General features: G+C 64.8%; 56 protein-coding genes (2 of these 56 running past the window's edge). 20 read left to right on the top strand and 36 right to left on the bottom strand.

Annotated features, from left to right (window positions below):
• Positions 1–264 carry the end of a diacylglycerol/lipid kinase family protein gene (locus tag G3T37_RS07150; RefSeq protein WP_163472818.1) on the top strand. 708 nt of this gene lie to the left of the window's left edge, so 264 of the gene's 972 nt are visible here — the last part of the coding sequence; its start codon lies beyond the left edge, outside the window; the stop codon is at positions 262–264.
• 42 nt (positions 265–306) lie between these two features.
• On the opposite strand, the gene G3T37_RS07145 is transcribed toward G3T37_RS07150, so the two are convergent.
• Complete coding sequence (locus G3T37_RS07145; protein WP_163472817.1) at positions 307–729, bottom strand: hypothetical protein; 423 nt, start codon at positions 727–729, stop codon at positions 307–309.
• Between the two features lie 60 nt (positions 730–789).
• Between G3T37_RS07145 and G3T37_RS15275 the strand changes: the two genes are divergently transcribed.
• Both G3T37_RS15275 and G3T37_RS07135 read left to right on the top strand, forming a co-directional pair.
• Entirely contained in the window at positions 790–1,338 is a 549-nt protein-coding gene (locus G3T37_RS15275) for a TetR/AcrR family transcriptional regulator (protein ID WP_163472816.1), read from the top strand.
• Positions 1,339–1,529: 191 nt separating this feature from the next.
• On the top strand, positions 1,530–2,441 hold the full coding sequence (locus tag G3T37_RS07135) for an NADP-dependent oxidoreductase (RefSeq protein ID WP_163472815.1): 912 nt from the start codon (positions 1,530–1,532) through the stop codon (positions 2,439–2,441).
• A gap of 60 nt (positions 2,442–2,501) precedes the next feature.
• Here G3T37_RS07135 and G3T37_RS07130 read toward each other — a convergent pair whose 3' ends face one another.
• The 4 genes from G3T37_RS07130 to G3T37_RS14825 form a co-directional block, all read right to left on the bottom strand.
• On the bottom strand, positions 2,502–2,873 hold the full coding sequence (locus G3T37_RS07130) for a VOC family protein (RefSeq protein ID WP_163472814.1): 372 nt from the start codon (positions 2,871–2,873) through the stop codon (positions 2,502–2,504).
• A 225-nt stretch (positions 2,874–3,098) separates the two neighbouring features.
• Positions 3,099–5,474, bottom strand: a complete 2,376-nt coding sequence (locus G3T37_RS07125) for a ricin-type beta-trefoil lectin domain protein (protein WP_163472813.1) — start codon at positions 5,472–5,474, stop codon at positions 3,099–3,101.
• The gene (locus tag G3T37_RS07120) at positions 5,471–6,673 is read right to left on the bottom strand and encodes a NosD domain-containing protein (RefSeq protein WP_163472812.1); all 1,203 of its coding nucleotides are present in this window, start codon (positions 6,671–6,673) and stop codon (positions 5,471–5,473) included. The genes G3T37_RS07125 and G3T37_RS07120 overlap by 4 nt, the downstream gene beginning before the upstream one ends.
• Positions 6,674–6,717: 44 nt before the next feature.
• A complete protein-coding gene (locus G3T37_RS14825; protein ID WP_163472811.1) occupies positions 6,718–6,909 on the bottom strand; it encodes a hypothetical protein in 192 nt (63 codons plus the stop codon).
• Between the two features lie 288 nt (positions 6,910–7,197).
• Here G3T37_RS14825 and G3T37_RS07110 point away from each other — a divergent pair, with 288 nt between their 5' ends.
• The 8 genes from G3T37_RS07110 to G3T37_RS07075 all read left to right on the top strand — a co-directional run bounded on the left by G3T37_RS07110 (position 7,198) and on the right by G3T37_RS07075 (position 15,742).
• Positions 7,198–8,511, top strand: a complete 1,314-nt coding sequence (locus tag G3T37_RS07110) for an extracellular solute-binding protein (protein WP_241732275.1) — start codon at positions 7,198–7,200, stop codon at positions 8,509–8,511.
• 104 nt (positions 8,512–8,615) lie between these two features.
• Positions 8,616–9,470 carry a carbohydrate ABC transporter permease gene (locus G3T37_RS07105; RefSeq protein WP_241732316.1) on the top strand — a complete coding sequence of 285 codons (855 nt, stop codon included), beginning with the start codon at positions 8,616–8,618 and terminating at the stop codon, positions 9,468–9,470.
• Complete coding sequence (locus tag G3T37_RS07100; RefSeq protein WP_163472809.1) at positions 9,470–10,309, top strand: carbohydrate ABC transporter permease; 840 nt, start codon at positions 9,470–9,472, stop codon at positions 10,307–10,309. The genes G3T37_RS07105 and G3T37_RS07100 overlap by 1 nt, the downstream gene beginning before the upstream one ends.
• 118 nt (positions 10,310–10,427) lie before the next feature.
• On the top strand, positions 10,428–11,465 hold the full coding sequence (locus G3T37_RS07095; RefSeq protein WP_163472808.1) for a substrate-binding domain-containing protein: 1,038 nt from the start codon (positions 10,428–10,430) through the stop codon (positions 11,463–11,465).
• A gap of 72 nt (positions 11,466–11,537) precedes the next feature.
• The gene (locus G3T37_RS07090) at positions 11,538–12,881 is read left to right on the top strand and encodes a glycoside hydrolase family 32 protein (protein ID WP_163472807.1); all 1,344 of its coding nucleotides are present in this window, start codon (positions 11,538–11,540) and stop codon (positions 12,879–12,881) included.
• Between the two features lie 23 nt (positions 12,882–12,904).
• A complete protein-coding gene (locus G3T37_RS07085) occupies positions 12,905–14,248 on the top strand; it encodes a NosD domain-containing protein (protein WP_163472806.1) in 1,344 nt (447 codons plus the stop codon).
• 53 nt (positions 14,249–14,301) lie between these two features.
• Positions 14,302–15,348 carry a substrate-binding domain-containing protein gene (locus G3T37_RS07080; protein WP_163472805.1) on the top strand — a complete coding sequence of 349 codons (1,047 nt, stop codon included), beginning with the start codon at positions 14,302–14,304 and terminating at the stop codon, positions 15,346–15,348.
• A 208-nt stretch (positions 15,349–15,556) separates the two neighbouring features.
• Complete coding sequence (locus G3T37_RS07075; protein WP_163472804.1) at positions 15,557–15,742, top strand: twin-arginine translocase TatA/TatE family subunit; 186 nt, start codon at positions 15,557–15,559, stop codon at positions 15,740–15,742.
• A 42-nt stretch (positions 15,743–15,784) separates the two neighbouring features.
• On the opposite strand, the gene G3T37_RS07070 is transcribed toward G3T37_RS07075, so the two are convergent.
• The 5 genes from G3T37_RS07070 to G3T37_RS07050 form a co-directional block, all read right to left on the bottom strand.
• Complete coding sequence (locus tag G3T37_RS07070) at positions 15,785–16,594, bottom strand: strictosidine synthase (RefSeq protein ID WP_163472803.1); 810 nt, start codon at positions 16,592–16,594, stop codon at positions 15,785–15,787.
• A 31-nt stretch (positions 16,595–16,625) separates the two neighbouring features.
• Positions 16,626–17,621, bottom strand: a complete 996-nt coding sequence (locus tag G3T37_RS07065) for an NADP-dependent oxidoreductase (protein ID WP_163472802.1) — start codon at positions 17,619–17,621, stop codon at positions 16,626–16,628.
• A gap of 137 nt (positions 17,622–17,758) precedes the next feature.
• Complete coding sequence (locus tag G3T37_RS07060; protein ID WP_163472801.1) at positions 17,759–19,480, bottom strand: zinc-binding dehydrogenase; 1,722 nt, start codon at positions 19,478–19,480, stop codon at positions 17,759–17,761.
• Positions 19,481–19,697: 217 nt separating this feature from the next.
• Positions 19,698–20,651, bottom strand: a complete 954-nt coding sequence (locus G3T37_RS07055) for an enoyl-CoA hydratase/isomerase family protein (RefSeq protein ID WP_163472800.1) — start codon at positions 20,649–20,651, stop codon at positions 19,698–19,700.
• 31 nt (positions 20,652–20,682) lie between these two features.
• Entirely contained in the window at positions 20,683–21,519 is an 837-nt protein-coding gene (locus tag G3T37_RS07050) for an SDR family NAD(P)-dependent oxidoreductase (RefSeq protein ID WP_241732314.1), read from the bottom strand.
• A 103-nt stretch (positions 21,520–21,622) separates the two neighbouring features.
• Here G3T37_RS07050 and G3T37_RS07045 point away from each other — a divergent pair, with 103 nt between their 5' ends.
• Complete coding sequence (locus G3T37_RS07045; protein ID WP_163472798.1) at positions 21,623–22,198, top strand: TetR/AcrR family transcriptional regulator; 576 nt, start codon at positions 21,623–21,625, stop codon at positions 22,196–22,198.
• A 9-nt stretch (positions 22,199–22,207) separates the two neighbouring features.
• On the opposite strand, the gene G3T37_RS07040 is transcribed toward G3T37_RS07045, so the two are convergent.
• Entirely contained in the window at positions 22,208–22,933 is a 726-nt protein-coding gene (locus tag G3T37_RS07040) for an SDR family oxidoreductase (RefSeq protein ID WP_163472797.1), read from the bottom strand.
• Between the two features lie 330 nt (positions 22,934–23,263).
• On the opposite strand from G3T37_RS07040, the gene G3T37_RS07035 reads away from it, so the two are divergent.
• Positions 23,264–24,013, top strand: coding sequence for an SDR family NAD(P)-dependent oxidoreductase (locus tag G3T37_RS07035; RefSeq protein ID WP_163472796.1), 750 nt, complete (start codon positions 23,264–23,266; stop codon positions 24,011–24,013).
• Between the two features lie 47 nt (positions 24,014–24,060).
• Positions 24,061–24,957 carry an alpha/beta fold hydrolase gene (locus G3T37_RS07030; protein WP_163472795.1) on the top strand — a complete coding sequence of 299 codons (897 nt, stop codon included), beginning with the start codon at positions 24,061–24,063 and terminating at the stop codon, positions 24,955–24,957.
• A 36-nt stretch (positions 24,958–24,993) separates the two neighbouring features.
• Here the strand turns inward: G3T37_RS07030 and G3T37_RS07025 are convergent, their stop codons facing one another.
• The 11 genes from G3T37_RS07025 to G3T37_RS06975 all read right to left on the bottom strand — a co-directional run bounded on the left by G3T37_RS07025 (position 24,994) and on the right by G3T37_RS06975 (position 36,036).
• Positions 24,994–26,139, bottom strand: a complete 1,146-nt coding sequence (locus tag G3T37_RS07025) for an acyl-CoA dehydrogenase family protein (RefSeq protein ID WP_163472794.1) — start codon at positions 26,137–26,139, stop codon at positions 24,994–24,996.
• On the bottom strand, positions 26,136–26,858 hold the full coding sequence (locus tag G3T37_RS07020) for an ABC transporter ATP-binding protein (protein WP_163472793.1): 723 nt from the start codon (positions 26,856–26,858) through the stop codon (positions 26,136–26,138). Before G3T37_RS07020 ends, G3T37_RS07025 begins: the two co-directional genes overlap by 4 nt.
• Positions 26,855–28,615 carry a branched-chain amino acid ABC transporter ATP-binding protein/permease gene (locus tag G3T37_RS07015; RefSeq protein ID WP_241732274.1) on the bottom strand — a complete coding sequence of 587 codons (1,761 nt, stop codon included), beginning with the start codon at positions 28,613–28,615 and terminating at the stop codon, positions 26,855–26,857. The genes G3T37_RS07020 and G3T37_RS07015 overlap by 4 nt, the downstream gene beginning before the upstream one ends.
• Entirely contained in the window at positions 28,602–29,459 is an 858-nt protein-coding gene (locus tag G3T37_RS07010; RefSeq protein WP_163472791.1) for an ABC transporter permease subunit, read from the bottom strand. The genes G3T37_RS07015 and G3T37_RS07010 overlap by 14 nt, the downstream gene beginning before the upstream one ends.
• 36 nt (positions 29,460–29,495) lie before the next feature.
• The gene (locus tag G3T37_RS07005; RefSeq protein WP_163472790.1) at positions 29,496–30,641 is read right to left on the bottom strand and encodes an ABC transporter substrate-binding protein; all 1,146 of its coding nucleotides are present in this window, start codon (positions 30,639–30,641) and stop codon (positions 29,496–29,498) included.
• A complete protein-coding gene (locus tag G3T37_RS07000) occupies positions 30,638–31,120 on the bottom strand; it encodes an ester cyclase (protein WP_163472789.1) in 483 nt (160 codons plus the stop codon). The genes G3T37_RS07005 and G3T37_RS07000 overlap by 4 nt, the downstream gene beginning before the upstream one ends.
• A gap of 25 nt (positions 31,121–31,145) precedes the next feature.
• On the bottom strand, positions 31,146–31,583 hold the full coding sequence (locus G3T37_RS06995; RefSeq protein ID WP_163472788.1) for an ester cyclase: 438 nt from the start codon (positions 31,581–31,583) through the stop codon (positions 31,146–31,148).
• Positions 31,583–32,380: an enoyl-CoA hydratase/isomerase family protein gene (locus G3T37_RS06990; protein WP_163472787.1), complete on the bottom strand. Its 798-nt coding sequence runs from the start codon at positions 32,378–32,380 to the stop codon at positions 31,583–31,585. Before G3T37_RS06990 ends, G3T37_RS06995 begins: the two co-directional genes overlap by 1 nt.
• On the bottom strand, positions 32,381–33,946 hold the full coding sequence (locus tag G3T37_RS06985) for a class I adenylate-forming enzyme family protein (RefSeq protein WP_163472786.1): 1,566 nt from the start codon (positions 33,944–33,946) through the stop codon (positions 32,381–32,383).
• 217 nt (positions 33,947–34,163) lie between these two features.
• Positions 34,164–34,991 (bottom strand): PaaX family transcriptional regulator, encoded by an 828-nt coding sequence (locus G3T37_RS06980; RefSeq protein ID WP_163472785.1) that lies wholly within the window; start codon positions 34,989–34,991, stop codon positions 34,164–34,166.
• Positions 34,992–35,019: 28 nt separating this feature from the next.
• Complete coding sequence (locus tag G3T37_RS06975) at positions 35,020–36,036, bottom strand: aldo/keto reductase (protein ID WP_163472784.1); 1,017 nt, start codon at positions 36,034–36,036, stop codon at positions 35,020–35,022.
• Positions 36,037–36,143: 107 nt separating this feature from the next.
• Here G3T37_RS06975 and G3T37_RS06970 point away from each other — a divergent pair, with 107 nt between their 5' ends.
• A complete protein-coding gene (locus tag G3T37_RS06970; RefSeq protein ID WP_241732272.1) occupies positions 36,144–36,587 on the top strand; it encodes a PaaI family thioesterase in 444 nt (147 codons plus the stop codon).
• A 24-nt stretch (positions 36,588–36,611) separates the two neighbouring features.
• On the opposite strand, the gene G3T37_RS06965 is transcribed toward G3T37_RS06970, so the two are convergent.
• The 8 genes from G3T37_RS06965 to G3T37_RS06930 all read right to left on the bottom strand — a co-directional run bounded on the left by G3T37_RS06965 (position 36,612) and on the right by G3T37_RS06930 (position 43,631).
• The gene (locus G3T37_RS06965) at positions 36,612–37,046 is read right to left on the bottom strand and encodes a VOC family protein (RefSeq protein WP_163472783.1); all 435 of its coding nucleotides are present in this window, start codon (positions 37,044–37,046) and stop codon (positions 36,612–36,614) included.
• Positions 37,043–37,864, bottom strand: coding sequence for an ABC transporter ATP-binding protein (locus G3T37_RS06960; protein WP_163472782.1), 822 nt, complete (start codon positions 37,862–37,864; stop codon positions 37,043–37,045). Before G3T37_RS06960 ends, G3T37_RS06965 begins: the two co-directional genes overlap by 4 nt.
• Entirely contained in the window at positions 37,861–38,655 is a 795-nt protein-coding gene (locus G3T37_RS06955) for an ABC transporter permease (protein WP_163472781.1), read from the bottom strand. Before G3T37_RS06955 ends, G3T37_RS06960 begins: the two co-directional genes overlap by 4 nt.
• Entirely contained in the window at positions 38,655–39,326 is a 672-nt protein-coding gene (locus G3T37_RS06950) for an ABC transporter permease (RefSeq protein WP_163472780.1), read from the bottom strand. Before G3T37_RS06950 ends, G3T37_RS06955 begins: the two co-directional genes overlap by 1 nt.
• Positions 39,327–39,554: 228 nt before the next feature.
• Entirely contained in the window at positions 39,555–40,556 is a 1,002-nt protein-coding gene (locus G3T37_RS06945; protein ID WP_163472779.1) for an ABC transporter substrate-binding protein, read from the bottom strand.
• A 47-nt stretch (positions 40,557–40,603) separates the two neighbouring features.
• On the bottom strand, positions 40,604–41,464 hold the full coding sequence (locus G3T37_RS06940) for a MaoC/PaaZ C-terminal domain-containing protein (protein ID WP_163472778.1): 861 nt from the start codon (positions 41,462–41,464) through the stop codon (positions 40,604–40,606).
• Positions 41,465–41,568: 104 nt separating this feature from the next.
• The gene (locus G3T37_RS06935) at positions 41,569–43,137 is read right to left on the bottom strand and encodes a class I adenylate-forming enzyme family protein (protein WP_179465111.1); all 1,569 of its coding nucleotides are present in this window, start codon (positions 43,135–43,137) and stop codon (positions 41,569–41,571) included.
• Positions 43,134–43,631: a nuclear transport factor 2 family protein gene (locus G3T37_RS06930; protein ID WP_163472776.1), complete on the bottom strand. Its 498-nt coding sequence runs from the start codon at positions 43,629–43,631 to the stop codon at positions 43,134–43,136. Before G3T37_RS06930 ends, G3T37_RS06935 begins: the two co-directional genes overlap by 4 nt.
• A gap of 301 nt (positions 43,632–43,932) precedes the next feature.
• Here G3T37_RS06930 and G3T37_RS06925 point away from each other — a divergent pair, with 301 nt between their 5' ends.
• A complete protein-coding gene (locus G3T37_RS06925) occupies positions 43,933–44,769 on the top strand; it encodes a PaaX family transcriptional regulator (protein WP_338401210.1) in 837 nt (278 codons plus the stop codon).
• A 3-nt stretch (positions 44,770–44,772) separates the two neighbouring features.
• On the opposite strand, the gene G3T37_RS06920 is transcribed toward G3T37_RS06925, so the two are convergent.
• On the bottom strand, positions 44,773–45,123 hold the full coding sequence (locus G3T37_RS06920) for a YciI family protein (protein ID WP_163472774.1): 351 nt from the start codon (positions 45,121–45,123) through the stop codon (positions 44,773–44,775).
• A gap of 166 nt (positions 45,124–45,289) precedes the next feature.
• On the opposite strand from G3T37_RS06920, the gene G3T37_RS06915 reads away from it, so the two are divergent.
• The 3 genes from G3T37_RS06915 to G3T37_RS06905 are packed head-to-tail and all read left to right on the top strand — an operon-like array spanning position 45,290 to position 50,052.
• Entirely contained in the window at positions 45,290–47,362 is a 2,073-nt protein-coding gene (locus G3T37_RS06915; RefSeq protein ID WP_163472773.1) for a 3-hydroxyacyl-CoA dehydrogenase NAD-binding domain-containing protein, read from the top strand.
• Complete coding sequence (locus tag G3T37_RS06910; RefSeq protein ID WP_163472772.1) at positions 47,359–48,537, top strand: acetyl-CoA C-acyltransferase; 1,179 nt, start codon at positions 47,359–47,361, stop codon at positions 48,535–48,537. The genes G3T37_RS06915 and G3T37_RS06910 overlap by 4 nt, the downstream gene beginning before the upstream one ends.
• Positions 48,538–48,594: 57 nt before the next feature.
• On the top strand, positions 48,595–50,052 hold the full coding sequence (locus G3T37_RS06905) for a benzaldehyde dehydrogenase (protein ID WP_163472771.1): 1,458 nt from the start codon (positions 48,595–48,597) through the stop codon (positions 50,050–50,052).
• Positions 50,053–50,117: 65 nt separating this feature from the next.
• On the opposite strand, the gene G3T37_RS06900 is transcribed toward G3T37_RS06905, so the two are convergent.
• From G3T37_RS06900 to G3T37_RS06885, 4 genes are all read right to left on the bottom strand, one after another.
• A complete protein-coding gene (locus tag G3T37_RS06900) occupies positions 50,118–50,807 on the bottom strand; it encodes an ATP-binding cassette domain-containing protein (protein WP_163472770.1) in 690 nt (229 codons plus the stop codon).
• Complete coding sequence (locus G3T37_RS06895; protein WP_163472769.1) at positions 50,804–52,582, bottom strand: branched-chain amino acid ABC transporter ATP-binding protein/permease; 1,779 nt, start codon at positions 52,580–52,582, stop codon at positions 50,804–50,806. The genes G3T37_RS06900 and G3T37_RS06895 overlap by 4 nt, the downstream gene beginning before the upstream one ends.
• A complete protein-coding gene (locus G3T37_RS06890; RefSeq protein WP_163472768.1) occupies positions 52,569–53,450 on the bottom strand; it encodes a branched-chain amino acid ABC transporter permease in 882 nt (293 codons plus the stop codon). The genes G3T37_RS06895 and G3T37_RS06890 overlap by 14 nt, the downstream gene beginning before the upstream one ends.
• An 85-nt stretch (positions 53,451–53,535) precedes the next feature.
• On the bottom strand, positions 53,536–54,753 hold the full coding sequence (locus G3T37_RS06885; protein ID WP_163472767.1) for an ABC transporter substrate-binding protein: 1,218 nt from the start codon (positions 54,751–54,753) through the stop codon (positions 53,536–53,538).
• A 283-nt stretch (positions 54,754–55,036) separates the two neighbouring features.
• On the opposite strand from G3T37_RS06885, the gene G3T37_RS06880 reads away from it, so the two are divergent.
• A complete protein-coding gene (locus G3T37_RS06880; protein ID WP_163472766.1) occupies positions 55,037–56,446 on the top strand; it encodes an aldehyde dehydrogenase family protein in 1,410 nt (469 codons plus the stop codon).
• A 74-nt stretch (positions 56,447–56,520) separates the two neighbouring features.
• On the opposite strand, the gene hpaD is transcribed toward G3T37_RS06880, so the two are convergent.
• Positions 56,521–57,065: the 3' portion of a 3,4-dihydroxyphenylacetate 2,3-dioxygenase gene (hpaD, locus tag G3T37_RS06875; RefSeq protein ID WP_163472765.1), read on the bottom strand. Its footprint extends 532 nt past the window's final position; only the last 545 of its 1,077 coding nucleotides appear in the window; its start codon lies off the right edge, out of view; its stop codon occupies positions 56,521–56,523.

Below are 57,065 nucleotides of genomic sequence, written 5' to 3'. Positions count from 1 at the left end.
AACATCGTCGCGGGCTGGGTCGGTGTCGCCATCGACGTCGCCATCGGCAACCGCAACGGCATCGCGTCGATCCGCCAGTGGTCGGGCAGGGAGTTCGAGTTCACCCTCGACCGGCCGGTGCTCGCCGAGCTCGACGGCGACCCCATCGGCGAGACCGCGAGCGGGCGATTCGGTGTCGACCCGGATGCCCTGCTCATGCGCCTCCCCGTCCCCGCCGTGCGCCACCCAAGCCTCGGCGCCGTCGCAACCCTCGACGAGGACTGAGCCGGCGGGCGCCGCACCTCACGCCGCGCCTCACGCCGCACTTCACGCAGCACCCGCGACGGTCGCGCCGACGCAGACGCCCAGACAGCTGAAGTAGACGACGCCCGCGAACAGGGCGTGAAAGGTGACCCGGGGCGGCATCCGCCCGGTGACCGTGTCGACGATCGCGCCGCCGTAGCTCCTCCAGAAGCTCGCGTCGGGTCGCCAGGCTCGGGATCGGCCACGCAGCATCGCGTCCCCCACGCTGTTGCCGATGGTCAGCGCCACGAGGGCGAGCCACGCCGGCAGCACGGCCGCGCTGAGCAGGAAGCCCACCCAGAGCAGGAATCCGACGACGCCCATGGCCGCGTGGATGACCACCGTCGGCGCCCCCGAGCGGCCTCCCCTCCACCACCCCACCAGGAGCGACACCCCCACGGACGCCTGGATGATCCAGGTCGCGAGCACCACGTATTCCATCACCATGGAGGGAGGCTACTACATTCGTAGTGCCCTGTCACTACGACTGTAGTGTAGGATCCGGACGTGACGGCGAGACGAGAACGAGCACTTCAGGCGGCCGTGGACGAGGTCGCGGAGCACGGCATCCGCGCGCTCACGCACGCTCGCGTCGATGCGCGCGCGGGCCTCCCGCGGGGGTCCACCTCCAATTGGTTCCGCACTCGCGCCGCCCTCCTGGCCGGCCTCATCGAGCACATCGCCGACGCGGAACGCTCCGACGCGCCCGCCCCGTCACCGGCCGGTCCGCTGACCGAGCTCGAGCTCGTCGACCTCGTCTGCGCTCTCATCGACGCCGAATCCGGGCCCCACGCCTCGCGCACCCGCGTGCGGCTCGCGCTGTCGCTCGAGGCCGCTCACGACAGCGAACTCCTCGCGCCGTTCCTGCGGCAGCGCGGGCAGATGGTGGAGTGGATGTCGTCGCTGCTCACGCGTGCTGGTGCACCGCATCCGGACGAGGCGGCCCGGGCGCTGCTCGCGTGCGGCAACGGCATCCTCTTCCATCGCCTGACGGTCGACCCGGCGGGCGAGATCCGCCCGACGGTCGCCCGGTGCGTTCGCGCCTGCCTCTCCTGAGGGGGCGTCGCGCCCACGACCTTCGCCGTCGGGCGCTGCCCAACTCCGCGACGCCGCATGAGAAAAGTTCTCGCACGCACCGCGCGCGCCGGGTCTAGTTTTGCCTCGACACGACCGATCCGGTCGCAGGAGGCGCCTCGCGCCACAGGCGCGGCGGCTCCCCCTTTGGTGCTCTACCCGAGGAGTTCATGATGAAGGCTGTTCAGTTCACTGAGTACGGTGGTCCCGACGTGCTCACCCTTGTCGAGATCGACGAGCCCCACGCGGGCCCGGGCGAGATCCGCATCGCAACCCGTGCGGCGGGGGTGAATCCGGTCGACTGGAAGATTCGCGCCGGCTACCTCGCCGCCTACTTCCCCACCCGGTTCCCCTCCGGTGTCGGCACCGACGTGTCGGGCGTCGTCGACGAGGTCGGCGACGGCGTCACGACCGTCTCCGTCGGCGACGAGGTGTTCGGCACCGCCCCGGGCGGCTCGCTCGCCGAGTACACGGTGCTCACCGACTGGGTGAAGAAACCCGCCGCGATGAGCTTCGAGGAGGCGGCGGGACTCCCCCTGCCGACCGAGACCGCTCAACGGATGCTCAACTACGCCTCCCCGAAGCCCGGCCAGACCCTGCTCATCAACGGTGCCGCGGGTGGCGTCGGTCTGTCGGCGGCGCAGTTCGCCGTGAGCGAGGGGCTCAGCGTCATCGGCACGGCGAGCGAGGCCAACCACGAGTACCTCTCGTCGATCGGCGTGATTCCGACCACCTACGGCGAGGGGCTCGTCGAGCGCGTGACGGCGCTCGCGCCCGGAGGTGTCGACGTCGCTCTGGACGCCGCGGGCTTCGGCGCGCTCCCCGAGCTGATGGCGCTGACCGGCTCCGCCGACACCGTGGTGACCGTGGCCGACATGGCCGCCGCGGAGCTGGGGGTGCACCTCTCCCCCGGGCCCGACGAACCCCGCGCACCGGAGGGCCGCACCCGCGCCGCGGAGCTCTTCGAGAGGGGGTCGTTCCGCATGCCCGTCGCCCACCGCTACCCGCTGGATGCGGCGAGCGCCGCGCACGAACACTCCCAGAGCGGGCATCTTCGCGGCAAGATCATCGTCACGATCCCGTGACACGGCGGTGGGGGGGGGGGGGGCGGGGGGGCGCCCCCGCCCCCCCCCCCACCGCGGCCGTCACATCCGCTGCGTGATGCAGAGGAAGTTGCCCTCGCTGTCACGGAACCAGGCCGCCTTCATCCCGTCGGAGGTGGCGACACCGTCGACGGTCTTGAGACCGGGCACGTCGTAGTCCTCGAAGACCACACCGTGGGAACGGAGAACCGACATCTCGCCCTCGAGGTCGTCGGTCATCCACCCCATCTGCGTGTTCTTCGCGGTGCCCGCGTTCGCCGTCTCGTAGACCTCGAATCCGGTTCCGTTCCCGAGGTCGTACATGAGGTTGCCCGGTTCCTCCATGGCGGGATCGAGCCCCAACTTGTCGTGGTAGTAGGTGCGCGCACGGGCCAGGTCGGCCGCCGGCAGCACCGTGTGGATTTGCTTCAGCATGGGAGTGCCTCGTCTTCATGAGATCGAGTTGTGTGCGATATGTGGAGGTGGGAGACCCGCGTCTCGAGCGCTCGACGGCGTCGCGGATACCGGGACTCCTCGTCGCGCGGGCTGGGGAAACCTGCCCGTGGGGCGGTGAATGTGCCTAATCGCGCCCCACGATACGCCGGGCGACGACGGCTGTCCATGGGCGGCTGGTGCGCCGCCCATGGACAGCCGGATGCACTACGCGGGTGCGATCCAATACTGGTTCGCACCACCCACGCAGTCGTACAGCTGAAGCTGCCGCCCGTTGGTCGTGTCGCCGTAATTCAGATCGATGCAGCGCCCCGCGGCGACGTTCTGCAGCCCCTGATTGGCGACGCGAGTCCACTGCTGGTTCGTCGAACCCGTGCAGCTCGCGACATCGACGAGTGTGTGGTTGGCGGTCTGCCCGGGCGGAACCTCCAGGCAGACTCCCGCCGTCGTGATCGTCCCGTCGGTGTTCATCGTCCAGGTCTGGTTGCCGTTTCCGAGGCAGTCCCAGATCTGCGCCCGTCCCGACGCCACATCGCGGTCCAGGCACTTCGACAGGGCGTCCCACACGATCGCACCGGACGGCGGCAGAGCACGGGTGGGGCCGACCCACGCCTGATTGGGCGACCCGACGCAGTCGTAGACCTGCAGCCGCTGCCCGTTCGTGTAGTTGCTGTAATCCACGTCGAGACAGCGCCCGGAGAGCACGTTGACGATGGCACCGAAGTTGCCGCGGGCCCACTGCTGGTTGGCCGCACCCGAGCACGGTGCCGTCTGCACGAGGGTGTGGTTGGCCGTCTGGCCGGCGGGGAGCTGCATGCACACGCCGTTCACGACGAGCGACCCGTCGGCCTGGAGGAGCCAGGACTGGTTCGAGCCGCCGGTGCAATCCCAGATCTGAACGTTGCCGGTGGGGCCGTCGTTGTCGACGCACTTCATCGTCTCGGGATCGGTGGGCTGAGATCGGGACAGCTGTGACAGAGCGGCGACGATGGCACCGCCCGGCGAGACCCCCTCGGGCGAGGCGAGCCACGCGGAGCGCAGCGGCGAGAACGACAGACTGCTCGCCGTGATCGAGCCACCGGTCGCCGTCAGCGCGATCCCCTGACTGGTCGCACCGGAGTTGAAATCGACGTTGTCGCTGATCACGGTTCTGCCGTCGTTGCCGTACACCTCGAGTTGGCCGCGATCCACCAAGATGTGGATGCTCACCGCACCGTTGATCGGCGGCATCGCTGCAGCGAACGTGGGGTGCACGCTCCCCGCCGCGTTGTCGACGACGAGCTGCTGCGTGGTCAGGTCATAGGAGACGGACGCGTCGCTGGAGCCGTCTGATCGCCGATGCAGTGAGAACGAGACGGACGTCGCCGTGGCCCCCGCGGTCGCGAAGCTGCTCTGGATCTCGTAGCTGTCACCCGTCGTCGCCGTGAACGGATCCGACGCCGGACTCGTCGTGATGGACCGCGACGACCACGATTGTGTGCTGGCCCGAAGGCTCGCGATCTCCGCCACGGGGTTCCGCGTCAGCCGGATGCCATCGGAGTAGGTGCTCAGCCCGAGTTGCGCGGGGAACGAGGCATTGCCCGTCCATGTCGCCCCGTGGTTGCCACCCTGCCACCCCACCTGGACGACCCGCGCCGAGGGCAGTTGGTTGAAGGTCTGGGAGGCGTACCAGGTGCCGCCGTAGTTGGTCGCGCCGGATTCCATGGTGAGAGGAGTCGTCGAATCGGGAACGAACATGCTCGACGCGTCCAGGTGCCCGACGAGGTAGTGACCGCCCGCATCCTGCAGCACCCAGCGCTCGTTCGCCGTGTTGCCATCGACTGGTAATTCGTAGAGATCAGGGCACTCCACGAACCAGCTCGCGGAGTAGTGACCCACCTTCACCCACGACAGCAGGTTCGTCGAGGTGTAGAAGCTCGCTCCCTGGGAGCCGGTGAAGTCGTAGAGCACCATCACCCAGCGGTTGCCGACGGGATCCCACTGCACCTTCGGGTCGCGACTCTGCGTGGTTCCCGTGGAGACCACCTGAGCGCCGCCGTTGTACATGTGGAAGGTCCTCGCGCCATCGACGCTGTACGCGATGCTGACGCCGTCCGTTCCCGTGAAGAGCAGGATGGGGTCATCCGATCCGCTGCGCAGTCCCGTGACATTGGCCGTGTCGACCCACGCCGATCCCGACCACAGCAGGCTCTGCGGTCCGCCGGGTGCGTGAACACCGGGTTCGAGCGCGATGGGCTGCTGGGTCCAGTGCACCAGGTCGGTGCTCGTCGCGTGCCCCCAGTGGATGTCGTTGTTGGCACCGAGCGAGTGCGGATTGCTCTGGAAGAACAGGTGGTAGACGCCCCGGTAGTAGACGGGACCGTTGATGTCGTTCATCCACCCGTTCGGCGGGCTGAAGTGGAACTGCCCGCGGAACGGCTCGCTGTAGGTGGTCGAGGCGTAGGGGAATTCCGGGTAGCCCGCCGCGGTGCCCGCCCGTGCCGACTGGCCGGCCAGAGCGGGCAGCAGGATGCCGCCGAGCACGATCGCGGCGACGGCGAGCGCCGAACGCCGCAGCGCCACCGCGCGAGAACCGGCCGTCACGGCGTCGCCCGGAACCCGTAGCTCGTCGAATAGGCCTGGAACTGCGCCGAGGTACCGCTGTCCATGACGTGCGTGTTCGTCGTGCTCGCGTCCAGCACGACGGTGTGCACCGCCACGTTCGCCACGAAGTGGTTCGACGCCAGATAGTTTCCGTCGCCGGACTTGACGAGAACGAGCGTGGGTGTCGCCCCGCTCGGCGTGATCGAGCCCGACGGCACGTTGAATGAGAAGTGGTTGGCGATGAGCGCGTTGTTGCTGCCGTTGAGCTGCACCAGTCCGAAGAGGTCGTCGAGGCCGTTGTTGTTGCCGACGAATGGCCCGTACGTCTCGGGCTGCCTGTAGAAGTGGTTGCCACTGATGAGGTTCTCGGTGCACACCCCCGACAGGTTGACGACGCCGGGATAGAAGGCGTGGAACCGGTTCGACGTGATGCTCGACAGCGTGCAGTTCACGAGCGTGACAGACGACTTTCCCCGGGGAAACACGTTGTTGCCGGTCACCAGGAGCCCGAAGAAGGACTCGGCGTAGATCGAGTAGCCCACGTACCCCGCTCCGATGGAGTTGTTGGAGATCGTGCTCGCCTGCCCGGAGCCGGTGAGCTTGATGCAGTTGCCGCACTCGGCGATGAAGTTGTCGGTGACGCGGAGCGCGTCGGCGTTCTTCACGATGAGCGCGTGTTCGAGGTAGACGAAGCCCATGTTCTGGATGTGGGCGGAGTCGTTCGCGCTGTCGAAGCGAATGCCGATTTTGCCGTTGGTGTAGGAGTTCTCGTTCGGTGTGAACGCCATCCCGTCGAGACAGAAGTTCTCGAAGGTCACACTGCTGAGCCGGGGGTCGCCGCCGCGAGTGACGATGAAGGCTTCAGAATTGCCGTCCGTGTTCTGAACCGTCACGTGGCTGGAGCCCGGATTGATCTCGTACCAGGCCGAGGTGTTCGAGGTGTTGTAGCGGATGCTCAGCGAGGTGAAGCCGTGGCCGGATCCTCGGATCGTCAGATAGCTGATATCCACGGTCACCCGGGTCTTGAGCGGATAGTCGCCCGGCGGAATGTAGATGACCGCTCCCGGCTTCGCCGACTGCGAGGTCTGATGCGCCTTCACGTCGGCGATCATGCTGTTGATGACGGCGCCGATGTCGTCGTAGCAGGTGACGCTGCTGCCGGGAATGGTCCATGCGGTGACGTCGTAGACGGTGCTCAATGCTTCCTCCTTGTGTGATGACGAGCGGCCACGCGGATGCGCGGTCAGAGTAGGCCGACCTGGAACTTTCGATGAGCCGCGGCTGCCGCGGGCAAGTCGGCGGGCGGACCCGATGGCGCGGCGAGCGGATTCGGATGCGGCGGAGTCGGAGTGCCACCCAACCGGCCGATGATCGTGGACGCGATCACGGCCTGGAGCACGGTGCGACGGCTGATGACGAGTGCCGGAATGTTCACGCGATCTCCTTTGGTCGACGAACGGGCGCGAGGTGAGAAACCGTTTTGGCTCGCCTCTGGCCGTGACACGGTAGCGCCAACTCACAGCAGGGTCAACAGTGTTCGCACTGCTCGAGGTGCCAAAGATTTTTGCCACCCGCGGCACCCCTGGTGCCAAAGTTTTTGGCATTTGACAGCGAGATTTGGCCGCCATATCTTCATGCCAAGACGTTTTGCCAAAACGTTTGGTCACCGTAAGATGGCCCCATCACATTCGCAGATTCCTCTGCATGAAAAAACGGAGTAACGATGCTTCGCACCAGATCCGCGGTACCCCACCGCGCACACACCTCCCGCGGGAGGCTCCTCGTCGGGATGGCGGTGGCCGCGGCCGCCGGCCTCGTCCTGGCCGGCTGCGCCACGTCCAGCACGTCCGACTCGGCCCACGTCAAGTCGCTCACCGTCCTCGTCGAGGGTGGCGGTCACCTCGAGCTGCAGCCGATCGCCGACCTCTACAAGAAGCAGACCGGTATCAGCGTCACCTTCGTGGAGCTCCCGTACAACGGCCTCTATAACCGCGTCAACAGCGAGCTGTCCACCGGAAACATCTCCTTCGACGCCGCCGCGCTCGACGCGATCTGGCTGCCCGCGTTCGCCGCCGGCCTCAAGCCGCTCAACAACCTCGTGACGCCGGCGGTCAAGGCCGACAGCTTCCCCGCGATCCTGCAGGAGGGGAAGGTCGGGAACAACTACGTCGGCATTCCCGCGTTCGCCAACTCCGAGATCCTCTACTACCGCACCGACCTCTTCAACGACCCCGCCAACCAGGCGGCGTTCAAGGCGAAGTACGGCTACGACCTGAAGCCGCCCACGACCTGGCAGCAGTACACGGATGCCGCGGCGTTCTTCACCAAGGACGGCATGTACGGCGCCCCGCTGCCCGGCGCGGTCGAGACCCAGTTCCTGGCGGTGCTGTCGCAGGCCGGCGAGAAGAACATGGTTCTCACCGCCGACGGCAAGAAGTCGACGCTCGACGACGCGACGACCTTGACCGCTCTGAACTACTACGACAGCCTCGCGAAGTACGGCCCTCCCGGGGCGGCCGCCGTGGACTGGAATGCCGCGCAGAACCTCTACAACCAGGGCAAGGCAGCGATGATGTTGTTCTGGGGACACGCCTACCGTCAGATTCCGACCGACTCTCCCGTCTTCGGCAAGACGGGGGTCGCCCCGATGATCGGTGGTCCCGCGGGCGTCGCGGGCGTACCGGGTCCGTTCTACCTGTCGGTGCCGCGCGCGGGTGCGCACACCGCAGCGGGTGAGGCCTTCGTCAAGTTCGCCTACGACCACAACGAACTGAGCGCGGCCACCTCGCTCGGACTCGTGGCGCGCATCTCCGCTCTCAAGAAGTTCGAGAACACGAAGGGCTACGAGTCGTACCCGGCCATCGTCGCAACGCTCAACGCCCCGGCGACGATCCCGCGCCCCGCGAACGCGAACTGGCAGAACATCGTCAACAACGTTCTCGTGCCGATGATCCAGAAGTCTCTTCAGCCCGGCGCAGACAACGCGGCGATCCTCAAGGATGCCGCGGCGCAGGTCGACGCGATTGTGGCTCAATGAGCATTCGCACCAACAGACGGCCGGCCTTCGGGCCGGCCGTCCCCGGCTCCTCCGCACCCCGGCGTCGTTCGCTCCGCCTCACCGATGCGCGATTCGCGGCACTCATGATGGCGCCGGCCGCTGCATTCATGGCGGTCTTCGTCGCCTGGCCGCTCGCGCAATTCATCACCAACAGCTTCTACCGCTACAACCCCATCAGCGACGCCCCGCATCGCTTCGTCGGCTTCGGCAACTACATCGCGGCGTTCGGCTCGGCCGCGTTCACGAACTCCGCCGTGCGCACGATCGCCTACACGGCGATCGTCGTGTTCCTCGAATTCTCCCTGGGCCTCCTCGTCGCCCTGCTGTTCAGCGGCTTAGGCAGCCGGTCGCGGGTGTTCCGCACGATCTTCATGTACCCACTCATGATCGCCCCGATCGTCGCCGGTCTCCTCTGGCGATTCCTCCTCATCGACAACACCGGAATCGTCAACCAGTTGCTGTTCCAGCTTCACATCATCGGCTCGCCGACCCAGATCCAGTGGTTGAGCGACCCCAAGATCGCGCTCCTGGCCGTCTCGCTGCCCGATATCTGGCTCACCACCTCGTTCATCGCGCTGGTGCTCTTCGCGGGCCTGCAGAACATTCCGGGCGACATCATCGAGGCCGCGCGCATCGACGGAGCCCGGTACCCCACCCTCCTGTTCCGGGTCATCCTGCCCCTGCTGCGCCCGGTCATCGCGGTCGCGCTCATCGTGCGCGGAGTGGATGCGGCCCGGGCCTTCGACGTGATCGTCGTGCAAACCAATGGCGGCCCGCAGAATTCGACCGAGACGATGTCGCTGCTCGTCTACAACACCCAGATCAGTGACGGCAATCCCGGGCTCGCGAGCGCCATGGGCACGATCTACCTCGTCGCGATGATCGCACTCGCGATCGTCGCCGTAGCAGCAATCTGGCGACCCGGGAGTGACCGCTGATGAATGGCCTCGAAACCAAGCGGATGTCGACCCGCGCCCTCCTCTGGCTGGTCCTGATCCTCATGACCGTGCTGTACGCGTATCCATTCGCCTACATGCTCTTCACCTCCTTCAAGACGCCCCTCGAGACGAACGCGATTCCCCCCACCTTCTTCCCGACCACCTGGACCATCGAGAACTACGTGAGCACGCTCACGAATTCGGCCGTCCCGGTGTCGATCCTGAACAGCATCCAGACGGCGGTAATCAGCACGCTGCTGTCTCTCGCGCTGGCGATCCCCGCGGCCTATGCCGTGACACGGTGGAAGACGCGGCTCGGGCGGGTGTTCATCCTGACCGCGCTCGTCATGCGCATGGTGCCGGCCATCGTGGTGGGCGCTCCGCTGATCGGCTTCTTCCACGCTCTCGGGCTCTCCGACACCTCACTCGCGCTGGCGATCGCGCAAACCACGATCTCTCTGCCGCTCTCGATCTGGCTGATGGCGAGCTTCTTCGACGCGGTGCCCGACGAGCTGGAGGAGGCGGCGCGCGTGGATGGAACCTCGCGTCTGGGTGCCCTCTGGCGCGTCGTGCTGCCGGTGGCGCGCGGCGGCGTCGCCGTCACCGCGATCTTCGCGTTCCTGGCGTCGTGGAACGACTTCATCTTCGCTCTGCTGCTCACCTCCGTTCGCGCCGTCACCACTCCGCTGGAAATCGCCAACTACCAGAGTCAATTCGGCCTAGCGTGGGGACCGATGACCTCGCTCGCGGTGTTGTACTCGGTGCCGGTCATCCTGCTCACGCTCGTGCTGCAGCGCCACATCGTTGCCGGGCTCACCCTGGGAGCGGTCAAGGGATGACCCCCGCTGCACACTCCCCGAAGGGACGAACCGACACCATGAACGCCCGACACCCCCGCGAGCGGGTTCGCCGCCTCCACGGAAGTCAGCCGATGCGCCCGACGAGGGAGACGTCACGGTGACCACCGTCGGTATCCGCGATGTGGCGAGGCTGGCCGGCGTGTCGGTCACCACGGTCTCGCACGTGCTCAACGAAACGCCGCACACCCGGGTCGCCGATGAGACGAGGGACCGAGTCCGCGACGCGGCGGCGACGCTGGGGTACGGGCCCAATCTCGTGGCGCAGGCGCTTCGGACCCGTCGATCCGGGCTCGTGGGCCTCCTCAGCGAGGAGATCGCCACGACACCCCACGCGGGCAGGATCATCCTCGGCGCTCAGGAGGCCGCGCGTGCGCACGGTCTCACACTGGTGATCGTGAGCGCCGAGCGCGGCAACAACGCGGAGGCGCACCGGGCCGATATCCAGGCGCTGCTCGACCGGCAGGTCGACGCGGTGCTGTACGCCACCATGTACCACCGGAACATCGCGGTGCCGGCCAACCTCGTCGACGTGCCCGCGGTGCTCATCGACGCGACCGAGGGAACCGGCGCGCTGCCCTCCGTGGTCCCCGACGAGAGGGGCGGGGCCGTCGCCGCAGTCCGTCACCTGGCCGAGGCGGGCCACCGCCGGATCGCGTTCCTGAACAACGATGACGACGTGCCCGCCACGCACGGACGACTGGCCGGCTACCGTCAGGTGCTCTCCGAGTACGGGATTCCGTTCGACGAACTGCTCGTCGGTGCCTCGCCGTCGGAGCCGGCCGAGGGATACGCGCTGGCGAAGGAGATCCTGAGCCTTCAGCGACCGACGGCCGTCTTCTGCTACAACGATCGCATGGCGATGGGCGCCTATCGCGCGGCGCGCGAGCTCGGTCTGAGCATCCCCGACGACCTCTCCATCGTCGGCTTCGACAACCAGGAGATCATCGCCGCCAACCTCTTCCCCGCGCTCACCACCGTCGCCCTGCCTCACTACGAGATGGGCGTGTGGGCGCTCGAGACCGCCATCGGGATGTTCGCCGACGGAGCGGAGCGCCCGCCCGGGCCGTTCGAGCCCGTGCTCCTGCCGTGCCCGCTGGTACCGCGAGACTCCGTCGCCCCACCGCGGCAGCCCTAGCCCCCGACCGCGGGGCGACGAGCGCGACCGCCGCTCCCTCCCCACCCGACGAAACGATTCACGAGAGACGACATGCCCCCATCCACCGCGACCGAGGACCACACCGTCGAGGTCGACGACACCGCCCCGCCCGAGACGACGGCTGCGCGGCCCACTCTCCATTTCACGGCCCCGTCCGGGTGGATCAACGACCCCCTGGGCCTCACCTTCCACGGCGGGCGCTACCACCTCTTCTATCAGCACGTACCGGGTGCCACCGACTGGGCTCCGCAGTGCCAGTGGGGGCACGCCACCTCCGACGACCTGCTGAGCTGGTCGATCGAAGCCGCCGCGCTCGAGCCGGGCGACGGCGATGGCGGATGCTGGTCGGGCAGCATCGCGCTCTCACCGGAGGGCGAGGCGACCCTGTTCTACACCTCCGTCGACGACGAGGCCTTCGACATCGGCGCGGCGCGGATCGCACGCCCGGCGCCGGGCAGCGAGAGCTCGTGGGAGCGGTGGGTGAAAGGGCCGGTCGTCGCCGAACTCGCCGAGGGAGAGGAGTCGATCGCGTTCCGCGATCCCTTCGTATTCCACGACGGTGCCCGCTGGCGCATGCTTCTCGGCTCCGGGCGTCCCGACGGAACCGCGGTCGCCTATGGCTATGTCTCGGATGACCTCACCACGTGGCACTACGACGGTGTCTTCGCTTCCCGCCACTCCGACGACGCAGACGGAGTGTGGACCGGTTCCGTCTGGGAGTGCCCCCAACTCGTTCGGGTGGGGCACAAGTGGGCACTGCTCGTCTCGGTCTGGGAACCCGTGCGCCCGCACTACTCGGCCTACGCGCTCGGCCAGATCGTCGACGGTCGCTTCGTGGCGGAGACGCCGTGGCGTCGGCTCAGCTACGGCCCGTGCTACTACGCGGGCGCCGTCTTCCGCGATGCGGACGGCACTCCCGGGATGATCTACTGGCTCCGGGGTGTCGCCGACCCCCGCTCGGAGTGGGTGGGCGCCCACAGTATTCCCCACCAGCTCGCGCTGATCGGCGATCGGCTCGAGGTCCGGCTCCCGTCCAGCGTGGAGTCGCGCCGCGGATCCGGGAGACCGCTCGCCGCGCTCGATGAGCACGGGATGCGGGTCGACGGCGCCGTGGACATCGACTGGGCGCACGGGGGCAGCATTTCCCTTCAGGAGGGGCTGCGCAATGTCTTCCGGCTGGAGTTGACGCCGACCCTCGACGGGGTGACGCTCACCGCGACATCGGACGCCGGGCAGTGGTCGGTTCCGTCCAGCGGACCGCTCCGGGTCGTCATCGACGGTCCCATCGTCGAGGTCGTCGGCTCGTTCGGCGCCCTCGCGTTTCCCGCTCCCCGCTCCGGGACCGCCACCCTGGTCTCCCGCGAGGCCGCCGGTGTGGCCTACCCGCTTCACTGAACTCCGTCTCGAGGGGACACGCCATGTCAGGACCCAGCAACCACTACGACGTCACCCGGTGGCCCGTCGGGGATCCCTTCGCGGATCTCGGTGAGGTGATCAATAGCATCATCGCGGACATCAAGACCCGCCAGTCGAACGCGAACGTCGCCGACGGCGGAAAGCCCGGGGCGGTGATCTACCTGCCGCCCGGTGACTACCACCTGCGCACCCAGGTGGTCGTCGACGTCAGCTTCCTGACGATTCACGGCTCTGGGCACGGGTTCACCTCGTCGAGCATCCGGTTCAATGTCCCCGAGGGCGAATGGCCCGAGCTGCATGAGCTGTGGCCCGGCGGGAGTCGCGTCCTCGTCGACCTCGAACCGGATGCGGGCGAGGACGATTCCGCGCGCGCCGCCTTCCTCGTGGAGCGGAGCGGCAGCCCGCGGATCAGCTCCGTCGAGTTCTCGAACTTCTGCATCGACGGTCTGCGCTTCCTGCCGGACGGCTCCGAGCACCCGGCGGCGAACAGCTACCTCAACGGGAAGACCGGCATCCACGTCGCGAGCGCGAACGACTCCTTCCGCGTGGTCGGCATGGGCTTCGTCTACCTCGAACACGCCCTCGTCATCCACCACGCCGACGCCCTGTCGATCCACGACAACTTCATCGCCGAGTGCGGCAACTGCGTCGAGCTCCTCGGCTGGGGACAGGCCTCCAAGATCACCGACAACCTGATCGGGGCCGGGTTCCGGGGTCGCTCCATCTACGCCGAGAACCACGGCGGGCTGCTGATCACCGCCAACAACGTCTTCCCGCGAGGCGCGAGCAGCGTGCATCTGACCGGGGTGAGCCGGTCGAGCGTCACCAACAACCGCCTGCACTCGTTCTACCCCGGCATGGTGATCCTCGACGGCGGCAGCTCGGAGAACCTCATCGCCACCAACCACCTGCTGCGCGACGAAGAGCCGTGGACGCCCTTCCTCGGCATCGACAACGGTCTGGATGACCGGTTCGGCCTGATCCGCGTCGGCGGCGACCACAACTCGGTGATCGCCAACCACCTCTCGCTGGTGATCGACGCGCAGCGCATCCGGCCGCCGCAGGCGACGCCCGTCGCGGTCCGCCTGACCGCGGGCACCGGCACCCTCGTCGCCACGAACCACGTGGTGGCGATGGACGTGCACGCGCGCTCCGGCGATTCGGCGTTCTCGGCACAGGTGGATGCCCTGCTCAGCACCACCGCATCCGACGCGCTGGGCGTGACCACCGTGCTGGTCGACCCGGCGTCGGCCCGCAACTCGGTGCTGGACTCCGGAACCGAGGAGCAGGTGGTCGCGGACCGCACCGCCAACGCCGTCAGAGCGACGCCGACGGTCGGCGCCTGAGCGACGCGAGCTTTCTGCGTAAGGGTCAGTGTGGATCGAACGGGAGGAATGCGGTGATTCCCAAACGGGTGGGCATCAAGGACGTCGCGAGCGCGGCGGGAGTCTCGGTGACGACCGTGTCGCACATTCTCAACGCGACCCCGAACACGCGCGCGAGCGAGGAGACGCGGCGGCGGGTGAAGGACGCGGCCCGGGCACTCGGGTACGGCCCCAATCGCCTGGCGCAGGGTCTGCGCACGCAGCGCTCGGGGATGATCGGCCTGCTCAGCGAGGAGATCGCGACGACGCCGCACGCCGTGCGGATCATCCTCGGGGCGCAGGAGGCCGCGCGCGCCCACGGGCTGTCGCTCATGATCATCAACTCGACGCACGATGCGAACGACGAGTCCCGGCGGGACGACATCGCGGCGCTGCTCGAACGGCAGGTCGACGGCATCCTCTGGGCGACCATCATGTATCACCGCGAGGTCTCTCTGCCGTCGAACCTGGTAGGCGTTCCCGCGGTGCTGATCGACGCGCGCGACCGTGCCGGTCTCGCACCCGGTGTCGAGCCCGATGAGGAGAGTGGCGCGCGTGCCGCCGTCACCGCGCTCATTCAGGCGGGGCACCGCCGAATCGGCTTCGTGAACTACCACGGCGACATTCCCGCGACTCACGGGCGACTGCGCGGCTACCGCTCGGTGCTGGCCGAGCACGGCATCCCCTTCGACGAGTCGCTCGTGGTCGCGGCCGACTACGAAGCGCTCGACGGGTACGCGGTCACGCTGCCCCTGCTCGATCGGCCCGACCGCCCGACGGCGCTCTTCTGCTTCAACGACCGAATGGCGATGGGTGCCTACCGTGCGGCGGCCGAACTGCACATCACCATCCCCGAGGAGTTGTCGATCGTGGGATTCGACAACCAGGAGCTAATCGCCGCCAACCTGTTCCCCGCGCTCACCACCGTCGCCCTGCCCCACTACGAGATGGGCGTCTGGGCCGTCGACACACTGGTTCGGATCATGAACGGGCACGAGGAGGACCGCCTCCTGAGCGATCACCCCACCTTCATGGAGTGCCCGCTGGTCATTCGGCAGTCGATCGCTGCTCCCGCGCTCTAGTCGGTCTGTCTCTCCCGGTGAGGCGGCATCCCCGCGGCGGATGGCACGATAGAGCGGTGGTCGCGCGGGTCGCACTGGTCGTCGAAGCGGTCCGGCGCCAAACTTTTTTGCCATTTGACGGCCGGACTTCGACGAACTTAGTGTGCTGCCAAGACGATTTGTCAGGCGGCACCGGAACGAACCGTGCCAGTTGAGAGTGGGGCCAGCGATGTTCTCGAATCTGACCGGGTGGCATCTCGTCATCATCCTCGCCGTCCTCGTGCTGCTCTTCGGCGCGACACGACTTCCCGCGCTCACACGAGGGGTCGGACAATCGCTGCGCATCTTCCGGGACGAGGTGGCGGGCTCACAGCCGGCCGACGAGGCCCCAGAATCTCGCAACGGGTCGGAGTAAGAGGCAGGCGGGCCGCCGTCGAATGCCCAGATCGTCGTGCAGCTAGCAGTCCTCGACGTCGTGGAGGATTGTGCCACCCTTCACGAAGGTCAAGGTCTCTGAGACCTCGTAGGCGTGCACGGCAGAACAGACCGCTGCCAAATTGGCCGACAGGGTCTCGATCGCGGTCCCGAGCAGGAAGTCCGCTCGTGCTCCAGCGTCGGCGAATCCCAGGATCACAGACGCGTGGAACCGTTGCTCGACCGGATTGTCGTGGGCGACATTCGGCGTATTCCACAGCCGCGCGCTCCAGGGGAGGAAGTCCTGTGTTCGCAGCTCTCTCACATCTGGGAGTCTCGTCATCGCGGGGACCACGTGTTGCCGGATCGCTCTGCGAAACTCACGTGGGCTCACACCGCGTCTGCGGCGTAGGTAAACGAGCGTGCGGGCTCCCACTCCCTCGCCGGGCTGAGCCACCTGGTACCAACGTGACCAGTTGGGGGCGCCGATGTAGAGGAGCGTGCGTCGAAAGACGTTGACCTCGTCTTGATAAGCGAGCCGGGTTTGAGCGCGGCCGAAAAGCGGCGAGAGCGCGGAGATGAATGTCACTTCCGCGACTCCGTCGATCTTTCGATCAGCCGGGATGCTCGTCTCGACGCCCGCGATCGGAGGCCAGACGCCGGGGTTGATGTCGGCGAGATGGAGCTGGCGGTATTCCAGGGTGCCCGGTGTCGCCGAGATGATTCCGGAATGGGGGCTCTTCCAGTAATCCATCCCGACGTGACGTGGTTGATCCGTGCGAACCCAGAGCGGAATCGAGGACGTGAAATGCTTCGAGACTGCGATCGGACACCCAGATCCTGAATTGCTCATCGTGCTCTCCACTCGTCGTGCGTTAGGCCGGTCAGGGAATGCTGATGACGGCTTTGCCGCGGATTCCACCCTTGGCAGACTCCCGAAGCGCGTCAGGGGCGGTTGCGAAGGAATAGACCTTGCCGACGACGGGGCGTAGCGCGCCGCTGTCGACGAGTGCGGTGATCGACCTGAGCTGCTTGCCACTGGCGTGCATGAAGAGGAACTCGTAGCGCACACCGCGCTTCTTCGCCCGCCTCCGGATATCAGCGCTGAGTGCGGCCATGAGCACCTGGAGTACAGGATTCAGCCCGAGCTGCCGGGCGAAGGCGAGGTCGGGCGGGCCCACCAGACCGATGGCAAGTCCTCCCGGCTTGAGCACCGTGAGGGACTTTTTAAGGTTCTCGCCGCCAACGATGTCGAGCACGAGGTCGTAGCCGGTCAGCAACTCGGCGAAGTCCTCGGTGCGGTGATCGATGACGTGGTCGGCCCCGAGTCCTCGAACGAAATCGTGGTTGGATGCGCTCGCTGTCGTGGCGACGGTCGCGCCGAGGTGCTTGGCGATTTGGATCGCAATCGACCCCAGCCCTCCGGCGCCACCATGAATAAGCACCCGCTGACCCGGCTGCACGTTCCCACGATCGACAAGCGCCTGCCACGCTGTCAACGCGACCAACGGCAAACCGCCCGCTTCCTCCATAGAGATGCTCGACGGCTTGAGCGCAAGATCTTCCTCGGCGATCGCAAATCGCTCTGCGAAGGTCCCGATTCTGCTCACGCGAGGGCGGCCGTACACTTCGTCACCTGGCTTGAACCCGCGGACCGCAGCTCCCACCCGGAGGACGGTTCCCGCCAATTCATTGCCCAGTACCTGAGGGAGCCGGTAGGGCAGGAAGAGCTTGAAGGCGCCGGCGAGGACTTGCTGATCGATGCCGTTGATCCCAGCGACCCGCACCTGCACGAGTACATCGTGATCATCGACGATCGGCTCCGGCACCTCCAGCTCCTGCAACGGTCCCTTGTACGCCACAACAGCGAATGCCTTCATGAATAGCTCCTAACTGGGCCCCGGGGGCTTCCGACGTCACTCAATTATGAGAGCACTCACTTATGCTGTCAAGGGGTGCCTGTGTGCGCGGACGATCGTGCGAAACTCGCCGCGCCGACTGAGTTGGGCCCCTGAAGTCAGAACATCGTATTGTCGTTGGCTGCCGCCTCAGGAATATCCTGCACGGCATCCCAGTGCTCCACGAGTTTGCCGTTGCGCACTCGGAAGAGGTCGACAACCGCCTTTCCGCGATCGCCAGGCTCGGGAATGTAGTGACTGTGCACCGCGACGAGATCGCCCTGTGCGATAGTGCGCTTCGGCACGATGCTGAGCTGCGGGAATCTCTCGAAGTACTCCCGAAGCCCGGCCCTGACGCCCACCGCGCCGTCAGCGATTCTGGGATTGTGCTGCCGGTAGTCCGGATCTACGTACTGATCGATCGCCGACAGATCCTTGTTCACCATCAACCGACCGAAGAACGCGTCAACCACGCGCTTGTTGAAATCGGTGAACCACGGTTGCTGCGGAGAGCTGGTGCGAGGGGCGCTGAGCGTGGCGAACATGTCGTTCCCGTTCACCGTCGTGGCCGGCACCTCCTGAAGGACATCCCAGTGCTCGGCGATCTTGCCATCCTGGAATCGGAAGATGTCGAACACCGCTGTTCCCGGCGTGCCGGGTACGAACACGACGTGCGAGTGCAACAGCACCATGTCCCCCTCGGCGATGGCGCGCTTCGGAAGGTTGGTCACCTCGGGAAACTGCTGCCTGAGACCGGCACCGAAGTACTTCAGGGCATCGGGACCGTCAGGCGCCTGAGGATTGTGCTGAATATAGTCACTTCGCACGATCCGGTCGACGATCGCCGTGTCTCCGATGAACGCGTCACTGAGCATTCGCCGGGCGCGCTCCGCGCTGCCGCCCTCGCGCACTTCCAACACGATCTTGCCGGCCGTGCGTCGCGACTCACCGAGCGCGTGGGCTCTCGCCGCCTCCGCGAGCGGGAAGGTCGCCGCGATGTGCGGGCGCAACTCCCCTGACTCGGCGAGGTCGGCGATCGCCTGCATCCCCGCATGGTCGGCCTCCACGAGCAGTGCCTCGAATCGGATGCCCCGCTCCGCGATTGCGTGCAACTCGGTGGCATCGATCGGAACCGGAATGAGCGAGACGAGAGTACCTCCCGGCCGCAGGACCGCGAGCGAACGAGCCCGACCCGCCGCATCAGAAGAAATCGAGTCCAGCACGACGTCGACTCCGCGAACCACCTCGGCGAAGTCCACGGACTGATAGTCGATGACTTCGTCCGCCCCCAAGGATCGCAGCAGATCATGCTTGGACGCACTGGCCGTGCCAATCACATAGGCTCCGCGCGACTTGGCGATCTGCACCGCGAGGTGACCGACACCGCCCGCCGCCGCGTGAATGAGGACCCGTTGACCCGGCCGAAGATCCGCTGTCTCAACCAATGCCTGGTATGCGGTGAGCGCCGCGAGAGGGAGCGCACCAGCCTCGACGTGATCGATCGCAGAGGGTTTGAGGGCGAAAGCCCGCGCCGGACCGGTGACGTATTCGGCGTGCGAGCCAACCCCTCCGGGGTACGGGAGCATGCCGAATACCTCGTCCCCCGGCTTGAAAAGGGTTACTCCGAAGCCGACGGCTTCGACGACGCCGGACACATCCCATCCCAGCGTGACCGGAGTTTGAACGGAAAACCCCCGCGCACGATTACCCCAGTCAGTGGGATTGAGCCCGGCGGCGTGGACGGCGACGAGAATCTCGCTCACCCCGGGGCTCGGCGTAGGGAGGTCAACCACTTTGAGTACGTCCGGACCACCGAAGGTGTCTTGGCTGATAGCGCGCATTATCCGATTCCTTTTTATCAATCAGGGCCAACATCGATCGATGCAGCCGCCAGCAATCCAGTGGTCGGCCCGGGCCGCCGGTTGGCATCACTGATACTACTCATAACTGACTATAGTCAGGTTAAATTCCTCGCCGCTGTGTTTCGTCCACGGCGACGGCAGCCCTCACAGCGACGTGGGTGCCGATTGCCGCCCAGAGATCCACTTCGTCGAGCGTTCAGGAGTAGTTGCCGATGCGACCTTCCCGCACCGATCGCGCGTAGATCCTCGAGTCCAAGAGCGGGAGGTCGCCACTGGCTTCGATGGCATCGATGTACCCGAGCATCCGCTTCTGTGCTTCGGGGTCTTGGTCCCGGACCAGGAATTCCGCGTGCTCGAACTGCAGCCCGCCCAGAAGCGGCAATGTGCTCCCGAAATAGACGGATCGCTTGATCGCTCCGAGAGACTTCTTCGCACGCAATCCCAGGAACTCGGCTCTCTCGACAGCCCTCTCGAGCACGTGATCCCGCGGCACCACCTCATCGACGGCGCCGACGGCAAGAGCCTCCGCCGGCGTGAACGCCTTGCCCTCCAGAATGGCGGACAGGGAATGACGGGCTCCGATCAGACGCGTGAGGCGCTGAGACCCTCCGCCGCCGGGCGTTAGTGCGAGCAGCACTTCTGACAGCCCGATCGAGTAGTCGCCCTCCGCCATGATTCGCACGTCGCATGCCCATGCGAACTCGGCGCCGATGGCGAGGGCAGATCCGTTGAGCGCTGCGATGAAGATGGTTCCACTGCGGTTCATCTTGATGAAGGTGGCGTGGAGGCTGTCGAGCTGAAGCAGTGTTCGCAGCTTCGTTTTGCCAAGGACGGATCGAAGACCCGGAACTTTGTTTATCGCGGTTGCCGAGCGGAATACCAGAGCGGCGACCCTGGTGTTGATCGGCGGGAATCCGACCCCTCCCTCCTGCAGCCAGGTGATATCCGCGTGGCTCAGGAATCGCTCGGGGTGTACGCCGGTGAATACGACGGCGTGCACCGCGGGGTCCTTGTCCGCGCGATCGACGATCGTGGCGAGTTCGACTGCCATCGAGGGATAGAGCAAGGCGTGTCGCCCGCCGCGGATCCGAACGATGAGGGTTCCGCCGTGCTCTTCGACCTCGAGGCCGATTTTGTCTTCGCTATCCATTGCTGTCATCTCTCCTCTTGTTGGTAATGGGCTAGGAAACGGATGTTCCCGCGCGGGGGCTGAGATCTTCAGGCACCGAACGCCGCAGGGCGGCAGCGAGCGCTCGATCGAGCACTCGGTCAGGGAGCAGACGCGCCAGCCCGATGAGCACTGCAGCATCGCGGCCGATCGTGTACCGCGTCTTCGGGCGCCGAGCAGTGGCCGCGATGGCGATAGACCTTGCGGCGACCGAGGCATCGACGCCGCTGCGGAGGAATCCTTCGGACTGCGACAGAATGGCCTGCATCAGGCCGCCGTATCGCCCTTGCTGTTCGGGCGTCATACCGGCGACGAGTGTCCGCGCCGTCTCCCCTCCCCTGCCGACCAACTCGGTCCGAACAGCTCCGGGCTCGACGACGACGACGGTCACTCCGTGGGGCGACAACTCGCGACGAAGTGCATCGCTGACCGCTTCGAGCGCGTATTTCGAACCGGAGTAAGCACCATAGGTCGGCTGCGCGACGCGCCCTCCGATCGAACTCACCATGACTACTCGCCCTCGACTCTTCAGCAGCGCGGGGAGCAGGGCTCGCGTCACCTCGACATGCCCGAAGAAGTTCACATCGAACTGTCGCCGCCAGTCCTCCATACGGAGCACCTCGAGCGGACCATTGATCGCGATCCCTGCGTTGTTGATGACGGCACGGAGCGGGCGCCCGTCCGCGTCGATCTGCTCGACGAGCGCCGCGATCTGGTCGGATCGCGTGATATCGAGCAAGACGGGTCGGATTCCCGCGGACTCGAGGTCACGTCCGTCGGTCGCTCGGCGAACGCCGGCGAATACCTCGAATCCTCGCGCCGCGAGTTGTCGCGCCGTCGCGGCACCCATACCAGTCGAAGCCCCGCTGACGAGGATGATTTCTCTTTCAGATGACGCTGTCATCTGAGTAGAGTAGCACTTCAGATGACATTGTCAACGGTAGAATCGACGTATGGTCAGTCGATCTGAATCCGCCGCGGCCACCCGTCGGGCCCTCCTCGACGCTGCTCGCGAGTTGCTCAACGAGGGCGGGCCCCAGAGAGTCACGCTGCGGGAGGTCGGCGCGCGCGCGGACGTGTCACGGGGTGCGGCTTACCGACATTTCGCCGACAAAGAGAGCCTTCTGGCCGCGGTGGGAGCCGAAAGCTGGGACCGCATTACTCGCAGACTTGCGGCGTTGCGACCATTGCCGTCCGACGATGGTGCAGCGGTACTGCGGGCGGCGGTCGACACTGTGATCGCCGTCGCTGTCGCCGAGCCCGAGGTGTACCGGATGATGTTCACGGTGCCCGCACGGAATCCCGAAGACACCGTGCGTGCGGCAGCGCGCGCCCAAGTGGAGTTTCTCCGCATCGTCGGCGGCGTGGTCGGCGACGAGCACGCCCATCTGTACGGCGCGATGCTGCTGACGAGCGCACACGGGATCGCGAGCATGGGAGCCAGTGACCACCTTTCTGCGGACATGTGGCAGACGACGCCTGACAGTGTCCTGGCGGCGCTGGTAGGGATGATTGCTCGTGAGGACTAATCCCCGGCCTCAGAGCGCACCCGTCGGCTTCGCGGCCTGCAACTCTGGGTAGAGGGACTCGATGGGGGCGCTCAGCGCGGACTTGATCTCACGAGAGAGTTGGTCCGCAATCACCTCGTAGTCACCCCTCTCAAGCGCGTCAAAGACCTCGGCGACAAGCGTCGCCGGCTGCAGTTTGGGTCCGTCCGAGTGCGCAGCCATCGCAGTATCGACGTAGCCCATGTGCACCCCCATCACGTGCACCCCTTCGGGCGCGAGCTCGAGACGGAGGGAGTTGGTGGCCGACCACAGCGCAGCTTTGGAGGCACTGTAAGCGCCGGCGAAGGCGTACCAGCTCGCCACGGAGTGGATGTCGATAATCGCCGTCCCGCGCCGCGCCGCAAGAATCGGCGCAAAGGCACGTGCGATGAGCACGGGAGCGAAGAAGTTCGTCTCCATGTTCGCGCGAAGATCTGCTTCGGTGACGGTGAGCAAGCCCCAACTCGCTGGAACCACGCCGGCATTGTTGATCAATACCGTCACGTCGTCAGCGGTATTCGCGGCCTCCGCGATCGACCGACCATCAGTGACGTCGAGGGAGATCGGCACGACGCGCTCATCGTCCCACGCACGTGGCACGCGTGCCGTCGCGTAGACCTTGCGTGCACCCCGCGCGAGCGCCTGGGTCACCAATTCGGTGCCGATTCCGCCGTTCGCTCCAGTGATCAGAACGACCGCGTTGTCGAGTGTGGGCATGGCTGCGCTCCTTCGTTGTGGGTGTCATCGCGGCGGTCGGCTCCGTCGAAACAGGAGACCGAGCTGCGTCAGCGACCGCTGCGTCAAACATGACTATACTCGATCTTGAGCGTGATCACTGCTAGTGATCGGCTCGAAATCCCGGGGCCGTGAGCTCATGTCGGCGCCGATCCGCGATTCCCCCAGCCGGCTGTAGCCAGGCGCACTGTATCGCCAGCGCGTTCCGTGACGGTCAATCATCGTTCCGGCCTGATCAATGCCCAGGGAGGCGGTGAGCGACACCATAGATGAATTACGACGGTCTTCTCCCCGAGCAATGGAGCGCTGCACATGAGTTCAACCACCGCCACGAAATCCTTCCGAGCTGATCTCTTCGCTGGAAAGACCGCGGTCGTCACGGGCGGCACGTCTGGATTGGGGCTCGCCACCGCTCGAGTTCTGGCAGATCTCGGCGCCGAGGTTCACGCGGTCGGCCTCGGTGCTACAGCATCCGGCCGGCCCGACGAGAATCTCAAATTCCGGGACCTCGACGTGACGGACGACGCGGACCTTTCGACATTCTTCTCGGGCCTGAGCGAGTTGGACATTCTGGTGCCCGCCGCGGGAATCAGCCTGGGGCAGCGGGAATTGGAGTGGGAGTCGTTTCAGAGAGTCGTGTCGATCCAACTCCTCGGGGTGTATCGAACCATCGAACTCGCACGCCCATTGCTCGCGCGCGGCGGTGGCTCGGTGGTCACCATCGCCTCGATGTATGCGTACTTCGGCGGTGGTGACATCGCCGCTTATTCAGCGTCGAAGGGAGGGGTCGTCCAGCTGACGAAGTCCCTCGCTGAGGTCTACGCCAGCGAGGGTATTCGCGTGAACTCCGTCGCCCCGGGTTGGATCGACACACCGCTTCTCGCCCCACTGAAGGCCGACGAGAGATCCCGGGACAGACTGCTGTCACGCACCCCGATGCGCCGGTTCGGCGAGCCCGATGAGGTCGCATCCGTGGTCGCGTTCCTCTGCTCGGATGCTGCCCGCTTCGTCACCGGTGCGGTTCTGCCGGTCGACGGCGGGTACCTGGTTACGGGAATATGACGTCAGCCGACGAGTCGGTGGCGTCCTCGCCGGTACCATGGCGATTGATGGAATTCGAGCATGTTCGCGGCCTTGCAGCCGACCTCGGCACTCCTGAACCGGTCACGCTGCCTGAGCGCACGCGCGTCACCGTCGGCGATCGAGACATCAGCATGGTCGCTTGGGGAACTGATGCTGTCGTGACCGCGTTCCACGGCGGTGGACTCAACGCGCATTCGTGGGACGCGACTCTGCTGCATCTCGACTTGTCGGCAGTCGCTTTCGACCTGCCGGGACACGGGCACTCGTCATGGCGCACGGATGCCCGGTACACCCCCGAGACACTCGCTGCCGACCTCGGCCCGGCACTGCACTCGCTCCATCTCACGTCGCAAGTCGTCGTTGGACACTCGATCGGGGCGCTCACCGGCCTTCTTGTCGCTGCGCAGAATCCGGAGCTGGCGGCTGCACTCGTGATGATCGACGCGACGCCCAGCCCTGATCCGACAGCGATGGCGGCCGTCCGCCGGATATTCGCTGGACCGTCGTCATTCGAATCGTACGAGGAGGCCGCTCGCTGGGCGACCGGGTTGGGGCTCGGCACGACGGCGGCGTCACTGGAACAGGGACTCCGCTTCAACATGAGAGAGCGGGAAGATGGCAGAGTGGTCTTCCGGCACCACCTGGCACACCTGGAGCCGGATGCATCGGCGCCGGCGTGGGACGAAAGCCAACTGTGGTCGGCTGCCGCTTCCCTCGCCGTGCCGCTTCTCATCATCCGTGGCACGCACGGATTTGTGAGCGAGGCGGACGCCGCGAGATTCGCAGATCACTGCGCCAACGCCCGCATTGTCACTATCGACGGTGGCCACAATGTGCATCACAACTCTCCCGGCGCAGTGGCCGCCGCGATCCGATCGTTCGCCGACGAGATCGGAGTATTGACGCCTCACTCGCCTGCGTGACGGCGACGACGACCCGCTAGAGCCTCGAGCACTGACTCACACGTATTCGCGACCGAACAGGTCCCGGGCGACGACGATCTTCTGAATCTGCGGAGTTCCTTCACCGATCTGCAGTCCGCTCACGTCTCGCAACATGGCCTGGAACGGGCTTTCTTCTGAGAATCCTTGATGGCCGTGCGTGAGGACGGCGACGCGGATGGCCTCGAGGGCGGATTCCACGGCGAAGTGCTTGCTCATTGACGCTTCTCTGCTGAATCTGCGGCCGAGATCGGCGAGGGAGAGCGCCCGATAGGAAAGCCAGCGTGCCGCCTCCAGTTGCGTGTACGCCTCGACGATCGGGAAGGACACCCCCTGAAACTTTCCAATGTTGCGGCCGAAGGCGGCGCGCGACTTGGCAAAGACGATCGACGCATCGAGGGCACTTCGCGCGACGCCATTGGCCATCAGCCCGATGATCGAACGCCCGTGATCGATTTGATTGAGAACCAGCCGAAACGACCCGCCGACGGGTCCGACGCGCATCGCGTCCGCAACCTTGACTCCGTCCAGGGTGATGCGGGAGCGACCGATCGGTTTCCAACCGCTGTCCTCGATCGTCACCCGGGAGACGCCCGAACTGTCGAAGGGAACCAAGAAGGCCGTGATTCCCGCGTCATCCACCCGCGCCAAGACGAGGACCGCCACAGCATGCGGTGCGAACGAGATCGATACCTTCTGCCCGTCGATGATCCACCCGTCAGCAACGCGTCGAGCAGTTGTGGACAGGGCGGCCGCATCGCCCCCGGCGTCGGGCTCGGTCACACCGATCGAAATGACGTGCTCTCCGCGGACGAGACCTCGAATCCACGACGCCCGGTCGGGCGATTGAAGATGGTGCTCCAGAAGCGGAGCCATCATGTTGCAGGTATACGCGAACTGCGCCAGGTAGAAGTTCTGGAGCGAGAGCTGCTCCTGCAGGATCCCCAGGCGGACGTAACTCGTTGGGCCGGCGCCTCCGTATTCGACGCTTGTGCCCAGACCGAGCAATCCCTCCGCGGCAAGAGCGCGACCGGCCGACCACGGGAATTCGGTCGACTTCGCCATTTCGAGGTAGTCCGCGGCGAAAGGCTGCGCGAAGGTGGCCACGCGTTCGCTGAATGCTTGGTCCTCGTCGTCGAACTCGACCGGAACGCCCGAGGTCATGCTGCGGTTCCGTTCTGCGTTTGGCTTTCACCCAAGTAGGCCAACCTCAGTCGGTCGGAATCGTCGAGTAGATCCTGGGCCGCGCCACGGAAGGCAACCTCGCCGCGCGTCAGCACCACCGCGTGATCGCTGACAGCCAAGGCCTGTGTGGCGAATTGCTCGACGAGCAGGACTCCCATTCCGGCGTCAGCGAGAGTGCGCACAAGCGGCATCAGTCTTTGGATGATGACAGGGGCAAGCCCGAGCGACATCTCGTCGATAAGCAACACCTGCGGATCCGCCAGAATGGCCCGAGCGAGGACGACCATCTGTTGCTCGCCGCCCGACAGGAAGCGCGCGTGTACGTGCTTTCGTTGATCGAGCTCCGGAAAAACAGCGAGCGCCCTGCCCCACGCGCTCCTGTCCTTTCCTAAGGTGAGGTTCTCGAGAACCGTGAGGTCGCCGAAGACAGTGCGGCCCTGCTCGACAAGAGCCAAGCCGGCTCCGACTCGCCGAGCCCGACCGAGCTTCTCGATTCGCGTCCCGTCCAGTTCGACCGAGCCTGCCGATACCGGGATCAGGCCAGCCAGAGCTTCCATGAGGGTGGTCTTCCCCGCACCGTTGGCACCCAGAAGGCTTGTAACCCGTCCCAACGGAACATCGAGATCGAGCGAGCGGATGATGGGGAATCCAGATCGCTCGACGGTGAGTGCACGAACGGTCAACCCTGCGTTGTTCATTCCGCTCCTAAGAATGCTGAGACGACGAGAGGATCAGAGAGGGCATGCTTCGGCGAGCCCGTGGCGATGACCCGACCGAAGTTGAGCACTGTCACCTCATCGCAGACCGAGTGCACGAGCGTCATATCGTGCTCGATGACGACCACGGAGCATTTGAAGACGCTCGGCATCAGCGAGATCCGCTCCCCGAGCAGTTCGGACTCGCTGGACGGCAACCCCGCAGCGGGCTCGTCCAGCAGCAGCACTGCGGGCTCGGATACCAAGCCCCCACCGATCTCGATCAACCTTCGGCTGCCGACATCGACGTTCGCGATCAGTGACCGTGCGGTGGGACCCTGCACGAAGTCGAGGACAGCGTCGACTTCGTCTCGATCCAGCCTCCGCCCAGCGGCGAGCTGCAAGTACTGCTGGACCGTCAGGTCTGCTGTGGCACGCACCTGCTGGAATGTACGACGCAACCCCGCCTGTGCCCGACGGTGCGCCTGCCACCCGTCTAGGTTCGTCCCGTTCAACCTCACCTCGCCCGTGTACCCCGGCAGGAACCCGGCCACGGCGTCGACAAGAGTCGATTTGCCGGCCCCGTTCGGACCGACGATGGCGACGACGCTCCGCGAGGGAACCGAGATGGTCACTCCGTCCAGGGCTCGCACTGAGCCGTACTGCACGGACAGGTCGAGGATGGACAGCGCGGGCGTAGCCTCGACGGCCGTAGGCAGCACCCGATCGTCGGTGTGCACCGGCTCCGTGCCCTGCCTCCACCGTGAGCGATCTCTGGAGATTGACCTTTTCGACTCGCGGCGGCCATCCGGTGCTGGGTTGTTGTTCGAGCGCCGTGCGAGCCTCGCCCGCAATGCCTCAGCCATGCCATACCCCGTGCGCAACGCGGGCAGAGCCGTCACCGCAAATATCAAAGTGCCGATGTCGTTCGGGATACCCGCCGCGAGCAGCAGTTGGGGAACCACCACGCTGGCAAGAGCTCCCAGGATCGCACCCTCGATGAATCGCGCGCCGAACAGGATCGCCAGCGTGAAGACGACGATCGACGGGAGGATGCCGAACGAGTCCCCCGAAACCACTCCGGTCTGTGCGATCAGAAGCGCTCCCCCCACCCCTGAGACGGCAGCGCCGACCATGAACACCGTGAGCTTGGCGACTGCGGTGGGCAGTCCCAGTGAGGCCGCCCCGCGCTCGCTCGTCCGGACGACGAGCCAGCTCGTGCCAGTCCTCGATCTGCTCACGAGTGAGACGACGCCGACGACGAGCGCGAGCACAGTCAGCGACAACCAGAAGAAGGCCGAGTCCGACTCGAAGGGGGCACCGCGGTCGACTACCTTTCCCGCTGACAACCCAGGGAGGGGATAGAGCTGGAAGTAGGCTGCCGCCGCGGCGGCAAACATGAGCGTGACGATGCCCATGTTGATGCCTCGCAATCGCAATGACGCCAAGCCGAGAAGCAGACCGAAGGGAACTGCAGCCAGTCCTCCCAGCAGGATCAGCAGCCCGATCGGCAGGCTGTAGCCCGCCGCATTGAGGGCAGCAACCGACCACGCTCCGATTCCCGTGAAGCTCAACTGGCACAGGGTGATGATGCCGGCGCGACCCGTGATCAGACCGACACTGAGAATCGGAAACACTCCGATGACCGCGGCCGTCGCAAGATACAACGGAAAGCCCTGCACACAGAGCGGAATACACCCCGCGATCAACAATGCCAGCAGTCCGAGCAGGACAGGATTCCGAAGACTAGCGCGCTTCATCCCACCGCTCCCCTCTTTGTTTGAAGATCAGAATGAGAGTCACGAACGCCAGTTGCAGAGTCGCGTTGTACGGCGCGATCACCGCGAAATAGCTGGTCAAACCGCTGATCATCCCCAGAAGGAGACCGCCCACCAAGGTGAGCCACAGCGACTCGAAGCCGCCGAACAGTGCCGCCGCCGTGGCGGGGAGCACGAGCAACGACAGCCCGGTGAAGGTCGAACTCGCCGTGGGAGCAATGATGAGAATCGACGCGCTTCCCACCACGCCGACGAAGGTCCACACGATGATCGTCAAAGCGAGGACGGGAAGACCCAGCAACTCCGCGGTCAGCGGACGACCAGCGACGGCGCGAAGGCGGTGCCCCGTCCGCGTGCGGCGCAGCATCACATCGAGCGCGATGGTGAGCACGACTGCCGCCCCCAGAGCGATGATGGTGTCCCCAGTGAACCGCACACCCCACAGGGTGAATCCGAATAGGCTGAACGGATCCACGAACGACCGCGGTGTGTCTCCGAATACACGATCACCAATCGCGAGGAGCGCCAGCAGTGCGGCGATGGTCGCGCTGGTCTTGATTCGAGCGCCGGTCTGTGAGAACCACCGATAAAGCATCAAGCCCAGCAGCACCGAAACGACAGTTCCGACGGCGATGGCAATGAGCCACGCGACCCATGTGGGCATCCCGGTACCGATGAGGTCCACCGCGGTGAGGGCGGCGAACGCCCCCACCGCGGTCTGCGCGAAGTTCAGGACACCGCTGGTCCGGTAGGTAGCAACCAGGCATAGACCCAACAGCGCGTAGACGGAGCCGTTGACCAGCCCCGAGATGGTGGACTCAATCACTACTCGGCCCTCATGTCGATTGCGTGGGAGATTTCGTCACTTCGCCGTCAGCCAGTCCCCGACGGGAACCCATGCGGCACCCTTGATCTGGACCAGCTGGATCGACTTGTTCGGCTGGTGGCCTGCGCCAGGACCGAAGACGAACGGCTGCGCGAGAAGCGGGTTGTCGTACGCGGTCGTCTTCGCGAGTGCCGCCGAAACCGACTCGCGCGTGATGTCGCCCTTGATGGACTTCAGCACATCGACGAAGATCTTCGCGGCGATGTACCCGGACTCAGCGAGGTTTGTCACAGGGACCTTGTGTGCCTTCATCAGCGTGACAAACGCGTCGACGGCCGGCGTGTTCGCGGTGAACGGAGCGAACTCGGAGGCGGCGTACATCCCCTCGCCGGCCGCGCCGAGCGACGCCAGCAGTGCTGTGCTGTACGCGGGCGAGGATCCGATGAAGTTGACGTTCCAGTTCTGAGCACGTACCGCCTGCTGCATGGCGCCGGTGAGCTGCTCCGGTCCGGCGTAGACGAGGGTCTCGCATCCCGACTGCTTCGCGTTCACGATGTAACTGACGGGGGACGCGGTGAGGTCCTGCAATCCGATGTAGGAGAACCCAGTACCCACGACCGATTTCATGTAGTCAGAGGATCCCTTGTACGACTCGGAGGCCCCTTGGAGGTTCGGCCCGATCAGGCACACGCTCTTCGAGCCGAGCTGCTGGATCGCGTAGATGCCGGACAGACCAGCACCGAGGAGCGATCCCGTGTTGATGGGAGCGTAGTTCGCCAGGTGGTAGCAGGCCTCGGGAAGCGCGATGCCGATCGTGTCCAGCTTCTGCTGCGCATAGTAGCTACCGTTGACCAAGCAGTCGGGAATGCTGGTCGATCCGATGTTCGCTACCACTCCCGCCTGGTTGAGCTTGCGGGCTCCGGCCGCGGCTGTCGTTGCATCGCCAGCGGCATCTTCGACGGTGTACTCGATCTTGTGGCCGTTGATGCCACCGTTCGCATTGACCTCGTCGAACACGGCGCCCGCGGCTGCCGCGGCATCCGGAAAGGTGACCGCGCCGGTCAGATCCGACAGCGCTCCGACGGGGATCGGTGCCTTCGAGGCCGGTCCCGCAGTGGTCGCGCAACCGGCGAGGCTCATCGTCACGAGTGCAACGACAGCAACAAGTGCTTTTGTCTTCATTTCTCTTCCTCTTCTGATGGGTTCAACTTCGCTGTTGATAGGAATTGCTGAGATTCGTGGGGCGAGACCCCGAGTTGCACGAGGAGCTCCAGCACGCTGATGACGTCCCAGTGCTCGACGAAAAGTCCGTCGCGATATCGGAAGTAATCGACGGTGATGATCTCGAATTGCCGACCGGTCGCCGCGAATCCGAGAAAGTCCGCCTGATGGGTGCCGCGGACCCGACATCTGGCACTGATGACATCGCCGTCGACCATCACGTCCAATAGCTCCGCGTGCATGTCCGGGAAAGCCGTGAACATCATCACGAAGTAGTCGATGACACCGGACAAGTCCTGCGCCGCGTAGGGATTGTGTTGACGATACTGATCCGCGATGCAAAGCCCGAGCGACTGAGCATCATGGCCGTTCGTGACCCTCACGAATACGTGAAGCAGATCGATGAGCTGCTGCCGATCCGGCGTATCTGTTCGCACCATTGCGATCCTTTCCTGGGGGTCCCGATCATCCGAAAGTGGTGAAGAGGCCGCCCTCGACGGGCAGGCCGAGCTGCACGAGCATCCCCTGTGGGCTCCAGACGTCCCAGTGCTCCTGCAACACGCCGTCGGCGATCCGAAAGAACTCCGCAGTGTGCATGACGAAAGAACGCCCGGAGCCCGGCCACCCGAGGAACTCCCCCAGATGCGTCCCGCTCACACGATGACGAACGACCAGCCGATCAGCGTCGACGATCATGTCGAGCCGTTCGACCATGAAGTCGGGGAAGGCGATATGCATGGACGCCATCCACGACAGCAGTCCCTCGCGCCCGCCAGGAACTTCTGGGTTGTGCTGCACGTAGCCGGGGGCGACGATCTGTGACATGCCGGCGACGTCGTTCTGATTGAGCGCCGCCAGAAATTGATCGGAGAGACGAGTGGCGGTGTCGCGCAGTGCTGTCATCAGAGCTCCCGAAAGTTGGGCTGTCTGCCCTCGCGCCAGGCCGCCGTACCTTCGCTGCTGTCCGGCGAGTTCAAATGAATCCGAAAGGCGAGCGACTCGGCGTGGAGCGCGCTGTCCACGGGCACATCCTCGGACTGATTCACCAGCGTCTTGACGGCGGCGAGGGCGCGCGGACTGCGTGAGGCGATCAGTTGAGAGATTCGGTCCGCCTCACTGTCCAGCAGATCAGCGGGCACGACGATCTGCACGAGCCCGTGCACAACCAGGTCCGTGGCGGGCAAGAGATCCCCGGTGAACATCAGATACTTGGCGAATGCGGCGCCGACGCGACGCGGCAGTCTCACGGACGCCCCCGCACCGGGGAATAGTCCGTAACGTGCGTGGCCGTCACCGATTCGCGCCGAGTCGGCGGCAATCACGAAGTCGCACGCCAGCATCAATTCGAGGCCTCCCGCCAGAGCGACCCCGTTGACCGCTGCGATCACGGGAGCAGGGAAGTTCGACAGCGTCCGGAAGAACGCTGCACCTTCAGCCAAGAATCGATCGAAATCGGCTGCGACGCCCGCCTCCTCGTCGTTGGCTCCGAGATCGGCGCCACTGCAGAAGGCGCTTCCCGAACCGGTGAGCACCACCGCGCGCACGTCGCGAGCGGCCAACTCATCGAGAACACCATGCAGGCGGCGCTGCATTCCGGCACTGATCGCGTTTCGCTTCTCGGGACGGTTGAGGGTGATCCACGCCACGTCGCCGCGCAGCTCGACACGGACCTGATCGAGTTCGTCAGCTATGTCGAACATTCATGCCCCCTGGAACCCTGCGACGGTGTCGTCGAAATACAGACTCCGCACAGCCCGACGCGAGATCTTGCCGATCGCATTGTGGGGAAGGGGTTCTGCCCGGAATATCACGTGACCCGGCTTTTTGACCGGCCCCAGACGATCCCGCACCCAGGCGACGACCTCGTCCTCCGTGAGAGCCGATCCCGCGCGGGGTACGACGATCGCGACCGGGGTTTCCCCCCACTTCTCATCCGCTATCCCGAAGACGAGGGCCTGGTCGATGTCGCGGTGAGCCTCCAGCGCGGATTCGATCTCTGCTGGCCAGATGTTGAAACCGCCGGAGATGATCATGTCATCTCGCCTGTCCCGCAAGAACAGGTATCCGGCATCATCGAGGAAGCCCAGATCGTTGGTCAGGACAAAGCCGTCGTGGGTGATTCGCTTGGCTGTCGCCTCCGGGTTCTTCCACACGCTGTGCATCCGGCCAGGTGTCCAGACCGCGACCTCGCCCACCGTTCCTGGGGGAACAGACTTCCCTTCATCGTCGAGGATCTTCACGACGGAATTCGGGGTGGGGCGACCGGCAGACCCGAGAAGCGCGGAGTGCTCCTGCTGCTCGCCTGCACGAACATGGTCGTCCGCGGTGAGAACCGTGTACGGCAGCCCTTCGCTCTGGCCATAGGTCTGCAAGAGGATCGGACCGAAGAGCGCTGACGCTGCGCGGAGCGTTTCCCCCGAGATGGGACTGCCTGCATAAAGCAGGATCCGCAAGTTCGAGAGGTCGTCCGGGCGGAACTCCGGCGAGGACGAGATCACTCGAATCATGGTCGGGACCAGTATGGATATCGTGCACTCGCGCGAACGCACGAGATCGACGAACGCCTGGGGGCTGAACGCGGGCATGACCTCGACCGAGGCACCTCTCGCGAAGAGCGCGAAGAGCAGCGTGTTGGCCGCATGGGTCAGCGGGCCGGCTGCAAGGTAGCGGTCAGTCGGGGTGATAGGGGGAAGCATCAACAGGTTTTCGTTGGTCACCCCCATCCAGCTTCGATGCGTGTGAACGATCGCCTTCGGCCGGCCCGTCGTCCCTGAGGAGAACTGCAGTTGGATGGGGGCGTCCAGATCGATCTGGACCTCGGGAAATCCCGCGGGTGCGTTCGCGACCAAGGCTTCGTAGTCGATCTCGGAGTGATCTCGACCGCCCCGCACGATCACCGCGTCAAGTCCCAGATTGCGGATCTCGGATTCGTACTGCTCGTAGTACTTCTGTTGCACCAGCAGTGCCCGCGCACCCGCGTGCTGAATCATGTACTCGTGAACGTCCCAGGAGTTCAGCGAGTGCAGAGAAACCCGCACGAAGCCGCCCACGACCAGGCCCATGATCTCCTCGACAGAGCGAAAGTCGTTGCCTCCCAGCGTCGCCACCCGATCACCCGGCAGCAACCCGAGAGCGCGGAGCCCGTTCGCGAGGCGACACGCGCGCTCGAACAGTTCACCGTAGGACTGCTCGTCATCGCCGAGACGCACCGCAAGGCGTTCACGATAAAGAGTGGTGTGCTTCTGAAGCAGAAGAGCCAGATTCATTAATCCTCATTGATTGTCGATCCAACACGCGGCCGCCCTCGATCGGAGGATGCCTGTTCGCCTTCGCCATATTGTCACAATTTTTTACGATCGACAAGATTTTGACATGTTTGACGCGGACGCGAGGAATTCCTCGTCAGCGGCGAGCTCGACGGACTCACCGGCGACAGCAAAAAGCCCGCGGACCGCTGGGGCAGTCCGCGGGCTGGACCGTTGACTAGGGCCGCGCCTGCACGATCGACTCCGCAAATCGCATGGCGAGTGGCAGGACTTCCTGCCGGAAGTCATTGAAAAGCGCGCGCGCAGACGTGCCGGGCCACTCGGCCGGGAGGAGCTCCTCGGGTAGACCCGGGTCGAGGTACGGGAACTGGCGCCAGTCATGGACCATTTCGGCATACCCCACGAATGCGGCCGCGTCAGTTGACTCAGAGCGGAGCTCCGTCAGCACGGGACGATGGCGATCGACGAAGTCCTGATAGGACTGCGCCAGCGACTGAAGGTCCCACGAGCGCTGCACGACGTCACGCAGTTCTCCCAGTCCTTTGTAGTCGGCAATGAAAATGTCGACGTAGTCCTCGCACTCGAGGGCGATGACAGTGGTCCGCACTGACTCGTACATACGGCTCGGCCCGATCCACACCCCGCCGGACAGGTTGCCCATCCCCAACCATCGGAAACGAGACCGTATGAGGTGCCGTTTTGGACGGTCTTCTTCAGGTACGGAAAATGCCACGACGACCCAACCCTGCGCAGGGTCGGCCGGTTCGAAGGTCCCCGTGATCAACGCACCGGCATCCGCGAATCGTCGTGCGGCATCCTCGGTCAGACCGTATCCGCGGAGTCCGTGACGCTTCGACATGGTGAGAAGGTGGCGGCGTGTCATGCGCGAGATCGCGGATCGCGCTATCGGCTCGTCCACTCCGAGCATGCCCATCAGCTTGACGAGTTCCGTGACCGCCAACCATCCGTCGAATTGGGCGGCAAACGGTCCGTAGATGTCGAGGATGAGACTTCGAGGTGCGCGCTCCACGTTCATGATCGTCATCCTCGCATGTTGTGACGGCACGAGAGACCTAAGGTTCGACTGGGAGCCCGTCGCTTGCGAACGGCTCCAGCATGGCTCGAATCGCCTCCGCGCCCAGCTCCCCGAGCAGGCTTTCCGCCGCGAGCGCGTCCCTCAGCTGGGACATTCGGGTGACTCCGACAAGACTGGAGAGCAGCGACTCATTCGTCAGCGTGAACGCCAACGCAAGTGTCGCGGGTGACACCCCGACTCCGGTCGCAACGGCGTTGAAGTCGGCAATCTTCGGCGTGAACGCCTCACGGATACGAGCCCGATCCTCCGGCGGCATTCGGTGCTTCGAAACCTCGCTCGCGCTGGACCAACGACCGGTCAGGAATCCTCCCTCGAGACAGTTCGCCGCGTGCACGGCGACACCCAACTCGGCTAGCGCAGTCGCGTAGGAGCCGCTCTCCACCGGAAGCCGTCGGATGACGCTGTACTTGAGTTCGGTGAATCGGGGGGGCTCGAGGTCTTCCTCCAAGCACAAATCAACGGCATCTCTCACCTGCTCGAGACTCCAGTTCACAAACCCCCAGTGGAGCACGCGACCGGATGAAGCGAGAGCCGCCATCTGCCTCACGACGTCGACAGGGCCGACGCCCTGAGGAAGCATCTGCACGCACACCATGTCGAGATAGCTGGTGTCCAGGCAGAGAAGCGAGTCATCGACCTGCTGCGCCAACGTGGTTTCGGGATAGCTGTCGAACCAGACCTTGTCCGAGATCAAGTACTCGGAGCGGTCGCGTCCCGACTCCTGCAGTGCTCGCCCGACGATCACTTCGCAATGCGGCGACCCGGCCGGAATCGGATAACTCAGAGCATCGGTGTCGACGTGGTCGGGCGCACCGCCGTAGCGCGCTGTGTCGATCAGATTGATGCCACTGTCGAAGGCAGCAGCAATGATCTCGACAGTGTCTCGAAAGGGAATGCGCTCGAATGTCTGCCACGATCCGATCGAGATCGCCGAGATCGGCTGTCCTGGCAGATTGTTTCGGTAAATCAGGGTGTCCTCCTCGACCTCTGACACGCCAGTGCTGAGCCTGGTCCTGCCCGCGTATGCTGTGACCACATTATGCGTGTTTTGTAACGGTCGCAACGTGATTGTCATACGTGCCCGGAAGACAGGAGGTCGGAATGCAGTTCAAACCATCAGATCAGAACGACGACGACGACGCCGAGCAGAGAGTTCTCGACATGTTCCGCCGCGACCCGGAAGTTGCATCGCTGGGAATCACCGTTCGGTCGGTCAGCCCGGGCAGCGTCGACCTCGAATGGATCATCGACCATCGATTCCTCAACTCGCACGGCATCCAGCACGGCGGATTCACATTCCTTTTGGCGGACACTGCTCTCGCGTACTGCTGCGCCTCACTCGGCCGGTCGTCGGTCACCCGCACGGCGGAGATCGCCTTCCTCAGCGGCGTGCCGGCGGGAGCCCGGCTGATCGCGCGAGCTGAAGTGCGCGCAATCTCCGGCAGGACCACGATCTGTGATGTTCGGGTGACGGGTGAGGACAACGCACTTTACGCAGAATTTCGCGGCCATGCCGTCACGACAGCGACATCGTCCACGCAGTGACTCGTCGAGGCCCGCGTGGTGACGTCAGGCGATGGTGGGTCGAACCACCTGGACATCCGGGTCGGGCTTCACGTAGAAGCTGACCATGGGTCCTCCCGGTGTTCGCACGAAGGGCAACTTGACCTCGACGAACGCGCCCTGCACGCCACCGTGCGGTATCCCCCGCGCATCCAGCGCCGCCTTGAGGCGGTCGATCGCTGACGCATCCTCGACTCCTATTCCACACATCACAAATCCAGCGAATTCTCGCGCTCGCTCGGGGTCCAGCCAGAGGACCACGTTCGGCCCTCCCGAGAGATGTCGGAAGGCAGATGCGACGGGCCCCGAATCTCCCGGGAAGTCGAATTCCCACTCGTACCCGAGTACCCCCTCCCAGAACTCCCTCGCAGTCTGCACGTCAGAAACGGGAAGGCGGATGTGGTGAGTGCCGGTGAGCCGTCCTTCGAACGCAGCAGTCACGACGTTGTTCCTCGCGAACCGCGAATCAGCCCGTGCACGCGCGCACGAAGCTCGGCAAACTCTGGCATCCCCTTCGTCGTCAGCTGGTCCCGACGGCTTCCAAGGTCGACGCTGACAATGTCGGCGACGTGGGCAGGGCGCCCGTTGAGCGCGATCACCCGATCCGACAGATAGACAGCCTCATCGATGTCGTGGGTGACCAGAAGCACCGTGAGCGACAATTCCCGCTGCAACCGCTGCATCAGGTCTTCCAGATCGGCGCGCGTGTAGGCGTCCACCGATGCGAACGGCTCGTCCATGAGGAGCAGCGTCGGTCGGGACGCGAGCGCGCGGGCGATCGCCACCCTCTGTTGCATTCCGCCCGAAAGCTGCCACGGGTACATGCCGGCAGCGACGTCATCCAGGCCGACAAGCGCGAGAGCGCGGAGCGCATCAGTACGAGCAGACGCGCGCGACGATCCTGCAGCACGAAGCGGTAGCGCGACGTTCGCGAGGACGCTTGACCACGGCATCAAGGAGCGACTGTAGTCCTGGAACACGAGCGCGACGCCCGCTGTCGGTTGCGTGACTCGCTCGCTTCGCACGTAGACGGCCCCGGAGGTGGAGGGCTGCAGCGCAGCCAGGCAGCGCAAGAGAGTGGTCTTACCCACCCCTGACGGGCCGACGATGCAGACGAACTCTCCCTCGAACACCGTGAAGTCCATCGGCGAAAGCACCGCGCGGTCGTTGTAGGAGTGCCCCAATCCGCGCGCCTCAAGGATGACGGCGCTCGAGGTGTGAGCCGAATTCGGTCCCGTAGGCGATCGATGGATCGTCATTTTTCGCTCCCCAATCTAGTCTGCTGCAGTCGGTGCCATCGGAGGATCACCCTCTCGATGAGGCGGAATGCGATGTTCAGGAGGTAGCCGAGAATGCCGAGCGCGACGATCGCGCCCCACATCGAACTGATCGCGAAATTCCGTTGAGCGGCCAGGAGAAAATACCCAATTCCGCCGTTCCCGCCGACGGTCTCGCTCACGACCAGAATGATGAGGGAGATGGAGAGCGCGGTCCGCGCACCGGCGAAGATCTGAGGGCTCGCACCCGGAAAAACGACCGACAGCAGTCGACGGATCCGGCCGAAGCGGAAGACCTCCGCTACCTCGAAGAGCAGTGGCTCGACACCCCTGACCCCGTCCACGGTGTTCAAGAGAATGGGCCAGAAGGATCCGAACGCGATCAACAGGACCTTCATCTCCTGGTCGATTCCGAACAACACGATGAAGATCGGCAGCAGCGCGACTCCGGGGATCGCCCGGAGTATCTCGAGCAGCGGCCGACTTGCCCGCTCGAGCGCTGGCGTGAGGCCAAGCACCGTGCCCATGACCACTCCGCTCGCCAATGCCACCCCGAATCCGAGGCCCAGAAGCTCAAGGCTGGGGAGAAGGTTGCTCGCGAGGCCCGCGCTGTTCAACCAGTCGTGAGCGAAGGAACCGAGTATCGATGAGAGGGGCGGAAAATACACCGAGGTGCTCGATGCGCTCCCGAACCACCACGCGACGACGAGGACAACCGGGAGCCACGCCTCCAGCGCCACGACGGTGAGCCACTCGCTGCGTCTCGTTCGCATCAGTACTCCTCCCGTCGCTGGGATGAGTGCCACCGGAGAACTCGGCGCTGGATCAGCCAGAAAACTGCATTGACGAGGAGTCCGAGGAGGGCCGACACCAGCACATAGGCGTACATCCGGGGCGTATCGAGGTAATTCTGCGCATTCTCGATCTGGTACCCGATTCCCGGTGCTCCGCCCAGCAACTCGCCGGTGATCGTGAGGAGAAGACAAATCGTGGTGCCGACACGGAGTCCCGTCATCACGAACGGCATCGACCCCGGAAGGAAGATATGAAGGATGTACCAGCGCCTGGGCATCCGAAAGGATCGGGACATCTCCCGAAGGAGCGGTTCGCCCTGACGCGCGGCGTAGATCGACTGAATGAGAATCGGCCAGATGGCACCGAGGACGACCACCACGAGAACCATCCGGGGGGTCGGGCCGAAGAGGAGGAGCACCAGCGGCAGAATCGCGATGGGGGGAATGGTTCTGAGAAAATCGAAGAGAAATCGGGTGCTCTGATTCGCGATGGGACTCGACCCGATCGCCAGTCCGATGGTGACGCCCACGACACCGCAGATCGCCAGAGCCAAGAGGAAGGTACCCACCGTCTCAGCGATCGTGGTCCAGAACAGGGGCGTGACGAGGTAGCCGCCGAGCGCGCCGAAGGTCTCGATTGGGCTTGGCATGACTTTGGGCGGGAGCTCACTGGAGGCGATCCACCACACCGCCAGAGCGACGCCCAATACGACGATCTGCGCGAGCCGGCGCCCGGTACGCGTGTGACGCACCGGACGCCGGCCAGGGTCGCTCGACGGACTAGAGCCCGAACCGGCGGAAGCAGCCGGGACTGGACTGTTCTGATTCATGATCGTGTGACCCACACTTCTCAGCAAGCATCGGACCGGAGTGGACGCCTACGGCGCCCAGACCACAGCGGATCCCTTGGGTACGGCTGCTGCCTGCAGCACCTTGTACGTGACGAGGAAGTCGATGTACCTCTGCACCTGGTCGCCCGTGAGGGACTCCTCGCCGAAAAGGGGCAGGTGGGCCTTGGCGATCACCGCACCGGGAACCGGGGTGTGCGCGGCAACAATTGATCGCACAGCATCCGGATTGGCGTTGTCGAACTGGTTCGACGCCAGAATCGCACGCTGGAACTGCGCGACGACCTGGGGGTTCGCCTTCGCGTAGGACGCGGCGGTGACGAAGACGAACGTGGGCAATTTCGGAACGGTGTTCTGCTCGGGATTGAAGATCGCCTTGAATCCCAGGCCCTTCGCGATGGTGACGTTCGGCTCACCAAGAACAACAGCATCCACCCGGCCAGCCTGCAGAGCCGGGATGGCTTGAGGCGGCGCAATCTCCACGAACTGGACCTTGCTGGGATCGCCGCCGTCCTTCGTGATGGAGGCCGAGGTGAGGGCTTGCGCGGTCCCGCCCAGCTGGTTCACCTGAACCTTCTTGCCCTCCAGATCCTTGGGTGAGTTGATGCCGGAGTTGGCGCCCGCGACCACCATGGCGTAGCCATCGTCGTCAGGCACACCCACCGTGTTGGGAGCAACGGCCGTGATGCCCACGTTCTGCTGCGTGGAGCTGACGGCGGTTGTCGTGTCCACCGCAGCGAACATGAGACCGCCGTTGAGCAGTTGAGGGATCGCCGAAGCACCTGCGGTCAGGGTCGTCGTCGTCACCGTCAGCCCCTCCTTCTGGAAGAAGCCCTTGTCGATGCCTGTGAATACATCGGCAGTGGAGAGCTGGCCACCCACCCCGATCACGATGCTGGCCTTGACGATGCCTCCGGGCTTTGCCGCCGAGGACGGCGACGCCGCGGGTGCCGTGCTGCACCCCGCGAGCGTCGCGGTCAGGGCGAGGATCACGGCGATTGCGCCGGGACCCCGCAAATGACTCTTGTTCATAACAAAACACTCCTTTGGGTTTTGGTTAGTACGGTGACGACGAGGACTTAGTCCTCGACTTCGACGAGTCCGTCGCTCAGGCAGAGGGTGCCATCGGCGAGCGCGGTCTCGAAGCTGAATATCGAGCGGCCGCCGGTTGAGCCGGCGCGGAAGACTCGTGTGGTGATGACGTCGTAGGGGGTGACCCACCGACTGAATCGAACGGCTAGCCGCTTGATTCGACGGGTCTCGCCACCGGCGGCGTGCTCCAGCACGGCTCTGGTCGCGAAGGCAAATGTGCAGTTTCCATGCAGGATGATCCCTGGGAAGCCGTGCTGCTGCGCGAAGGCGTTCTCGGAGTGAAGCGGCATCGTATCCCCCGACGCTCCCATGTACCGATAGCTCTGATCGAGATCGAAGGCCTCCGTAACTTCGACGAACGGCTCGGCCTCGCGCGAATACTCGCGGGTGGGCGGCTGCTCACCGATCGCCTCCGGAGCAATGGCAGTTCGGATGAATACCGTGACGTGCTGATCGACCACGGGCTCGCCCCCACTCGTCGTCGTCTCCGCCCGAACCGTGATGAGGGAACCCGTCGAGCGAGGGGTGATCCCGACAGGGATGGCGCGCGTGACCAGGGTCATCCCCGCCTCGATCGGTCGGTGGAAGCGGAAGTCCTGCTCACCGTGGACGCCGAGCATCCTCTTGTCGACCGGCGGCATATTCAAGGTCAAGGGCGCGACCACTTTGAAGGCAGGGACGACGTTGAAGACGGGGCTCGCGATGTCACCCGAGAGGTGAACCGGAGCGGTGTCGTTGGTCGCGTGCGCATAGGCGATCAGGCGCTCGCGGTCGACGACGAATTCCGAAGGTTCACTCCATTTTCCGAGTGGTCGAGTATCGAACTCATCGGGCGCAATGCTGTCCAATGGGGAACTTCCTTTCCTGATATGCCGAATTGATCAGATTCCTCTGACGATCGTTTATGGACTGTCTCATAATTGAGTCATGCGAGAGCGTGGTGGGCGACAGGCTAGGCGCCGTTGACCTCACGGGATGCGGTGGCACGCTCGGGCCAATAGTGATCGCGCAGCAGCCGTCGTGGCAGCTTCCCGAGTTCGTTTCGCGTGAACGGTTCACGTCGAAGGATGACCTCGGTCGGCTTCTTCACAGAACCCAGTTGGGCCCGACAGAGCTCGATCAGCTCGTCGGCGGTCACCTCCACCCCCTCGCGCACGACCACAATCGCGACGGGCGTCTCACCCCATCGCGGGTGCGGCAGGCCAACCGCCACGGCCTCCACGACGCCCGGGTGCGTGAGCAGAGCATTCTCGATTTCGACGGGCCAGATATTGAATCCCCCCGAAATGATCATGTCGTTCTTGCGGTCGACGATGAAGAGGAGCCCCCGATGGTCGAGGTAGCCGATGTCGTTGGTCCGAACGAAGCCGTCACTCGTGATCCGCTCCGCGGTTGCGACCGAGTCACCGTAGATCCCGAGCATCCTCCCGGCTGTGGACACCTCGATCTCCCCAACGGAGCCCGCGCGCAGCTCAGTACCCGCGTCGTCGACGACCCTCACCGAGGCACCGACGCAGGGGCGCCCGGCCGAATTGAGAACACTCTCGTCTGTCTCGACGCCGAACCTGTGGTCTTCGGGGGTCAGACAGGACACGGGCAGGCACTCGCTCTGTCCATAGCTCTGAAAGAGCACATCCCCGAACGCCGCCTGAGCAGCGCGTGCCGTCGCGACCGAGATGGGTGCGCCGGCATACATCACCGCACGGACGCTCGACAGATCGAAGTCGCTGACGCGAGGGTGCGTCGCGATCACCTGGAGCATGGTCGGAACCATGACCGTGAGGCTGCATCTCTTTTCCTGAATCAGGCCCAGCGCCTCCTCCGGAGAGAAGTGCTCCAGGATTTGGATGCTGGCTCCGCGCGAGAGCAACAGGTAGAGCACGGTCGACGCGGCATGAGTGAGGGGTGCGGCAGCGAGGTACACGTCCGCGGACGTCACCCGCGGCAGCATCGCGGCATTATCGAGCGTGACGGCCATCCAACTTGCGTGCGTGTGGACCGACGCCCGCGGCGTCCCGGTCGACCCGGACGAGAAGGCGAGATGGATGACATCGTCTCCTGAGACGCGCACCCGCGCGTCGATCGGATTCGCCCCCGCCAGCACAGTCTCGTAATCCAGCAGGCGCGGATCCGTCGAATTGAGAACGAAGACGTATTCGACGCCTGCGGAGTCCAAGTCGGCGCGGAACCGATCGTAGAACTCCATGGTCGTCAACAGAACTCGCGCGCCTGAGGAACGAAGCATGCCGGCGTGAGCCTCGCCGCCGTTCATCGCGTGCAACGCGGTGCGCACGTAGCCGCCCAGCGCGAGCCCGGTCATCCACTCGAGCGTCGTCAGGTCGTTAGGAGCCAGTGTGGCGACTCGATCGCCAACCTCGATTCCGCGATGGATGAGCGCGTTCACCAGACGAAAGGAACGATCGGCGACCTGGTCGTAGCTGAGCGTCCGATCGCCGCACGCGACCGCGGGCAACGAGCCGAATGTCGCAAACGATCTGCGGATGAGTTCGGCGATTATCATGCCTCGTCTCCCTCACTGCGTTCGGAGTCCGCGTCGGGTCGTACCACTCGAAATCGCATTCGTGAGAACTTCCATGCACCGTCGATGCGACGATATTCGCAGTCGTACCGACCCTCCTCCCACACACCCCAGACGGGGACGTCTCGACCGGCGACCGTCGCCGTGCTGTGGAATCGATGCCACGTCCAGCGGCCGGTTGCGCTATCTCCGCTCACCGACACGACCGGGGATGACAAGAGGTAGCTTGCCCCGATCAGAGGCACGGCGACCATGTGTTCGAAATGCTCGGCGATCGCCACTGCACCGCGCTTGGGTCCGTGCGAGCGCATGTCGATGACTGCGTCGATCGCGAAGTAGGAGATCAGCTCCCCGAACGACCGATCCGCCACCGCGCGCACGAACGTCGAGTGGAGGATCTCGATCGCCGCGCGGGACTCTAGTTCGTCGATCCGACGGTGCAGATCGGCCAGCTCGTTCAGCATCTCGCCCGTCACGACACCACCGTCCGCTTCGAGTCGTGGGATTCCGACCGTGCAGTACAGACGCCGGCGGCGGCTCCTGAGGTGCGCGCACCAGAGGTAGCGGCCCCGCCGAACGGATCCGATAGTGCTCCACGCACGGCGGTCGCGGACGGTGCGCGCGACGTAACAGGTGCCTCGAGCGTGACATCGTCGGCCATTCTTCGGGGCTCCTTTGCCTGTTGTGTCGACCTGCTTGCGTCTCAATGTACTACATTTTTACGACGATCGTCAACTAAACTGTCTATCAAGCTGACGCGGGCAAAGCGTCAACTGCATGTATTCTTCGTTCATGGTCGATCCGCCTCGAGGCTCTACACCGGGCCTGCGGAAGACCAGAACGCTGCTCCTCACCGTGCTGGGTGAGGCCGTCCTCCCCTCGAGCTCATGGGTGTGGCAGGGCACGCTCGTGGACAGCCTGGTCACTCTCGGCTCTTCGGTCGCTGCGGCGCGGCAGGCGGTCGGGCGCGCCGTCGCCGATGACTGGCTCGTCAGCGAACGTGTCGGTCGACGGTCGCAGTTGCGGATAGCGGACTCGACCGTCGAGAGGCTCCAGCTGGCACGACAGCGCACCATGGACTTCGGCAACTCTCGCGATTGGGACGGACAGTGGCTCTTCGTCGCCCTCTCGGTCCCCGAAGAAAGTCGCGCGCTCCGTCACCACTTCCGCACCGAGCTCGCGTGGCTGGGGTTCGGGTCACTGGGTAATGGCTTGTGGGTGTCTCCGCACACAGAAAACGAAGAATCGGCACTCCGCCTCTTCCAATCGGTCGAGGGACCGAACGGCGCTTACGTTTTTACCGGTGCGCGTCCCGTCACCCACAGTCCCCGAGAGCTCGCCGCCGCCGCCTGGGATCTCGACGAGCTGAGGGACCGGTATGAGGCGTTCCTGGAGCGATTTGAACCCCTGAACCCGCGCAGCTCGCGCGAAGTGTTCGCGGCCTGGGTGGAGTTGCTGACGAGCTGGCGCCACTTCCCGCTCTTCGATCCTGAGTTGCCCGACAGTCTCCTCCCCCGAGATTGGCCCAGGTATCGTGCTCGTCAATTGTTCCGCGAACAATTCGAAGCGTGGACCGACGGGGCGCTCGACTACTTTCGATCGCTTGAAAGCTAGCGGTCAGCGACCGACAAGCCCGTCCCGCTCGACGACAATTAGTTCGTCGCCGAAGATCCTGTCGAGGTTCGACGTTCTCACCCGCGGAGTGAACGGGAGTAACTCCTGCGTGCAGTCAGCGTTGACGAAGAACGGTTCGCTGTCGACAATCGCCTTCGCAGCGTCGTAGCTCTCTGCCTCCACCATCGCCAACGCCGCCAGTTCGCCCGCCGGTCCAGCCCTGAACGAGCCGAAGCCGCCCGAGAAGACGAACGAGCCTTGCGCATACTTCGCGAATAGCCACTTTCGGTGGGCCTCAAGGACCTGCTCGCTTCGATCGGGACCGGTGTAGCGCGTCAAGAGAATGAAAAACACGTGTGCCTCCATCGATTCAGGGATGACGACATCCCTCGCAATAGGAGATTGTCTCCCTGCTCACGACGAGAGCCGAACTGCAACATAAGACATTTGTATTAAGTTCGCAACTGTTGTGTAATAGGTCCGCGCGAAAGTCGCGTGGGTTGCTCACAGAGGAGACAGCGTGGCGGGTTCGGCGAGAGTCGATCAACATCGCGAGGGCGACGTGCTGATCGTCACGATGGTGAATCCTCCGGTGAATACCCTCGGACGACCGCTGCGACGCGACCTCCTCGCCGCACTGGAGAACGCAGAAGCCGACCCGACGATCAAAGCCGTCGTCGTCACCGGGCGCGGGAATTTCAGTGCCGGAGCCGATCTCGCCGAGTTCGACAGCGGTGAGGGTTTGGCAGAGCCCACCCTTCACCTCACCATCGCCGGCTATCTGGATTCGATGAAGACGCCCACGATTGCCGCCATCACGGGAGTCGCACTCGGTGGAGGACTCGAGTTGGCATTGGCCTGTTCCGCGCGCATCGCGGAACGCGACTCACGACTGGGCCTGCCGGAAACCACGCTGGGATTCATGCCGGGCGCCGGCGGGACACAGCGCCTGCCACGCGCAATCGGGATCGAGGCCGCACTCGACCTCATCATGACCGGACGATCCGTTGACGGATCGCAAGCACTGTCGATGGGACTCGTGGATGCAATCGACAGCGATGTCATCGCCGCTGCCATCGCGATGGCAGCGCGCCTCGCCGCAAGTGCAAGTGCAAGTGCAAATGCAAATGCAAAGCCAAGACTGCGAGACGACGCCGTAGAAGAGCCGCTTGCAGAGGCCTTGGTCGAGGCCGCGCGACGCTCGGCCGCGCGCAATCCGCGCGTCAACGCGGGTGTCCTCGACGCTCTCGCCGCTCTCTCCGCCGCCGTGACGCTCCCGTTTGACAAAGGCCTTGCCCGCGAATTCGAGCTGTTTCGATCCCTGGCTCTTCAGCCCGAAGCACGCGCCGCCCGCTATCGCTTCCTGTCTGAACGCGCCGCCGGGAGGGTTCCCACGCCAGACGAGTCAACAACTCCCGTTTCACGGGCGGCTGTCGTTGGCGCGGGCACCATGGGGCGCGGCATCACCCTCGCCCTCCTGGGTGCCGGGGTCGTGACAACGATCATCGACACCGACCTCGAGCGGGTCGACAGTGCAGTCGCCGCCATTGCAGCCGAACTCGAGCGTTCTGTCTCGAAAGGTCGCCTGTCAGGACGTCAGCGAGATGAGCAGCTGGCGTCGCTCACGGGAGTCGTCGGGCTGGACGGAGCGGCCGACGTCGATGCAGTGATTGAAGCGGTCTTCGAGGATCTCCAGGTGAAGATCGATGTCTTCGCGCAGCTCGACTCGATCGCACGACCCGGCACCATCCTGGCCTCCAATACTTCGTCTCTCGACCTCAACCTCATTGCCGGGGCAACGAAGCGGCCCGAATCCGTGGTCGGGATGCACTTCTTCAGCCCCGCGAACATCATGAAGCTGGTCGAAGTGGTCAACGGTGCGCACACGGCGCCGGCCACACTCGCCTCGACAGTCGCTCTCGCGAAGAGAATGAAGAAGATTCCGGTGGTGGCGGAGGTGGGACCTGGCTTCATCGGGAACAGAATCTTCGATCAGTATCTCCGACAGGCGAACTCGCTCGTGCTCGAGGGTCTTGAACCATCTCGGGTCGACAGGGTTCTTGAGGCGTGGGGCATGGCGATGGGTCCATTCCGCGTGCTCGACGTCATCGGTAACGATGTTCCGTGGATGGCCAGGAGGGCGGCCCCGGGAGCGAAGGATCCCGCGTGGGCGATCGCCGATGCCGTCGCCGAACGTGGTTGGTTCGGCCGCAAGTCCGGCATCGGCTGGTACCGCTACGCGGCAGATGGGTCATCGAGCCCGAATTCCGAGGTGGGCAGTTTGTATTCGCCCGGTCGCGGCGACCGCGCGATCGACGATGCCGAGATCGTTGAACGCTGCGTACTCGCCATGGTGCGTGAAGCGGCCGACGTACTTGAGGCGGCGATCGCAGCCAGTAGCGCCGACGTCGACACCGTCATGGTTAACGGGTATGGCTTTCCCGCGCGGCATGGTGGCCCCTGGTTCTTCGCGAGCGACCTTGGATTCGATCGAGCCAACCGCGCGATGGTCAAGTGGGCGCGAGTGACATCCGACCCGTTTTGGGAACCCAGCACTTTCCTCCGCTCCCGTGAAGATCGGCCCACACCATGAGATCCGCCGTCATTGTCTCGACCGCCCGCACCCCACTCACGAAGTCCTGGACCGGCGCTTTCAACCTCACGCACGGTGCCACCCTGGCGGGGCACGTGATCGCCGCAGCGATCGAGCGCGCCGGCGTCGACCCGCAACGCATCGATGATGTCGTCTTGGGCTGCGCGAATCCGGAGGGGGCGACCGGCGGTAACATTGCGCGCCAAGCTGCGCTCCGCGCGGGCCTGCCGGTCTCCACCGCGGGCGTCACCGTCAGTCGATTCTGCGGCTCCGGGCTGGAGGCCATCGCCATCGCTGCTCAGCGAGTGATGACAGGACAGTACGACGTCGTCGTCGCCGGCGGCGTCGAATCGATCAGCCTGGTGCAGGAGCATATGAACGGATTCTCCGCGCGGGATCGCGAGTTGGAGAGGATCGTTCCTGCCATCTACTGGCCGATGCTGAGAACCGCGGAGACCGTGGCCGAACGATACTCGATCGGCCGAGACAGACAGGACGCCTACGGTTTGGGCAGCCACCTCAAGGCCGCTGCGGCACAGGCGGCGGGTCGATTCGATGCGGAGATCGTGTCGATGGCGGCTCGGATGGCGGCGGTCGACAAGGCGTCGGGTGTCGCGTCGATCGTCGAGACCGTCGTCGAGCACGACGACGGGATCCGGGGGGACTCCACGCTCGAAGGACTCGCGCGCATCCGTTCGGCTGTTCCGGGCGGAACCACCGCGGCGGGCAACGCCAGCGGCTTCTCCGACGGCGCCTGCGCCTGCGTCGTGATGTCTGAAGAGCTGGCCGAACAACTGGGACTCCAACCGCTGGGTCGCTTCAGCGCCTACGCTGTCGCCGGCTGCGAACCGGATGAGATGGGCGTTGGTCCGCTCTACGCAGTGCCGAAGCTCCTCGAGCGATGCGGGCTGCGAATCGACGACATCGATCTCTGGGAACTCAACGAAGCGTTCGCGGTTCAAGTCCTCCACTGCAGAGACACGCTTGGCATCGACGACTCGATTCTCAACGTCGATGGCGGTGCGATCGCGATGGGGCATCCCTATGGCGTGTCGGGCGCTCGACTGAGCGGCCACGCACTGATCGAGGGCGCGCGCCGGGGCGCGTCCCGCGCCGTCGTGACAATGTGCATTGGCGGCGGCCAAGGGGCCGCCGCACTCTTTGAATTCAACTGAGCAAGCCCATCCATCCACCCATTCACCCATTCACCCATTCACCCAGAGGAGAATGCCATGTCACTACTCGAAGACCCGCAATGGAGCGGCGCCTTGTACTCCGGCACATGGCGGCGGACAGCCGCGGCGACCGCGGACGTCGTTGAACCGGCTACCGGAGCACTCCTCGGGAGTGTCGGTGTTGCCACGCGCGAGGATGTTCAGCGTGCGGCGACAGCGGCAGCGTCCGCTCAGAAGGACTGGGCGAAGCGTTCGCCCGAACAGCGAGCCGCCGTCCTTCGCAAGGCAGGCCTGCTCTGGGAGCAGCACGCTGAGGAGATTCAAGGGTGGATCGTCCGCGAATCCGGGGCAATCCTTCCGAAGGCTCAGCTGGAAACGCACACCGCAGCCAACGAGTGCTTTGATGCGTCGGCGCTGCCTTCCCTCAAGCAAGGCGATGTGCTGGCCTCGAACGAGGCGCGTTGGTCGTTCGCTCGACACCTGCCGGTGGGGGTTGTCAGCGTCATCGCGCCGTTCAACTTCCCTCTGATCCTCGCAATCCGATCGGTTGCGCCCGCGCTCGCGCTCGGAAACGCGGTGCTCCTTAAGCCGGACCTCCGCACCACGGTCTCCGGCGGTGTGAGCATCGTGCGAATCTTCGAGGAGGCGGGCCTGCCGGAGGGACTTCTCCACCTGCTCCCCGGCGGGGTGGAGGTCGGTGAAGCACTCGTGGAAGCACCTGAGGTCCGTGTCGTGTCGTTCACCGGCTCCACCGCTGCTGGCCGAGCAGTGGGAGCGCTGGGCGCGCGGCATCTCAAGCGAGTCCATCTCGAGCTCGGGGGCAAGAACGCGCTGATCGTGCTGCCTGGAGCCGATCTGGCGCGTGCCACCTCGGCCGGCGCGTTCGGATCGTTCATGCATCAGGGCCAGATCTGCATGGCCACTGGTCGTCACCTCGTCCACGAGAGCATGTTCAACGAGTACGTGGACGCGCTCGCCTCGACGGCCCGCGCGCTTCCCGTCGGGGACCCGGCGTCAGCCCAGGTCGCGCTGGGTCCGATCATCGATCAGCGCCAACTCGACCGCATCGATTCCGTCGTCCGACGCACGGTCGAGATGGGCGGCATCGTCGCCGCAGGCGGCACCCACCAGGATCTGTTCTACGCCCCGACGGTCATGACCGGCCTGGGCGCTGGCATGCCCGCATGGCAGGAAGAGATCTTCGGGCCGGTCGCCCCCGTCCGGTCGTTCGCAAATCTTGATGAGGCCACGGCGATCGCAACGGACAACGAGTACGGTCTGTCTCTCGGGATACTCGGCGATGTCGGAATGGCGATGGAACTCGCGGACCGGATTCCCAGCGGCAAGATTCACATCAACGAGCAGACCGTCTCCGACGAGTCGAACGCGCCCTTCGGCGGCGTCGGATGGTCGGGCAACGGCTCACGGATTGGTGGTGCGGAGACGAACCTCGACGCATTCACTGATGTTCAGTGGCTCACGATGCGGTCAACGATCGCCGAGTATCCCTTTTAGACCGGCGGAGGCGAGCGCCTCCGGCCGTCGGACACGTGGGGATCGCGGCGGTCGTGGGGCGTCAGCTACTGCCCCAAGTAGGCGTTGCGCAAGAGGGCTTCGTCGGCGAGCAGCTCCTGCGCGGGACCGTGATAGGAGACCTTGCCGCTCGTGACCACAAGGGCATCCGTCGCCGCCCGCAAAGCCAAATGGGCGAATTGCTCGACGAGCAAGACACCGACCCCCGACTGAGCAATGCCCTGAATGACGGGAACAAGCCGCAAGAAGACGACGGGTGCCAGACCCAGCGACATCTCGTCGATCATGATGTACCGCGGCCGCGCGGCGAAGGTGCGTGCCAACACGACCATCTGCTGCTCGCCACCGGACAGCAAGACCGTCGGGGAATCAATGCGCTTCTCCAACTCGGGAAACAAGGACATGGCCTCGTCGAAGTCGGCCTTCGATCGCGCCGTCAGCGTGAGATTCTCGCGGACGGTGAGCGAAGGGAAGATCATCCGGCCCTGCTCGACATGCTTGAGCCCCAACAGCGACCGCTGCCGCCGCGAAAGCGTGGAGATTTCCTGGCCGTCGATCTCCAGGCCACCGGACGCGATCGGGATGATGCCCGACAGGGACTCGAGCAGGCTGGTCTTTCCTGCCCCATTCGGGCCCACGATGGTCGTGATGCTGCCCTGATGGACTTCGAGGCTGACGCCTGAGATGACGGGGCCGACGCCCCGCCGCACCACCACGTCGGTAACTTTGAGACTCACAGCATCTCCGTTTCACCCATGTACGCTGAAACCACCTTGGGGTCGTTCAGTACCGACGCGCGGTCTCCACTCGCCAGGATCTCGCCGAAGTTGAGGACCGTGATCTGCGAACAGACGCTGCGCACCAGGTCGAGGTCGTGCTCGATGATCAGGATCGTGGTTCCGAAGTGCTCGGGAGCACGGCGCAGTCGATCGGCGAATGCGAGGTGCTCGTCGTGCGATAGACCCGCGGCAGGTTCGTCCAGCAGCAACAGCTTGGGACGTGACGCGAGGTTGGCCGCCACCTCCACCAGACGGCGAGTGCCGACGTCCACGACGCTGAGCGGGGTATACGCATCCGGGCAACCGAAGAATGTCAGCGCGTCGGAGATCGCGGCAGGGTCGGCCCTTCCCCCCGTGACGAATCGAAGGTAGGCGCCGACACTCATGCTCGGCGGCACCCGATCCTGCTGGAAGGTGCGGCGAAGTCCCGCTCGGGCGCGCCGATGCGGAGGGAGTCCGGCTAGCGGTTCGCCATCGAGCACAGCGGTTCCGGTGTGTTGCGGAAGGAATCCACCGATCGCGTCCACGAACGTCGACTTGCCCGCACCGTTCGGGCCGATCAAGCCGAGGATCGTGCCCTCTTCGACCACCAGCGAGACATCTGTCAGCGCCTTCACCGCCCCGAACTCGACCGTGAGGTGTTCGACGACCAGCAAAGGGCGACCCGTGCCGGCGGGGATGGGGGCCTCTGCGACGGACTCCACTGCGGCGTGATCCCCGGCGGCGTCAGCTCGGGACGCCTCCATGAGTCGGCGACGGCGGAAGAGAGCGGCGCGCACGCTCGTGCCCAGATTCGAGTTCGAGGTGAGAGCCTGAATCCCCAATATCCCGAAGGCCACGCTCGACCACTCGAGCGGAACCCGGAACTGCTTGAGTATCTCCGGAATGACGACGAACAGAATTCCCCCGAAGAGAGCCATGTCAATGAGCTGCGAGCCGACCACGATGCTGAGCACGTAGAGCCCCAGTGAATTGATGGGCGTGAAGGTGAGGTAGTTGACCTGCGTGATCTGGCCGACGATCAGGCACCCGGCAATGCCCCCGACGAAGGCACTGAGCGCGAATGCCGACAGCTTCGCGGTGCGCACGCTCGTCCCCGCTGAGGCGGTCCCCCGCTCGGAGAACGCGACGGATTTCCAGGCTGCACCGATCCTGCTCTTCTGCAGGGCGTAGATGCCCAGAGCAATCGTCACAGTGATGATCACGGCGAACAGGAAGTACCCCCGGTCGCCGGTCGGGTCCGATGAAAGACCGAAGGGTCGGGGAATGTGCGCGAAGCTCTGATCCGGAAACCCGATCTGCTGCACGGTGGTGTCGACCGCCGCGGCGACCCCCAAGGTGATGACGGCGAGGTTGACCCCTCGCAGTCGAAGAGCAGGAAGGCCGATGACCAGTCCGAGCGCGGCCGTGATCACTCCGGCGATCACCATGAAGAGCAGGAATGACAGCGGCCCGAAGACGTTCGGGAGAGGCGTCTTCAAGTACAGGAATTCGAGGATCCAGGCACCGATCGACCCGAAGCTCAGCTGGCAGAGCGCGATCATGCCAGCCGTACCGGTCACAATTCCCAGACCCATGAGGGAAACCATCGCGACCAGAACCGAGGTGGACACGAACACGACGTAGGCCGGCATTCCGAAGCCGAAGATCGCACCCAGCACGACTGCGCCAAGGGCGATGGCGAGAGGCAGCCACGGACGACGTGTCGCCCGAGATCGGCTAGCGAGCGACATCCCAGACCTCCTTGCGCTGGTTCCAGAGAAGGAAGAGCACGATGACGAGAATGGGGATCCAGTCCCGGAGCTGAGTGGTCGACGGGAACGCGGTGAGGGCACCCTGCAGGGCGCCGACCACGAGGCCGCCGACGATGGTGAGCGGAATGTTTTTGAAGGCGCCCACCAAAGCGGCCGCAGTGCCGGGGATGACCAGTGTGATCATCGACGTCGCATCGGCCGCTGCGGTGTTGCCGATGATGGACGCGCAGAGCCCCATGACGCCGCCGACCACCATCCACACACCCACTTGGAGACCCTTGACGTTGACGCCGAGCAACTCGGCTGCCGTCTGCCGATCGCTGACTGCTCGAAGCCGGATCCCCAGCGGTGTGCGATTCACGACGATCCAGGTCAGGATGCCCACGACCAGGGCCGCCACGAGCATCGCGACCCCGACCTTGGTGACGGCGACATCACCGATGAGAAACGCCGGCCCGATGAGCAGTGGCCGGAGCGGCTGAGGCTGGGAGCCGAAAAGGATGAACGAGAGGGAGATGAGCATAAGGAGCGACGCGACCGTCACGGCCGAGCGCGCGGTGGTCGTCGCTTCGGAGAGCCACGTCGCTTCGATCCAACCCAGAATGCCGGAGATCAGCGCTGCCACGAGCACGGCAACCACCACCGTGATCACGGTCTGCACATCGAGCGACGCCCCAGCGATCAGGGGCGAGGTACGGATGGAGAGGTAGGCCCCGAACACCCCGACCGCGACGAGCGAGAAGTTGATGACGCGCGTCAGCACCGACATCAGCGTGAGTCCCACCCCGATCAGGGCGTACAGGGCGCCGGAACTGAATCCGACGGCGAGAGCGATGATGATGTTCAACTGTCCTCCGGTGGTGCAGTAACACAGGGTGATTGCGGGCGACGCGCCGTGAGCGGTCGCCCGCAATCAGTGATTCGAGCGAGGGTTACGGCTGCTTGGTGTCGACCCAGCCGATCTCGTCGCCCTTCAGCCACGGCCCGAGGGACGTCCACTCACTCGTGTTCTTCTTGATCTCGACGGGCCAGGCCGACTTGTTCGCCTGGTGGGAGGTGCCGGGCCCGAAGATCCAAGGAGTCGCCACCATCGGGTTCGTCACTGGCGTCGTCATTGCCTTTGCGGCCGCCGTGAACGAATCCCGCGTCACCTTTCCCTTGACTGTCTCGAGGATCGCGATGAAGTACTTCGCGGCGAGATAGCCACCCTGTGCGAACGACGTCTTCGGCACATTGTGCGCGTCCATGACCTTCGCCCAGTCGGTGTTCGACGTGTCCTTCGGGTCGGTGAACGGAGAGAACTCGGCGGGCAGGTGAATGTCGGCACCGTACGAAATGCCCTTTGCGAACTCGTCCGAGTAGCACGACGTGAGGACCAGGAAGGGGACGTTGAGCCCCTGGTTCGATGCTTCTCCGATGAAGGCGGTGACAGCCGCACCGACCTCGGTGATCATGACCGCACCACAGTTGTGACTCTTGAGCGCGGCAACATTGCCGGCGTAGCTCGCTTGACCACGCGTGAGGCTGAAGTCGCTGTAGGCGAGCGTCTTCCCGGTCTTCGCGGACCACGCGTCGATCGCCTGCTGATACGCCGCCTTGCCCGCATCGTTGTCGGGGACGACTTCGGCACAGATGTTCTTGTACCCAAGGGTTTCCGAACCGTCGTACAACGTCGCGTAGGCATCGAAGTACGGCCCATCATTGGCCGGTGCGATGTTCGGGGTGGTGAAGCAGAAGGGGTCGACACCGGTGCCCTGAAGCGACACGATGTTGTTGTCCTCCCACGTCTTGTGGTTGACCGCGCAGTCGAGCAGCGACGACGAACCGACGAGGGCGACGGCGCCACTGGCCAGCGCATCCTTCGCCGCGGTCGCCGACACGGCTGGGTCAGTCTTGTCGTCGTACACCGTGTATTCGAGCGGATGACCGTGGAAGCCGCCCGACGCGTTGTAGTCGTCGAACACGGCCTTGACTGCTTGTGGAGCCTCCGGGAAGAAGGTCAGGCCGCTGAGGGCAGCGACCTTGATCGGCGTGCCGGTCGCGGGCGTGCTCGCACCGCCGCCACCGGTCGTGGCGCTGCAGCCGCTCAGCACGAGCGCTGCGGTGGCGACGATGGCCGCCGCGCCGATTGTGATGCTGGTCTTTCGCATGTGATTGGTGCCTCTCCGATAGGAGCTGAACGTCCATGTTCAGCGACGGTCCTTCATGTCGGACGGCAAACAACGGCGTCCTGCGGCCACTCTAAGAACGCACTCGCGGGGCGCGTTTGTCGCCTGCGGAACAGTCGTTGACTCTCCGTACCGGAGTTCTCGGGGGTCCGTGAGGAAGGGACTGCGCTCAGGAGCACAGGCCGTGCGCCCAGCGTCAAGCGCGCGGGACGACTGCTGACGATGCTGGTTTCATCAGCATCCGGACTCACTGAGGAGAGTATCCATGTCCGACTACGCAACCCTGCTCGACACCATCAGCGCCCCGCCCGGGTCCGGTAGGGAGGTTCGCGATCCCGCGACCGGAGAGGTGATCGCCTCGACCGTGACAATGACCGTGGAGGATCTCGACGCCGCCATCGCTGCGGCGAAGAATGCCCAACCCGCCTGGGAGGCTCTGGGACACGCGAAGCGGATCGAGCTCATGAACGCGGCCGCGGACCGCATCGAAGCGAACTCCGAGGCCCTCGCGGAGCTGCTGTCGCGGGAGCAGGGGAAGCCCCTCAACGGACCCAACGCGCGGTTCGAAGTCGGCGCGTGCGTCGGCTGGCTGCGCGCTGCGGCAGCGACCCCCCTGGAACCGGAGGTGGTCGTCGACGACGGGAGCATGCGTGCTGAGTTGCACTACCGTGCGGTCGGCGTCGTCGGAGCGATCGGCCCGTGGAACTGGCCGATGATGATCGGCATGTGGCAGATTTCCCCGGCACTGCGCATGGGCAACACCGTCGTCGTGAAGCCCTCGCAGTACACCACCCTGAGCGTGCTCGCGCTCGTCGCGGTCATGAACGAGGTCTTGCCGGCCGGCGTGCTGACGGTGATCTCGGGAGACCGCGTGGTCGGCTCTCGTCTCGCCTCGCATCCCGACATCGACAAGGTGATGTTCACCGGGTCGACCGCCACCGGCCGCGAGATCATCAAGAGTTCGGCAGACAACCTCGCCCGACTCACCCTCGAGCTCGGCGGGAACGACGCAGGAATCGTCCTGCCCGACGCTGACCCGGCGAGCATCGCCGGCGACCTGTTCTGGGGGGCATTCATCAACACCGGCCAGACCTGTGCAGCGCTGAAGCGGCTGTATGTTCACGACTCGATCTACGAGCAGGTCATCGAGGAGCTCAAGGCCGTGACGGCGACGATGCCGATGGGCAACGGACTCGACGAGAACAACGTGCTGGGTCCCCTGCAGAACAAGGCGCAGTTCGACATCGTGTCGGATCTGGTGGAGGACGCCAAGAAGCGCGGCGGACGGGTCATCACGGGCGGCAGCCCTGCGACCGACCTGGGTCCACTCTTCTATCCGATCACGCTGGTAGCCGATCTGCACGACGGCGATCCGCTCGTGGACGAGGAGCAGTTCGGCCCGGCACTCCCCATCATCCGCTACACCGAGATCGAGGATGCCATCGCGAGCGCCAACAGACTGGACGTCGGTCTTGGCGCCTCGGTCTGGTCATCCGACGTCGACGAGGCACGAAAGGTCGCCGTCCGCCTTCAGGCCGGAACGGTGTGGATCAACAAGCACGGCACGGTGCACCCGATGATGCCGTTCGGCGGTGTCAAGTCCTCCGGTTACGGCCTCGAGTTCGGAGTGGAGGGCCTGAAGGCCCTGGGTGTGCCGCAGGTGATCAGCGGCTGAATCCCCTCCCAATGGCGAAGGAGCCGGTACCCCTCACGGGTGCCGGCTCCTTCGCTGTGCGGGGAGTGTGACGCTTACAACTGGGCGCCCAGCTTGAATCCCTCGTCGACGTCGCCCTTGCGCGTGTAGGAGAACCCGTCCGCTCCGATCGTGACAGCCATCTCGCTGGGTTGCTCCCGCTCGGCGAGCGGCTGGGGCACACCGTCGAGGTCGAGTACGACGCTCGCATCGGTGTACCAGCTCGGAACCACCGGATTGCCCCACCAGTCACGGCGTTGATTGTCGTGGACATCCCACCGCACGACGGGGTTGTCGGGATCACCGGTGTAGTAGTCCTGCGTGTAGATCTCGATGCGATGACCGTCGGGATCCCGGATGTAGAGGTAGAACGCGTTCGACACACCGTGGCGGCCGGGGCCGCGCTCGATCGCATCGCTCCGCCTGAGCGCACCCAATTTGTCACAGATCGCAAGGATGTTGTGCTTCTCGTGAGTGGAGAATGCGACGTGGTGGAGGCGCGGGCCGGCGCCACCGGTGAGTGCGGTGTCGTGAACAGTGTCTTTGCGCCGCATCCAGGCCGCATAGACGATCCCGTCTTCGTCCTCGATGTCCTCGGTCA

It is taken from the genome of Galbitalea soli (assembly GCF_010686725.1).
Lineage (GTDB): Bacteria > Actinomycetota > Actinomycetes > Actinomycetales > Microbacteriaceae > Galbitalea > Galbitalea soli.
Note: the sequence above shows the minus strand (reverse complement) of the source record. Positions and strands in the feature narration are given on the sequence as shown.

Excerpts from the sequence above, each read along its gene's own strand:
- G3T37_RS07105 (WP_241732316.1), top strand. The coding sequence starts at position 8,616 with ATGATGGCGCCGGCCGCTGCATTCATGGCGGTCTTCGTCGCCTGGCCG.
- G3T37_RS07055 (WP_163472800.1), bottom strand. The coding sequence starts at position 20,651 with ATGGATAGCGAAGACAAAATCGGCCTCGAGGTCGAAGAGCACGGCGGA.
- G3T37_RS06960 (WP_163472782.1), bottom strand. The coding sequence starts at position 37,864 with ATGACGATCCATCGATCGCCTACGGGACCGAATTCGGCTCACACCTCG.
- G3T37_RS07035 (WP_163472796.1), top strand. The coding sequence starts at position 23,264 with ATGAGTTCAACCACCGCCACGAAATCCTTCCGAGCTGATCTCTTCGCT.
- G3T37_RS07045 (WP_163472798.1), top strand. The coding sequence starts at position 21,623 with ATGGTCAGTCGATCTGAATCCGCCGCGGCCACCCGTCGGGCCCTCCTC.
- G3T37_RS07065 (WP_163472802.1), bottom strand. The coding sequence starts at position 17,621 with ATGAAGGCATTCGCTGTTGTGGCGTACAAGGGACCGTTGCAGGAGCTG.
- G3T37_RS07020 (WP_163472793.1), bottom strand. The coding sequence starts at position 26,858 with ATGAACAACGCAGGGTTGACCGTTCGTGCACTCACCGTCGAGCGATCT.
- G3T37_RS07145 (WP_163472817.1), bottom strand. The coding sequence starts at position 729 with ATGGTGATGGAATACGTGGTGCTCGCGACCTGGATCATCCAGGCGTCC.
- G3T37_RS06905 (WP_163472771.1), top strand. The coding sequence starts at position 48,595 with ATGTCACTACTCGAAGACCCGCAATGGAGCGGCGCCTTGTACTCCGGC.
- G3T37_RS07135 (WP_163472815.1), top strand. The coding sequence starts at position 1,530 with ATGAAGGCTGTTCAGTTCACTGAGTACGGTGGTCCCGACGTGCTCACC.
- G3T37_RS07110 (WP_241732275.1), top strand. The coding sequence starts at position 7,198 with ATGCTTCGCACCAGATCCGCGGTACCCCACCGCGCACACACCTCCCGC.
- G3T37_RS06945 (WP_163472779.1), bottom strand. The coding sequence starts at position 40,556 with ATGAACAAGAGTCATTTGCGGGGTCCCGGCGCAATCGCCGTGATCCTC.
- G3T37_RS07025 (WP_163472794.1), bottom strand. The coding sequence starts at position 26,139 with ATGACCTCGGGCGTTCCGGTCGAGTTCGACGACGAGGACCAAGCATTC.
- G3T37_RS06925 (WP_338401210.1), top strand. The coding sequence starts at position 43,933 with ATGTATTCTTCGTTCATGGTCGATCCGCCTCGAGGCTCTACACCGGGC.
- G3T37_RS06950 (WP_163472780.1), bottom strand. The coding sequence starts at position 39,326 with ATGCCAAGCCCAATCGAGACCTTCGGCGCGCTCGGCGGCTACCTCGTC.
- G3T37_RS06970 (WP_241732272.1), top strand. The coding sequence starts at position 36,144 with ATGCAGTTCAAACCATCAGATCAGAACGACGACGACGACGCCGAGCAG.
- G3T37_RS07050 (WP_241732314.1), bottom strand. The coding sequence starts at position 21,519 with ATGGGTGCCGCGACGGCGCGACAACTCGCGGCGCGAGGATTCGAGGTA.
- G3T37_RS06990 (WP_163472787.1), bottom strand. The coding sequence starts at position 32,380 with ATGTTCGACATAGCTGACGAACTCGATCAGGTCCGTGTCGAGCTGCGC.
- G3T37_RS07015 (WP_241732274.1), bottom strand. The coding sequence starts at position 28,615 with ATGAAGCGCGCTAGTCTTCGGAATCCTGTCCTGCTCGGACTGCTGGCA.
- G3T37_RS07030 (WP_163472795.1), top strand. The coding sequence starts at position 24,061 with ATGGAATTCGAGCATGTTCGCGGCCTTGCAGCCGACCTCGGCACTCCT.
- G3T37_RS07100 (WP_163472809.1), top strand. The coding sequence starts at position 9,470 with ATGAATGGCCTCGAAACCAAGCGGATGTCGACCCGCGCCCTCCTCTGG.
- G3T37_RS06880 (WP_163472766.1), top strand. The coding sequence starts at position 55,037 with ATGTCCGACTACGCAACCCTGCTCGACACCATCAGCGCCCCGCCCGGG.
- G3T37_RS07075 (WP_163472804.1), top strand. The coding sequence starts at position 15,557 with ATGTTCTCGAATCTGACCGGGTGGCATCTCGTCATCATCCTCGCCGTC.
- G3T37_RS07000 (WP_163472789.1), bottom strand. The coding sequence starts at position 31,120 with ATGGTGCGAACAGATACGCCGGATCGGCAGCAGCTCATCGATCTGCTT.
- G3T37_RS06935 (WP_179465111.1), bottom strand. The coding sequence starts at position 43,137 with ATGATAATCGCCGAACTCATCCGCAGATCGTTTGCGACATTCGGCTCG.
- G3T37_RS07090 (WP_163472807.1), top strand. The coding sequence starts at position 11,538 with ATGCCCCCATCCACCGCGACCGAGGACCACACCGTCGAGGTCGACGAC.
- G3T37_RS07005 (WP_163472790.1), bottom strand. The coding sequence starts at position 30,641 with ATGAAGACAAAAGCACTTGTTGCTGTCGTTGCACTCGTGACGATGAGC.
- G3T37_RS06885 (WP_163472767.1), bottom strand. The coding sequence starts at position 54,753 with ATGCGAAAGACCAGCATCACAATCGGCGCGGCGGCCATCGTCGCCACC.
- G3T37_RS06895 (WP_163472769.1), bottom strand. The coding sequence starts at position 52,582 with ATGTCGCTCGCTAGCCGATCTCGGGCGACACGTCGTCCGTGGCTGCCT.
- G3T37_RS06910 (WP_163472772.1), top strand. The coding sequence starts at position 47,359 with ATGAGATCCGCCGTCATTGTCTCGACCGCCCGCACCCCACTCACGAAG.
- G3T37_RS06955 (WP_163472781.1), bottom strand. The coding sequence starts at position 38,655 with ATGCGAACGAGACGCAGCGAGTGGCTCACCGTCGTGGCGCTGGAGGCG.
- G3T37_RS06995 (WP_163472788.1), bottom strand. The coding sequence starts at position 31,583 with ATGACAGCACTGCGCGACACCGCCACTCGTCTCTCCGATCAATTTCTG.
- G3T37_RS07130 (WP_163472814.1), bottom strand. The coding sequence starts at position 2,873 with ATGCTGAAGCAAATCCACACGGTGCTGCCGGCGGCCGACCTGGCCCGT.
- G3T37_RS07070 (WP_163472803.1), bottom strand. The coding sequence starts at position 16,594 with ATGAGCAATTCAGGATCTGGGTGTCCGATCGCAGTCTCGAAGCATTTC.
- G3T37_RS07040 (WP_163472797.1), bottom strand. The coding sequence starts at position 22,933 with ATGCCCACACTCGACAACGCGGTCGTTCTGATCACTGGAGCGAACGGC.
- G3T37_RS07085 (WP_163472806.1), top strand. The coding sequence starts at position 12,905 with ATGTCAGGACCCAGCAACCACTACGACGTCACCCGGTGGCCCGTCGGG.
- G3T37_RS06980 (WP_163472785.1), bottom strand. The coding sequence starts at position 34,991 with ATGACGATCATGAACGTGGAGCGCGCACCTCGAAGTCTCATCCTCGAC.
- G3T37_RS06985 (WP_163472786.1), bottom strand. The coding sequence starts at position 33,946 with ATGAATCTGGCTCTTCTGCTTCAGAAGCACACCACTCTTTATCGTGAA.
- G3T37_RS07060 (WP_163472801.1), bottom strand. The coding sequence starts at position 19,480 with ATGCGCGCTATCAGCCAAGACACCTTCGGTGGTCCGGACGTACTCAAA.